This is a genomic window from Flavobacterium sp. FlaQc-48, assembly GCF_044007335.1.
GTDB lineage: Bacteria > Bacteroidota > Bacteroidia > Flavobacteriales > Flavobacteriaceae > Flavobacterium.
The window spans coordinates 1-57,671 of record NZ_JBIPCR010000017.1; the positions used below are offsets into that span (position 1 = coordinate 1).

Here is a 57,671-nt window from a genome sequence, read left to right on the forward strand (position 1 = left end):
GGGCTCACCTCTTCCCATCCCGAACAGAGTAGTTAAGCCCGCCTGCGCAGATGGTACTGCAGTTATGTGGGAGAGTATGTCGTCGCCTTTCTTTTAAAAACCCTGTTTCACTGGAACAGGGTTTTTTATTCTTTTTTTTACTTATTCAGTTATAAGTAAATATAAGGTACCTTAGCTCAGATGGTAGAGCAATGGACTGAAAATCCATGTGTCCCTGGTTCGATCCCTGGAGGTACCACATAATGCTCGGATGGTGAAATTGGTAGACACGCTGGACTTAAAATCCAGTGAACAGCAATGTTCGTGCGGGTTCAAGTCCCGCTCTGAGTACTAAAACTTCAATTGGCTATGCTAATTGAAGTTTTTTTTTGTTCAAAAAAATTGGAAATTGCTAAGATTAGGGGATCAGGTTCAAAAGTTGGGATCAGCACAAAAACATTTGGAATAATAAAAATTAAAAAAGACTGTCTATATGAAATGCAGATATAATATCTGACAAAACGGATATATTACCGGATATTTTTTATCTTTGAAACTCAGACTTTTTAATCCAAACGGCTTAATCTTTGAGCCTTAAGAATTGATAATCATTATGGAACAAAAAATACATCAGGGAAGAAATGTAAAACGCTTCAGAGAAATGCTTGGCATCAAACAGGAGGCATTGGCTTTTGATCTTGGAAAGGAGTGAAATCAAAAGAAACTTTCTATGTTAGAGCAAAAGATGTAATTGAAGATGATATACTTAATCAGATCTCGGGTGCATTAAAAATTCCTGTTGAAGCTTTTCAGAACTTTAATGAGGAGCAAGCGGTAAATATTATTTCAAATACATTTGATAATGGAGCTTTCTTAAACACAGGTCATAGTGCAACATTTAATGTAAATCCAATAGAAAAATTGATTCGGCTTCATGATGAAAAAATAGCTTTATACGAGCGTATGTTGAAAGAGAAAGATGAAATGATGGCAAGGCTTGAAAAATTAATCACTAAATAATCATTGGGATATTAGTTCTATAAAGAGACTTTCGGGTCTCTTTTTTTGTTTTTGGAGCATTATTTCGGGATCAATACAATATTTATTGTGCTCTGCTTGCGTTAGGGATGGGAGTGATATCCTTTTGCGAGGCAGTAGATTTTCTGTATACACTATAGGTCTTCCCGCAAAAGATTTAACGGACAGCCCGGCCCGGAGGGAAACGCCCATATTACTCTATCAGTGGAATCTTTTTATATTGTTTCATATGAAATTTAAGGATTTTCTTTATCAACATCATTTATAAATTTAATGACACCAGTCATAAAGATTTTTTGATCGTCCCACATGGCCAGATGACTTCCGTTTGGACAGTATAAATAGCGTCCTTTTTGGACTAATTTACTTTGTTCTTCCATTGCTTTTGGATCCATGGTGTCGTATTTAGCACCAATCATAAGGGTTGGAATTGCAATTTCATGTAAACGATTTTTAATATCCCATTTTGCCAAACGACCACTAATACCAAATTCGCTTGGTCCCTGCATTATGGTGTAAATTTCATTATTAATATGTTTGCTGGCACGATTTAGTCCGTCTGGCCAGTCTTTTAAGCGACATAAATGCTGTTGGTAATAATTTGGAATGAGTAATTCCATGTAACGCGGATTATTAAAGTCTTTTTTGGCTTCAATTGCTCTGATTTCAGCTAACACTTCCGGTTTCATTTGTTTGGCCAGTACTTCATCAGCATATTTTCCATAATCCGGGGCGCTAGCCATCATATTTGCTACCAATAAGCCTTTCATGTTTTGTTGGTATTTTAAGGCATATTCCATAGCGAGTATTCCACCCCACGAGTTTCCTAATACATAAAAATTATTTTTATCTGCTCCAATGGCTTTACGTACTTGTTCAACTTCTTCGACAAAACGTTCTGTGGTCCACAAACTGCTGTCTTTTGACTGATCACTGTAATAAGATCCTAATTGATCGTATTCATAAAATTCAAATCCTTCGCGTTGAAAGAAAGTTTCAAAACACTCCATATATTCATGTGTCATTGCCGGACCTCCGTGTAATAACAGTACCTTAATTTTAGGATTAGTCCCGAAACGTTTGGTCCACACTTTAAAGTCTCCTACAGGAGTTTTTATTGGAATCATTTTTACTCCTGCTGATTCGACATTGTTTTTTTGATTATATGTAAAATAGTCGGTAAGAATGTTTTTTTTGTAATCATTTTTACAAGAAGTCAAAAGAAAAATGGTAGCTAAAACAAGGATATAACGCATAGATTTAGAATTAGTAGTGATAGATTTCTGTTGGATTAAAAATACAAATTAAAATTTATACTCATCTAATTATCTTGTTTTGAGTATAATGTATTTCGCTATTTTTATATTCTTATAGTTGGTCCGTTATTTTTAGGATTTAAAACGAAAATCACTATTTATAGTGATGTATAAAATTTGTTTGGATTGTAGTTTTGTAACTAATAGAATAAGATAAAAGATTTAGCAATGGATTGGAAAGTAATAAAACTAATGTTTTAGTTCATTATTGTTTTTACGAATACTAGCTTCTAATAGACAAAATAATTTTGTACAGGAATATCACTCTTTTTCTGTCTAAGATAAATTATTAAATGGGGGATATTTTCATTGTACTGTAAAGAAAATGTTGTTGGGCTAATATTATATAGATACGGGCTTATAGCTGACGATAATTATGACGGGGCGGATTTGGGGGCCGCCTTTGTTTTTTTAACTGAACTGTCTTAAATGCTAACGATAAATTATTTAATATCTATTTCATTAATCAACCAAACCATTTTCGACAGCATATTTTACTAATCCGGCTGTATTTTTTGCATTCAGTTTTGAGAGTAAATTTTTGCGATGCGTATTTACTGTATTCAGGCTTATGAATGTTTTCTCAGCAATTTCAGCCGTATTATATTCGTAAGCTATTAAAACTAAAATTTCTTTTTCACGAGAACTAAGTTCCGTTAAATTCGAAACCTGTTTTTCAATTTTTGAGCTGTTTAAAAGGTGTTTTTCTGCTGTTTCTTTAGAAAAATAATTTTCACCGTTTACAATAGTGTGAATCGCTTTTAGCAATTCTGATTTTTCGGCATTCTTCGATAAATAACCATTCACACCAATTCTGATCAATCTCGAAATAATCATAATATTGCTGTGCGTGCTCACTACCAGTATTTTGACATTCAGGAAATCCTTTTTTAAAATTTTGCTTAACGCAATACCATCCATTTCAGGCATACTAATGTCTAAAATAATCAGATCAATATTTTCTTTTTTTATGATTTCGAGTGCCTCAATTCCATTAAACGCTTTGCCTGCAATATTTATTTCGGGTTCCTGTTCCAACAAAGAAGCAATTCCTTGTAGAAACATGGTGTGATCATCGGCAATAAGAAGGTTTATTTTATTCATCTTGTAAAAATATAGTATTGTTTCTTTGAGGAAAATTAAAATTTGCTTTTCAATTCATCCGGCTGATCTTTTAAATCGATTCCTTTTCGATTATTTTTTGGTTGGACTGTTGCATCCGAAATTGGAATTTCAATATTTATAATTGTACCTCTTTTGGGTTTCGAATCAATCAGAAAAGTACCATTTAATTTTTGAATCCGCGTTTCTAAATTAATAAAACCAATTCCTTTGTTGTAATTTCTAGCATTAAAACCAATACCATTATCTTCAAATAAAAGGTTTAAATCATTCAATATCAGGTTTAATTGAATTTCAATTTGACTCGCTTTTGCGTGTTTGATCGTATTGGTTAAAAGCTCCTGGATAATTTTGAAGGTTTCAATTTGAATATTTTCATTCATCTCATTAATTTCCTTTTTTGGATAGGTTAAAAAGGAAATTTTTAAATTACTCGCGGCACTAATATTACTTAGATAAGATTCCAGCACTTCACAAAATTTATTCTGACTGAATTTCTTCGGAATCAACGTATGCGACAAGTTTCTAACCTGTTGATATGTTTCATCCAACTGAAGATTGATGTTGGTAATATTTGACCAATTAGAATTACTCAAGTGGTTCAATTGCAGCTTTATTGCAGCCAAATTTCCACCAATACTGTCATGCAATTCCTGTGCGATTCGTTCACGCTCTTTATCCTGACCGCTAATAGATGCCTTAATTAATTTTAATTCCTGTTCTTTCAGAATTCCATTAATTTTTTGGGAACTTATTTCTGCTTGTTTAATATTGACTAGACGTTGTGCTTTAAGTCGTTTATAATATTGAAATAAAAGACCTGTAATAGGAAGCAATAAAAATAAGAAGGCAAGAATGGTGAAGAGTTTGGTCTTTTTTTCCTGGCTAATTTCGAGGGCTTTGAGTTGTTGGTCTTTTTTAAGAAGCGAGATTTCATTTCTTTTTTTATCTGAAGAATTTTGAAAAAATAAAATCTTGTTTTTGCTTTCCTGATCACTAATTTCTTCCTGAAGGCGCATATTTTTTATTGCCTCATTTTGATTTGCTACAGTTAATTTTTTAGTCGCATTTTCAAATTGCAATACCTTAATTTCTTTTTCTTTTTGAGCTGTTTTATATTTAATTTCCAGTTCATTAATCTCTTTTGTCTTCTGAAGTTTATTAATAGAGTCTTTAATCTGATTCGATTTTTCTAAATAGGAATAAGCATTTTTATATTCATCCTGAGCCAGTGCCACTTTTTTTAGCTCCTCATAAAAATAGATTTGATCTTTAAGAAAACCAAACCTGATTGCTTTTTGTAAACCTTCAGAAAAAATGATTTTAGCTTCATTATACTTCTTTACATCAATGTACAAATCACCAACATTGCCACGCGCTATGAGTTCTAATTGATTTAATTCATTTTTATCTGCAATGATCAAAGCTTGCTGATACATTTTTAAGGCTTCGGCTGTTTTGTGCTGCAACTGATAATTAGCGCCCAAACCAAGTAAAATAACGGTTCGGCCTTGATTATTATTTGTTTTTTTACACAGCATTTCACCTTTTTTATAATAAAAATCTGCATCGTTATATTCTTTCATTTCCGAATAAATATCACCAATGTTAATATAACTGCCCAGGATTATTTCGGGATCGTCTTTATATTCAAGGCATTCTTTAAACAATTTCAACGCATTGTCATATTCACCTAATTCACTGTATACAAGAGCCAGGCCATGTTTGTGTGTATAAAAAAGATTTTTCTCGTTATACTTTTGCGAAGTTTCAATACCTTTTATGTGCCATTTTTTACTTTCGTTAAGTAATCCTTTCTTTTTATAATTGATAGCCAAAATATTATATCCCAACGAATACAATCGGTTTTTTAAAGAATCATTAACGGCGGTATTAAATTTTAAAGCCTTATTAGTATAGTAAATAGAAGAATCAATCACTGCTCTTTTATTAAAATAATACGCCAGTAACAAATTGGCACAAGCAACAGAACGATTGTTTTTTGAAGATTTTAATAGGGAATGGGCCTGCTGATACGCTTTTTTTTCGTCGCCTTTGTTGTATAAGGCAAAAAGTGTAGTAATCTTTTTTTCGTCTTTAACTTCAGTGTGGTTTTTAGAAGTACCAAGCGTCTTTTTATTTTCAATTTGCGCCTGCAAACTAAAAGATAAAAATAAGGACATCAAACAATGAAGTCTTTTCAAGTAGATAATCCTAAATAGTAGTTTTGTACTCAAATGCCAAAATGAATAAAGTTAAAGCCTTGTAAATTTGTGTTTTATAAGATTTAAGCAAATTTGCTTTAGGGATTAAAAGTACTATAAAAGCATTAATAAGTAATCGATAAAAATAATTTTTTTGCGGTAAGTTGTGATAATTACGGTTTAAAATTTAGGGAAATAAATAAGTAAAAATATCAAAGTTGGCATCATTAAAACGAAAGCTGCTCACTTTATGCATACCCATTTTTTCATGCGCTTTTAAAGATGCTTCGTTATCACTTTTGATAAATAAGATTCCTTCACGATTGGGTTCTAAACGTAGCAGCTCTTTAAACATAAGTTGCGCAAGGCCTTTTCCACGTTGATTTTGGCTGACACAAATTGGTCCATAGATATATGAATCCTCAGAACCGGAATATGATGCAGACATGGCATCAACAATAGGAACTTTACGTTTATTATTAACGGACTGAGATGTAGTAAGTAAAAAGCCGGCAATTTCATTATTTACAACTGCTATAATTTGAGGCATATCCGTCATCATTTCCTGAATTTGATCAGCTGTCAATTGTCCGGATAAAGTTCCGCCATGCGAAATTTGATTTGCTGTCTGAAGCTTTATAATTCCATCTAAATCATTTAGAGCGGCAATCTTTATAAGAATAGATTCTGTCATAAGGTTTTTATTTATAATGAGTTATAAGTTAATAAAATTTTGTTTTGAAAAATAATAAAGGTTTCTTAAATTGATTTGAATGCATTTCTGCTTGTTGTAAATTAGTGAAAGAATAGTATTAATTTTAAATATTCAAATCATGAAAAAGATACTCACACTTGCTTTATTATTGTTTGGCTTTGCCATAACGGCAAACGCACAGAAGAAAATTGAAGTTACTGACCTGCCAAAACCGGCACAGGATTTTTTGAAACAACACTTCAGCAACAGTCCTGTAGATGTTGTTAAAAAAGATGCTGAACACGGTGAAAAAGGATTCGAAGTGAAACTAAAGGACGGAACAGAAATAGAATTTTGGAAAGACGGTTCGTATCGTGAAGTAGATGGAGGTAAAAAGCCAATTCCAACTGCATTTATTCCTGAAGCAGTTAAAGCGTATGTAGCGAAAAATCATCCAAACGAAAAGATAACACACATTGACTACGGTCACAAAGATCTTGATGTCGATTTAACGAACAATATCGATCTGGAATTTACCAAAGAAGGGAAAATCTTAAAAGATAAAAAGGACTAATAAGAACTATTTGTATAATTAAAAAGCCTCATTATTATTTGTCTTTTACGATGAATTAATATTGAGGCATTTATTATTTAAAAGCTGTTTTTTCCTGAAAGATTCTCTTGTCATAAAATAGATATATTTACATCTCATATTCTTGATTTCATGGAAGAAAATAAAAATGTAACGATTTACGATATTCCTGAAAGGCTTAATTGGGCTACGTCAACTATCTCAAGAGCGTTAAAGGGTCATCATACTTTTAGTGATAAAACAATAAAGAAAGTAAAAAAACAGCTAAAGAAATGGGCTTTGTTTCTAATACTCTGGCGGCGGGTTTACGTAGGAAATAAAACCAAAACCATTGGTGTTTTTAATCCCAACAGTTACACAGCCTTTCTTATCTTCTTTGATTAGCGGTATTGAAAATTACAGTCCAAACATTGGACAACTCTATAAAATCCAAAAGCCATTCGCTATTAGCAATGGCTTTTTTATTGATTTAGATTAATTAAGAACACCAATCTTATTATTCGTTCATAATATTAAATTCGTCAACAACGCTTTTATCAAAATGGTGTTGAAAATGTATTTTATATTTCTCAATCAAATTTTCTGGAAAATAAAAGAAAACTGAAACAGAATGCTCCATAGCAAGTTGAATATCAGTATCTGAATTAAGAACATAATTTATTTCGGTTACTCTTATGAAAGTTTTTAAAAAATCTTCCTTCCCAAATTCATTTAAATTTTCAGTAAAATGAGGATTGTGAAAAAACAGGTCCACGAACAGTACTATATTTTTAAAACATAAAAAATTATCCGAATCAATCTCTTTATATTTATTTTGGAAAAAAAGAAGGACAAAACGTTTAAAAATCTGGGTAATCCTGTTTGCTATAAATTTCTCAAGTTCTTCATGCGAATCCGGATATAATTGAAAAAGGATAACTAATAAAGATATATTTTCTCTTAATGTATGATCATTTGAGTCTTCAAAATTAGCAGCAAGCTGATCAAATATCTTTTCAAAAAACAGGAAGGGTTCTTCAATGACTAATCTTTTAAAAACGGAAGAATCACATTCTATTTTAAAATCCTCTAATAATATTTCAAATTCCTTCATTTTTTCAAATTCTTTTTGTGCGTTAAGCGAAAAAATCCAAGCTTCCCATTTACCTGATATTTATGCGTAAAACGTTTAAGGTTAAATCAACCCCTTTTAATTGGTCTAAATTCTGTTTACACTCAAATGCCCTTTCCTCCTGATGTGCCTTCTTTTTTTCTATAAAAGACTCATGTGTAAGTGATATGCTTGTGATAAATGAATCATTTAAGAACAGAGCATATTCTAAACCATCCGGAATATACTTGGGATCAAGTCCCTTAAGGACTAAAATATTTTTGTTGGCAAGAAAAAAAATATTGGTTACCAGTACACCTTTTTCGTTCAGCATAATTCTAAAATTTAAGTCGTAATTCCATTAATCAATTAAAATTCAGGGACATTAGGATACAGTAATTTTTTAGACCTTATATCATTAAAATAAAACAGATACTTTTTGTGATCCCTGTCATATATACAAGAATACTCAGGCATTGGTATTTGATAATAGTTACAGATCCAACTGGCTATTCCTAAAAACAAGCCTTCTATTTGAAAATTTAAAAAATCAAATTCAATTTTATCGATTTCGATGATTGTAATCTTTTTATCCGGAATACTATCAGATACCCACAAAAGACCGTTTTCTAAATAAAACTTGTTGGCATAAATAAATTTGTTTTGCTTTGAAATATTTAATTTCAAAAATAAAGAATCATTAATCTGGGTAAGATTAGTTTCTGCCTCTAAATCCTCTTCTGTAACATCGTTTATTTTTCCGGTAAATTCGATTAGAATTCCCCAACTACTTTTAAATAATCTAAAACAAGAGTTGTGATTTTCCATAATTAAATATTCTTAATCAATCAAGATATAAGTTGATCAAAAAATGATTGTGACTTTTTTTGATATAAATAGCCTCAAGTTCATTCAGGAATTGTTCCAGACAATCAATAGCTTCATCACCTTTTATTTCAATTTCAACCGTATTTCGGCTATTGATACTATACATATCAAAAGAATCAAGCGGTAAATTATGATGTTCTAATAATAATTGGAAATCGTCCCAATTAAAATTATTTCTCATTTTAATATTATAAACTATTTCGTTCCAGTCGGGAACAATAGCTTCCTGACGGGGAAAAATCACCTCGTTATCTCCATATTCCAAGAAAAACTCAACTATATGTGTAAATTCATATTGGTTTGTTTTTTTGTTAATTTTCAAAGGTCCCTGGCTAGATACTAAATTTAGCCTTTCATCTTTATATGGATTGGAATATCCTTTGGGCTGAAAAAAAACAAATGTAAGATCATTAAAATCCACTGTCCTGATTATTTCAGTATCATCTCCAAGGATCTGATTAATAAAGTCTTCCATAAAGAACTATTTTGTTTTAAATTTATATAATGAAAATGTCTTTTTTATTTTAACTTACTATGATTTTTTATATTGATGTTTTAGAATTGTATTACCCTTTCAAAACAAATTTAATTTAAAAACCCAAACGGCAATATCATTTTGCAAACAACAATATTTCTTTTTTAATATTTCTTTTATTACAATCAAAAAAAGCCCGTTTTTTAAATTTAAGGAAATTGACTACATCCCCATTTTTTTTGAAAATAAACAGATTTTTTTATCTGGAATTAATGGAAAGAAATGTTTTTAATAAATCCTTTTTTATGACGAGAAAGAATTAACGATTATAAATTTTTTTAGCAGTATAATTAAGGAAAGTTTGTATTTCTACTAATTTGGTAGAGTTTTGATGCTGGGCATGGAAATCCAACAGAAGTTCTTGGCTGCGACCAAATTAAATTTATTGAATTATTTTATTATGTTTGCTCAAAAATATAATTCTTCAAAATAAAAACAATTGTCAAATCCTGATTTAAATTCCGATACTATTCTGGTAAATCGTTTACGTAACGGTGATGAATCGGCATTAACAGAGCTGTACAACCAATTCTGGCAATTGTTATTTATGTCATCTTATAATGTTATTAAAGACAAGGAATTGTGCGAAGATATTATTCAGGATATTTTCATGAATATCTGGCACAACCGCGAAAAACTGGAGATTCATATTTCGTTAAAAGGATATATGTATGCCTGCGCCAGATATCAGGTTTTTAATCATTTAAAGAAAAATAAAGACAAAATTCACATTGAACTTTTTGATGATTTAGAGAAACGTTTTCAGCATACAACACCCGAAACTGAAATGATGCACGACGAATTGGTGCAGCAAATTAATCTCATTATCGCAACCCTTCCGGAAAAATGCCAACTGGTGTATAAACTAAGCCGCGAAGAACAGTTGAGCCATAAAGAAATAGCAGAACGCTTACATATTTCTACGAAAACAGTAGAAAACCATATTACCAAAGCACTTCAAACCATTCGTTTATCGATGGGAAGCTCGGCCAGTGTAACCATGGTTTTATGGCTTTCCAAAAACCTCTTTAAATAAAACCTTTTTTTGATTTATAATGAACGATCAAAAAAGCAGCGTTACAAAAAACAGTCTGTCATTTCATCACGGGAAAATCAAAAATTTCTTATTTTTTTAGATGTTTTCCTTAAAAAACAAACAAATATTAAAAAAAATCCCATTTCGACTAGGGGATACATATCCTTTTGTGTACTTACTGGTTATACTCCTGTATTAATATAAAAAAAAATGAAAAAAGAAGAATTTTTGGTGTTACTAAACAGATATCTTTCTGGTGAGACCAATTTAGAGGAGAATAAAAAAATGCTGAATTATTACGAAAGTTTTCAAACTGCTCCAGATTGGGATACGTCCTTAGGGTCTAAAGAAGAACTTGAACACAAAATGCTGCATCGCATTCAGCAAACCATAAAAGCAGAAGAAGTACAAGTAATCCCGATGAAGCCATTTTATGCAAGACCAGTCTTTAAGATTACGGCGGCGGCTTCGGTTGTACTTTTAGTATCGCTTTCGGTATTGTTTACTACCAACCCTAACAAAACAAATATTCCAGTAGCCCATAAAAATATTGAGATTGGCAGTGATAAAGCAACTTTAACGCTCGAAGACGGATCTGTAATTGCACTGGAAAAAGGAAAAGCCTATACAGCAGGAAACGTTTCCAGTAATGGAGAAAAATTAGTATACAATCCAAAAAATGCAACAACTGCTATTGCAAATAACGTATTGACCATACCACGAGGCGGACAGTTTTTTATACAATTGGCAGATAGTACAAAAGTGTGGCTGAACTCAGAATCGCAATTAAAATATCCTGTCGCTTTTACTGACGGAACCACGCGCCAGATAGAATTGGTTTACGGAGAAGCCTATTTCGAAGTTTCGCCAAGTACCAAACACAAAGGTTCCAGATTTAAAGTAAAAACCCAGACCCAAAATGTGGAGGTTATAGGAACCGAGTTTAACATCAAAGCCTATCGTGATGAAACGTCAATTTATACCACATTGGTAAAAGGTAAAGTAGCGATTAGCAATGCAACCGCAAAAGAGTTCCTGGAACCAAGCGAACAGTCGAAAATAAATTTCAACAGCAATACCATTTCCATATCGAAAGTAGATGTTTATAATGAAATTTCATGGCGAAAAGGACTTTTTGTATTCAAAGGAATGCCGCTTGCAGCAATTGCCAAAGTATTGTCGCGCTGGTATGATGCTGATATTGTGTTTGCAGATCCGGCTTTAGGAAATGTGAAATTCAATGGGGTTTTAAATAAAAATCAAAAACTGGAAGACATATTAACCACCATCAAGAATATTAATTTTATTAATGCCTATGAGATAAAAGACCATAAAGTAATATTGAAATAAAAAGAAAAGGGATTAAAGCTTAGACTTCCGACGGTACTGCACTTTATCCCTTTTTTGAGTATTAATCAATTCATCCATTTTAACAACCGACCAACCAATTAACATGTAAATTTATGAAATTTAAATTAACCAGTGTCCTTTTCTATCTTAGAAAAGGGCTAATTATTAACATTATGAGAACCTTTATCTTCTTGTTTTGCACAACAATTTTTGGTTTTTCTCCAGTAAAACTTTTTTCACAAAATGCAAAAATTGTAATACCAGCGGATAAAACAGTAAGCGTTGACGAGGTTTTTGATATTATCAAACAGCAAACCAATTACACCTTTATTTATCAGGAAGATTTATTTAAAAAATTGCCCAAAGTACATTTAAAAAAAGGTACGATCAGAGTAAACGATTTATTAAAAGCCAGTTTTTCCAGTAAAGATTTTGATCTGAGTTTTACCAGTGGAAACACTATTGTTGTAAAGGAATTGCGAGAAGAAAGAGTAGTAGTACAGCAATCAAAAAATATAGAAATTTCGGGTACCGTCACTAATGAAAAAAAAGAACCAATTCCGGGAGTTAATGTAAAAGTCAAAGGAACAAATGCTACGGCCCAAACTGATTTTGACGGAAAATATACGATTACGGCACCAAATGACGGAATCCTGTTATTTACGTATATAGGTCACAGAGCTGAACTTATTGCCGTAAACAACAAAAAAGTAATTAATGTTACACTTAAAGAAGAAACCAAGCAACTGGAAGGAGTTGTTGTAAACACAGGGGTAACCGTTCGTAAAAAAGAACTAATTACCGGAGCAGTGACGATATACAGAGGAGAAGAATTAAGACAAATCTCTACTCAAAATGCCGTTCAGGCTTTAAAATCCTTAGATCCGTCTTTTATTGTTTTGAATAATAATTTAGTAGGATCAAATCCTAATATTCTCCCTACAATCGAGGTAAGGGGGCAAACGAGTTTAACAGCAAATCAGGTAGACAGTCAGTTTAGGGACGACCCGAATCAGCCGTTGTTTATTCTGGACGGATTTCCGACTACTTTACAGCAGGTTGTCGATTTAGATATTAACAGAATTGCGAGTATAACGTTATTGAAAGATGCTGCTTCGACCGCTTTATACGGATCCCGTTCTGCCAACGGTGTTGTGGTTATCGAAACGAATAAACCTTTGCCGGGACAATTACAGTTTTCTTATGTATATAATTCCTCCTATGAGTTAGCAGATTTAAGTGTGTATCATTTAATGAATGCCGAACAAAAATTAGAATTCGAAAGACTTTCCGGTGCTTATGTTACTTCTGCCGGTTCAACTGCCGCAACGCAATACCTTTGGGACCAGGAGTATAATAAACGTTTAGCCGCTGTACGTCGTGGCGTAAACACCTATTGGTTAAATGAGCCAATCCAGATGGGAATTACGTCAGGACATAGTTTGTCTTTTGGAGGAGGATCAGAAGAATTTAGATTTAATATTGCCGCAAATTATAAATCTTTAACCGGAACCATGAAAGGTTCTGAACACAATACCTGGGGATATAATACAACCTTAACGTACCGAAAAAATAAATTAAGCATCAATAATAACTTTTTTGTTTCGGGCGGAAACAATCAGGAATCCCAATACGGTTCTTTTGAAACCTGGGCAAAAGCAAGTCCGTATTATCCAAAGGTGAATGAAAACGGAGTGGTAACACGTTACTTAGATGGTTCTTCATTGCCAATACCATCAAATCAGCCTGTAATAGTAAACCATCCCGCTAATCCACTTTACAACGTTTCTTTGCCAAGTTATGATAAAGGGAATGATTTCAATTTCACGAACAACTTTGCAATCAATTATGATGTAAACCCACATCTTAAAACTACCGGTGCATTATCTGTTTCCAGAAATAGTTCTATAGGAACCGTATTTGTATCGCCTGATGACACAAGTTTTATCAATAAGATTGCGACAGAAAAAGGAACTTATACCAGAAATGAAGCGATAACCAATAAATGGAATGCCAACCTTGGCGCTACTTATTCTAATATTTTCAGTAGTGTACATTCCTTCAATTATACGATTAGGGCATCGGCTCAGGAAACCAGAAACAATTCTTATTTATCTGCTTTGCGAGGATTTCCAATAGGCGTTCCGGGAAATCCGTCATTTGCTTTTGGGTATGAACCCAACGCAAAGCCAAATGTTTATACAGAATTAATTCGAAGCGTTGATCTGACCAACCAAATCAATTACGCTTACGACCGAAGATTTTTATTCGATTTTACGCAAACCATTTCTGGAGCAACCAACTTTGGAACAAACAAAAAATACTCCCCTTATTGGGGCGTGGGAATTGGGTGGAATTTAAACCACGAATTTAAAATGAACGAAGATATTGTCAATATCTTAAAAGTACGTGCCAATTTAGGGCAGACCGGAAACCAGAATTTAGTAGGTTTTGCCTCTTATGATGTATATACTTATGATGCCAATACAAACGTTTTTGGCGCAGGTTTAGGAATTTCTCAAATTGCAAATCCAAATCTGGAAGCCCAAAAAACCAGAGATTTATCTGTTGGACTGGATTTAGGAATGTTTAGGAATAGATTAACAGCAACATTGGGCGCCTATCGCCGTCGTACCTCACCTCAAATAGTAGCCATAGATCTTGCTGCTTCAACAGGTGTAAATGCTTATCCTTTAAACGTGGGATATTTAACAACTCAAGGACTTGAGCTTAAAATAAACTACAATTTTATCTATGATTTAAGTAACAACTTTGTTTGGGGCGTTGGTATCATGTCGGCTTCAGGAAGTAATGAATTAGGAGGTTTCAATAATGCACTGGCGTCTTTAAATGATGCAGCACAAAAAACAACCAGCTTAACACGATATTACGATGGGGCAAGCAGCAACGATCTTTGGGCAGTTCCTTCTTTAGGGATTGATCCTGCCACCGGAAGAGAAGTGTTCTTAAAGAAAAACGGACAAACAACTTTTATTTTAGATAAAAAAGATGAAGTCGTGATGGGAAATTCCAGAGAAACCGCAACAGGGGTAGTTTCAACAAACTTAACCTACAAAGGTTTTAGTTTCGGATTATTCGTGCGATACAGCTTTGGTGCAGATCGATTTAACTCTGCCTTATACGATAAAGTAGAGAACATTTCTAAAGATAATATTTTTGATAATCAGGATGCCAGGGCCTTTACAGATCGCTGGACAACACCTGGACAAATGGCACAATTTAAAGCCATTAGCTTAACAAATGCTACGCCAATCTCTTCCCGTTTTATCCAGAAAGATGATTACATCTCCGGAGAATCGATTCGTTTAGGATACAGAATAACTGACAGAGCATGGCTGAAAAGAAACGGATTAACAGCATTAGGATTTAATGCCTTAGCCAACGAATTTTTTAGAGTATCTACTATAAAGGCAGAACGTGGTATCGATTACCCTTTTTCAAGAATCTATTCACTTAGTTTAAACTTATCATTTTAATCATTATGAAAAAGTATTTATATAAAGTAACATTCCTTTTTATTCTATCGCTTATTATTAGTAGTTGTAGTGATTTTTTGGATGTGGTACCGCAAGACAAAATTTTAGAAGAACAAACCTATAGTTCAGAAGCCGGAGTTCAAAATGCACACAACGGGCTTTACCTTCAATTGGCATCAAATAATTTATACGGCCAACAGCTGACTATGGATGCTGTAGAGATTTTTGGACAACAATACAACATGTCAGGATCTCACAAGCAAAGTAAAATGGCAACTTATGCTTATACCGAATCAACACCAAAAGCAACCATTTCAGCTATTTGGGAAAAAGCCTTTACCACTATTTTGTCAGCCAATAAATTCTTAGAAAGTATAGACGAGCATGAAGGAGTTGTTTCTAAAGAAAAAGCAGATCTTTTAAAAGGAGAAGCAGTTGCCATTCGAGCCATGCTTCATTTTGATATGCTTAGAATGTTTGGGCCAATTTACAAAGTATCACCTAATGATCCCGGAATACCTTATTACGATAAATTCGTAACCGCAAATAACCCTATTTTACCTGCTAATGAAGTAATTAAAAGAATACTTGCAGATCTTGATCTATCACTGATACTTTTAACCAATGATCCTATACTTACTGTTGGAAGAAACGGAACAACAACAGCTTTTGAAGCTAATCCGTACTATGCGACAAAGAGAGGACAGAGGATGAATTATATAGCTGTAAAAGCTTTAAAAGCCCGTGTTCTTTTATATTCAGGAGATAAAACAGGAGCGTCAGTTGTAGCAAACGAAATTATAAATTTTACAAAATCGACCGCTTTTTTCCCTTGGACACCATTTTTAGAAGCAACCAATGCTTCAAATCCCGATCGTACTTTTTCTTCAGAGAATTTCTTCGCCCTTAGCGATTATACCTTATATACCAAACAAAAAGCGCTTTTTGACGCGAGTTTATCAGAGTTTGATATTTATTCACCAATGCTAAGCCGATTAAATGCTGTTTTTGAATCGAATGACAATGATTACAGAAGTTTGCCAAGCTGGAAAATTCCGGTTGTAGGAGGAAAAACCCAAAAAACATTTTATAAATATGAAGATGTTACTGATAAAACGATGCTTTTCCGTTTACAGATTCCGATGTTTAAAATGTCAGAAATGTATTTGATCGCTGCTGAAACTGCTCCGGTTCCGGCTGATGGTATTGCATTTTTAAACACGCTGCGTTTCAATAGAGGTTTGGGCAATTTAGCCGCTACAGCCGTTTTGGCAACAGAAATTACAAAAGAATACCGAAAAGAATTTATAGGCGAAGGACAGTTATTCTTCTATTACAAAAGAATCAATTCTACAGCCATTCCTAATGGTTCAGCCGCATCCGGAAACGTCACCATGGGAACCCTCCAATATGTGGTGCCAATGCCGGATTCTGAAATTAATTTTCAATAATTTAATAAAGAAAACATGAAAAAAATAGTGATTTTAAGCCTGTTCTTTATCTTCTTTTTAGGATTTACATCTTGTACTCAGGACGGTATAGAGGCATATCAAGACACCGATAACATTTATTTTTCGCCATCTGTTTTTGCTATTTCAATAAATGGAGCAAAGGTATTGACAGATAGTACAGGATTTAGTTTTGGTTTAGACAATCCTGCCATTACAGAAAAAGTTTTTCTTCTGCCAATACGGGTTCAGGGTACTGTAAGCAATGTCGATCGTAAAGTAAAAGTTACCGTAGACCCTTCCAGTACAGCAGTTTTAGGCACGCACTTTTCATTGCCTGAAAATATTGTCATGCATGCCGGTAAAGAAGTAGATACAATTGCCGTAACAGTTCACAGAACGGAAGACATGAAAACAAAAGGATTAACAATGGTTTTAAATCTGGAAGAAAATGAATTTTTCACCACAAAGATGCAGACAAAAATAACGAATGTCCTGACTCAGAAAACCATGAGTTTTGTTCGTTTTAAAATATCTTTTGATGACAAATTAACACAGCCTAAAGGTTGGTATGCACCATATTTAGGAGTTTTTACCGCAAAAAAATTCTACCTCATGTGTGAGTTGATGAATCTCCAACCTGAAATTTTCAATCAGGCCCTGGGATCTCCGGGGTTGTCAATTGCGGAATTTCAGTATTATCAAAATTTCATGAAACGTTATCTGGCCGATCAAAAAGCCTCAGGAAATACAATTTATGAAATAGATGGTACGGAGATGATCGTTCCTTAAAAATCATTCTTTTTAATTTAAAATATACAAAACGATGTTCAAAAATATAAAAATACAAGCAATTTTGCTGTTGCTTCTTTTTCTGGCATATGGTTGTGTCAGCGACGAAGGAAATTATGATTACGAGGCTATAAATGAATTAAAAGCAACGGGAATTGAAAAAGAATATACGACTTATACAGGTGAATATTTTAAGATTGCACCCAATACAAACCCTACTTTAGACGATGGAACTAATCCTGATCGTTACGGGTATGAATGGGTTGCAGTAAATCCTGCAAAACTGGCTATTGAGTCCAGAACTACAATTGCAACAACCAAAAATTTCGATGGTATTTTAAAATTACCGCCCGCAAAATATACTGTTTATTATTTTATCAGAGATAAAGTAACAGGAATAGAATGGCAGCAAACACCATTTACATTAAATGTAGTTTCTTCTATTTATGAAGGCTGGATGGTTATTGGTAATGTTGACGGAAAAGCGCGATTAGATATGGTTTCAATAATTCCCGGAGTTGCTCAGCCCCGTATTATAACCGATGTTTTGGATGCTTCAGGGTCAGCATTAAAATTAAGCGGTAAAGCAGTCGATGTTGAATGCTTTAGCGGACCGTTGCCAGGAACGATTATATATGGCGTGTATGTAACGGCATCTGAATCCGGAACGGCACGGCTTGAACCTGATTCATTTGCCTGGACCCAATCCCAAAATATAGCATATGAAACGGTTGGAGGGGCATTTTCAACAAACTTTGGGGTAGATTTTATGAAATCACCGGGATCAGCTGAAAACTACATTTACAAAGACGGCGATATTTATTACTTTAATAGAACACAGGGTATTAAATATGGTTTACCACAAAATAAGGTAGATTTAGAAACCAAAACCTTTAAGGCTGCACCTTTTATTGCAGAAAGCACTTCAACAGGAATCCCCGTGTTTTTTGATCAGGATTTACATCGTTTTGTGCGTTACAGTTACTCAAAAGGCAATTGTTCCGCAATGCCTCCGGTTGTGGGTTCAGCAACAGCTTTAGATTGGAATAATACCAACTGCGATTTGGTTTACATGACCACTTCGGCGTTTAATTTGTCGGAAAGCTTTGCTGTTCTTAAAAACATTACAACAGGCAAATATTATTTATTGCGATTTACGACCGCTGTTGCACAAACCTATTACAAAGAAATCCTGAATGCCCCGGATTTTGATAAAGCGACCAAATTTGCCGTAAGCCCGGATTCAGGATATCTATTTTATGCCGTTGGCAGTAAAATATATGAATACGACAACGGAACTCAATCGGCAAAATTAATGCTCGATAAAGGAAATGAAGAAGTTACCTATTTAGGTTTTAACAAAAGAGCAGCAAAAGGTTTAACAAATAAACTAATTGTTGGCAGTTATAGCACAACAGGTAAATTGGAATTGTTTACAGTTCCGCCGGTAAACGGAGATTTGATTTTGGATAATACCTATACAGGTTTATGCAAAATTGTTGATGTTGCTTACCGTTTGCGATAATTAAAAATCTTTAAATAATTAAAAAAGCCGAATGGGTGGTAAACATGCATTCGGCTTATAAAAAAATCACATTTTATGAAACTTATTTTTAAAACTGCAAGTGCATTTTTGCTGCTTGCCTGGACTTCTATTGCCGTAAACGCTCAAACGTCATCTACAGATGAAAGTTGGGAACTGGCTAAAAAACAAGCAAAAACAGAACATAAATTAATTTTTGCAGATCTTTATTTCACAGGTTGTGCACCTTGTGCCGAAATGGAAAAAGACGTATTTCCTGACCCAAAAGTTGCTGCAATTTTAAAGGCGGATTTCGTCACTTTCAAATCAGATATTCTAAAAGAAGAAATTGGGAAAAAATTGTGCATGAAATACGGAGTCACCGGTTTCCCAACCTTTTTATTTTTAAATGCTGATGGAAAAGTGATTGATATTGCCTCAGGTTTTCAGGAGGTTGATCAATTTACCGCTTTACTTCAAGAGGCAAAAGAAGTCGCTAAAAAAGGGGTTTTTAAAAAATACAGCCCTCAAATTCAGGAAAAAGAATATCCGGATTTTTATCAGCAAGCCTATATGGCAAACAAAAGAAATGTTTCTTTTGAGGCAGCAGATGCTTACTTAAAAGCACAGCCTTCATTATTATCTGAAATACCTTTTGTTATCATTACCGGATTAAGAATTGGAAGACAATATGATGATTTCTTTTTGAAAAATGTAAATACACTTTACGCAGATTATGGAAAAGCAAGTGTTACCAAACATGTATTTGGTATTTTACAGCATAAGAGAAAAGAATTCGAAAAAAACAATGATTTGGCTTCATTAAAAAAAATAATGGCAGAGGTAAAACCCATTTTTTCTGCTCAGGAATGGACAAAATTTGAAGGCATTTTATTAAAAGATTTTGGAGCAGTAAATGCAGCAAACAATCCGTATACACTACAAAAATAATCCGGTATGAAAAAAGTATTGGTACTGTCAATCCTGTTTGTCGGTTTTATAGGAAATGCCCAAAAAAGTACTATTCCCGAAGTTTTGAAAGCTTTTGAACGATCCTTTCAAAATAAAGATTACAACGCAGTAAAAGAGTTGCTGGCACCACAATTTAATGTGGGTGTTGGTGATTCGTCTTCAAATGAATTTTATTTAACGAACATTTTTAAAGCTTTTCCGGCTTTAGATTCTTTGCAAATTGGGAAATCTACCGTAACGAAAACAGAAACCCGCGTTGCAGTACATTTTTTCTTTAAAGGAAAAGAAAAGAAGCCTTCAGAAATAGTTTTCAATGCAGCAAATAAAATGTTATACGTGACTTTTTTTGACGGATTATACAGAGTAGACCGAAATGCTGCAGTAAAAAAAGTTGCCAGTATTCCGTTTGAAATTTTAGAAGGCGGAATCGCTATCAAAATAAAACTCAACGATAAGGACCGTGAATTTGTAATGCAATTCGATACCGGAGCCGACGGAATGGCTTTAAACCCGGACAGCGCTTACAAAGCCGGCGTTGTGGTCACCAGCAATAAATCGGCATCTGTTGTAGGCGGAAGTCAGCAGGTTCAATATTCAGCAAATAATACCATTCGTATTGGCAATCAGACAATTCCAAATCAGGGATTGGTAATATTTCCCAAAAGCGGTGTTTTCGACGGATTATTCGGAGCCAATTTACTTCGCAATTATATCACCAAAGTCAACTTCGATACGAAGACAATCGACCTCTATAATTTTGGAAATTTTATTTATGATGGCAAAGCAAAACCGCTTGTTTTCGATTATAAGACAGGTTTGCCGGTCGTAAAAATGAGCCTGACTTTTGAAGATAAAAAATCGGTCGAAGGCAATTTTACTTTTGATACCGGAGCTGGTTATGATTTAATTGCTTACGGACCTTTTAATCATAAACACAATTTACAGCAAAGTCTTAAAACGGAGTATACATCGGTTAATCATAGTTTAGGACATCAAACGCAAATTATGGGCGGAGCAATTCCTAATGTATCGATAAACGGAAATAATTTTCCAAACGTGACCATCGCATTACAGGAATATCAGGAAGACAATAAAAACTGGGCTTCCGCCGATGGTTCACTTGGAGTTGATTTAATCAGACGTTTCAATTTTACGATTGATTTATTGCATAAAACCGTCTATTTAGAACCAAATAATAGTTTTAAAAAGCCTTCATCATTCTATTTGGCCGGACTTGATTTAGATTTTGATGATCAGAATAATTTAATCATAAAAAGAATTATGAATACCGAAAATGAAGAGTTGAAAAAGATAAAACCAGGCGCCAGAATAAGCCAGATTAATGATTTTGAAATGGCCGATTTACGCAATCCGGAAACCATTAAAAAGCTAAAAGCCACTAAAGAAACCAAAGATTTCATCATTGAGCAGGCCGGTCAATCTATTATAATATCGTTATAACTAACAACTAAAAAACAACTAAATCTCATGAAAAAAAACACATTTTATCTCATTTTAGCAGCCTTTTTTATGGCTCAATTTGGTTTTGCAGCCTCTATTTCTGAATATGCAGTTATTAAAGGAACCATTCCCAATACCAATAATAAAATCAAAGAAATTACCATTCACAGTGTCGACGACGGAAAACCTGTTGTAGTAGCCACTTCTAAATTAAACGCTTTGGGCGAATTTGGGTTTATGCTGCCAATAACAACTTCAGGATTTTATTATGTTGATTATGGACAATTTAAAAGCCGAAATCAGTTAATTCGTTTGTATCTGGAACCCAAATTGGATATTAACCTGGCTATAAGTAAAGACAGTTATGTACTGACAGGAAAAAATGTTGGACAGAATGCCTTAGTTCAGAAAGCAAATGAAATTTATAATGAATTTTCAGTTTTTTCAAGACTGGGCGGCAATGTCACTTATGTTGATTTTTACCCGTTTTTAGATGGAGGTTTGGCGAAAGCCGAAGCATTCAAAAAAACAATCAATACAAAAGATGCGGAATTTAATAAATTACTAAAACTGGCAGTTGAAACAGATGTTGAAGATTTATCTTATTACTTTTTCAAAATGCCAAGAACTGCATTTCCTGATAAAGATGATCGTCCGGCAATATTTAAACAATGGCAGGTGGACAAGAAATTCACAAATCCTGATCTTTTAAAATTAGCCAATGGGGTTTCTTTAATGTCCAGTTATTTCTTTTATAAAATGCTTAACAGTGAAAACCGCCCGGAACGTTTAGATTATATGCCGGAAGCCATTACGCACATTACAGATCCTGCCTTAAAAGATGCATTTCTTCGTGATGCTATTGAAACTTCACGCATGAAAATTGAAGAATATGAAAAAGTGGCACCCCTTATAAAACCGTATTTAACCTCTGAGAAAAGCAAAGAATTTTTATTAGAATATGAAAAAGTACTGCATAAAAATGTAGGGCAAAAAGGCTTGGAATTTACGTATAAAGACATCGATGACAAACCGGTTTCATTCTCAGATTTTAAAGGCAAATTGGTATATATCGATTTATGGGCAACCTGGTGCGGTCCTTGTAAAGCTGAAATTCCGTACATGAAAAAAATCGAAGAAGACTATCACGGAAAAAATATTGTATTCATCAGCCTTTCATTAGATAAATCAAAAGACAATCAAAAGTGGAAAGACTTCGTTAAAAAAGAGCAATTAAAAGGGATTCAGATCATGGCCGATAAAGATTTTGGTTCTGATGTGGCCAAAAATTACGATGTCAATGCCATCCCGAGATTTTTATTGTTTGACACCAAAGGAAACATCATCAACGCCGATGCGCTTCGTCCGTCAAATCCTGAACTGAGAGTACAGCTGGATAAATTATTAAAGTCGTAAATAAGCTGTCTTTACGCAAAAATATTTAAAACACATAGAAACATAGATCTTTAAAATTTGAATTAAGATATTTTTAAAAATCATGATTTTTACAGCGCTAACTATGTGCATTTAAAAAAGTAAAGCGCCTTATTATGTGTACCAATAAACTATGTTTCTATGTGTTTAAAAATTAAGCACAACATTTAAAAAAAAAAAGAAAATAATATGTTTTATAAACAAAAACCAGCACTTCTTTTCTTTGTTATAATGGCCAACTTGTTGGCTGTTCAGGCTCAAAATTTCAAGGCAAACGACCCAATTGCAGTCAATCAGAAAATTAAAAAAGGCGTTTTACCCAACAGAATGACGTATTACATTTATCCCACAAAGGTTAATAAAAATACGGCAAGTTATTATATCATTCAAAACGTAGGCTCTATTTTAGAAAACGAACAACAAAAAGGGCTGGCGCATTTTCTGGAACACATGGCGTTTAACGGAACCAAACATTTTGAAGGAAAAGGGATTTTAAATACACTGCAAAAACAAGGCGCAGTTTTTGGCAAAAATATCAACGCTTACACCAGCACAGATGAAACCGTTTATAATCTGGATAATATTCCGTCGCAGGATGGCGGAGTAGTCGATACCTGTTTGTTGGTACTACACGACTGGTCTAATTTCTTGTCGTTGACCAATGAAGAAATTGATGCAGAACGTGGAGTAATTACTGAGGAATGGCGTACGAGGCAAAATGCATCACAACGTATTTACGATCAGCTTTCGCCATTTTATTACAACAATTGTTTGTATGCAGACCGCAAGCCCATTGGTGATATGGAAATTATTAAAAGCTTTGATTATCAGGTTTTAAAAGATTTCTATAAAGACTGGTATCGTCCGGATTTACAGGCAATAGCTATTGTAGGAGATATCAATGCAGATGATATTGAGGCGAAAATTAAAAAGCTTTTTGCGGATATTCCAGCGCCTCAAAACCCGAAAAAACGTTTTGAAATCGCCATTCCTGATCATGATAAACCCACTTTTAAACTAGCCTTAGACAAAGAAAATTCGTCTTCGAACATCATTTATATGATTCGTCATTCGGCTGAAAAACCAACCGGGACGTTTGCAGATTTAGAAAAATCGACACAACGAAGCATCGCCTTTTCACTAATTAATAACCGATTGTCTGAAATGGCGCAAAAAGAAGATTGTCCTTTTAAAGGAGCTCAGATTGGGTATCAGAATTACAGCCGTTTAAACGATATTTTATTTGCCAGTGTTTCTCCAAAACCAAATCAACAGCAAGCTGCTTTTACCGCAGTCATGAACGAATGGATTCGTGCGTCTAAATTCGGATTTTCGAAAGGAGAAATCGAAAGGGCTGTTGCCGAAAATATATCCTCTTATGAAAATTACCTGGAGAAAATTAATGAGATCTCACATAAAAGTGTAATTGGCATGGTGAAAGACGATTACTTAAAACATGACATAATCAGCGATCCCGTAGCTGAATTTGAAATGCAGAAAACGATTTTTAAAAATCTTAATACAGTCATTCTTCAAAAACAATTGACTGAATTGTACACCCCAAATAATAGAGTAGTGGCAGTTACAGGACTGGAAAATGAAAATAACCTAAATCAGGAACAGGCTTTTGATATCATAAGCAAAGCTGAAAATGATCCTGCTTTAAAACCGTACGTAGACACTTTTGCAGGTAAAACTCTTTTGGGAGATGTAACAATAAAACCGGGAAAAATTGTAGCTGAACAAAAAACGGAAGCAATAGATGCGATTACTTATATACTGGGCAATGGTGTAAAAGTGCATTATAAATTTGCCGATAAAAACAAAAAAGAAGTAAAATTAAAAGCCGAAAGTTCCGGCGGAATGTCTTTATATGAACCCAAAGATATCCCGTCTGTAAGCCGTACCGCAACGCTGGCGATGATGTCGGGTATTGGTTCCTTATCAAGCACTGATTTAGAAAAAGTACTAACCGGAAAAACAGCAGGATCTTCTGTAGATATTGATAATTTGACCGAGACAGTTTCAGGTTCGGCTAATGTAAAAGATATCGAAACCATGATGCAATTGGTGCATTTGCGTTTTGTAAAACCAAGATTTGATACTGAAATGTTTGCCTTGTTGAAACAACGATTAGAAAACGGACTGAAAAACAAAGAAAAAGATATTCGTTCTAAAATGTCTGACAGTTTAACAGTGGCTGTTTATGGCAAAAATAATCCAAAAATAAGAATGATGAACCAGCAGTTTATTAATGATTTGTCTTTCGATAAAATGAAATCGGTTTACCAGGATCGTTTTGCTGATGTTTCGAATTTCGAGTTTTACATTGTTGGCGATGTAACCCCGGAAGTTTTAAAACCATTATTAGAAAAATATCTTGCCAGTATCAATGGCGTTAAGCGTCAGGAAAAATTCAAAGACAATACCGTAGAATGGGTTTCAGATAAAATCGATAAAGATGTTTTTATGAAAATGGAAACGCCCAAAAGTTCCGTTAGAATACAATATCAGGAAAGCTTTAATTACTCTCAAAAGAATAGAATTGTGGCTTCTTTCCTGGGCGATATCCTCACATTAAGATATACAGAAAGTTTGCGTGAAAAAGAAGGCGGAACCTATGGAGCCCAGGTAAATTCCGGTTTAGGAAAATGGCCAAAACCAACCGCTTCACTTACCATTAATTTTGACTGTGATGCCAATAAAGTAGAGCATTTATTACCCATTGTATATCAGGAAATCGACAACATTCGTAAGGGCAAAATTGCCGCAGAAGATGTAGAGAAAACCAGGACAAATTATATAAAATCCAGAACAGACAGTAAAGATTTTAATAATTACAGCATGGAACTAATCTATAATTATTTTAAAAACAACTACAATATGGATGATCCTAAAAATTACATTTCGATTGTAAACGCCATAACTGAAAAAGATATACAGGATTTTGCCAATTCTTTTCTCGCAAAAGCCAAATCTTATGAAGTCGTTTACAAACCCTTATTGTAATTTTTGTGACAAACTTTTATAAAAAGTCTAATTATTTTTTCCCTATAGATCATTATTTTGAATTAGTAAGCAAATAAGTTTTTATAGCGGATTACAGAGAGGGTTGTTTTGCTATGCAACCCTCTTCTTTAAAATTTTATCCCATGAACAAGAACCTATTTTTGGTGAGCATTATGCTATTGTTTTCGATAATAGCAAAAGCTCAGCTCTACAATCCTATCAGGTGGCAAACAACGGTACAAAAAATCTCTGATACCGAATATGAGTTGCAGGCCAACGCCATCATCGAAAGTGGCTGGCATTTATACAGTCAGAATGTTGCCGATGGCGGACCCATTCCAACCCATTTTAATTTCATAAAAAGCCCCGATTTTCAATTACTTGGAACCGTAAAAGAAGAAAAAGGCAAGATCATTAATGATCCTGTTTTTAAAATGGCGATTACTTTTTTTGAAAAAGAAACTACCTTTAAACAGCGCATTAAAATCAGTTCTTCAAAAGCATTTAAAATCAAAACCGAAATAGAATTTATGGTTTGTAATGATGAAAATTGTTTACCGCCGGGTACTGAGGAAATTGAATTTAATGTGAGCCCGAAGGCCATAATTGCAAAAACAGAAACTAGCGATCAGGGAGAAGGAAAAATTTCAAAAGAGCTCCTTCCGTCAGATTCAGCGGCAGTTATGGCATCAAAAGCAACAGCTGAGGTTAAAACACCGATTAAAGAAATTACAACAAAAAAAGAGTTTAAAAAGCCGGTTCAAAAGAAGAATTCAAAAAGTTTTTCAGGCATTTTTATTATCGCTTTTTTATCCGGATTTGCAGCTTTATTAACGCCTTGTGTTTTCCCGATGATCCCAATGACGGTAAGTTATTTTACAAAACAAAGCAAAACCAAAGCTGCCGGAATAAGGAATGCTTTGATTTATGGATTTTCGATTGTAATTATTTACGTTTTATTAGGTTCAATAGTAACCGCCGTTTTTGGTGCCGATTCCTTAAATGCACTTTCAACCAACGTTTGGTTTAATTTGATATTCTTTATTATACTGGTTGTTTTTGCGTGCTCTTTTTTAGGCGCTTTCGAAATTATGTTACCCAATTCCTTAGCCAATAAAGTAGATGCACAAGCCGATAGAGGGGGTCTAATCGGTATTTTCTTTATGGCTTTGGCTTTGGCCATTGTATCTTTCTCCTGCACCGGGCCCATCGTAGGAACATTATTGGTCGAAGCCGCTTCAAAAGGCGGAATCGCGCCAATTGTTGGGATGTTAGGGTTTTCGATCGCTATTGCATTGCCGTTTTCGTTATTTGCAGCTTTTCCGGGCTGGCTGAATGCCTTGCCCAAATCGGGCGGATGGCTGAATACCGTAAAAGTAGTTTTAGGCTTTTTAGAATTGGCTTTGGCCTTCAAATTTTTATCCAATGCCGATCTGGTTTTACAATTACACTGGTTAGAAAGAGAAGTTTTCTTAACGATCTGGATTGCTGTTTTTGGCGTCTTGGCTTTTTATTTATTCGGAAAAATTACCTTGCCTCACGATTCCCCTTTACCTCATATTTCAGTAGGAAGACTGACTTTCGGATTGCTTGTGCTGAGTTTTACGATTTACTTAATTCCGGGACTTTTAGGAGCGCCATTAAAGTTAATCAGCGGCTTCCCGCCACCCATGCATTACAGCGAATCACCGGACGGATTTGGTTCTGAAAATACATCGGAAACAAAGGAAATTTTACCCGAAGGAGCCGAATTTGGTCCCCAAAACATCATTACTTTTCATGACTATAACAAAGGAATGGAATTCGCTAAAAAGGCAGGAAAACCCGTTTTACTTGATTTTACAGGATATGCCTGCGTGAATTGCAGAAAAATGGAAGAACTGGTTTGGTCGGATTCGAAAGTTTCAGACGTTTTAAAAAATGATTTAGTGCTGATTTCCTTGTACGTTGACGATAAAAAAGAATTGCCTGAAAACGAACAATACGTTTCTGAAACCACAGGCAAAAAAATCAAAACCATTGGCAATAAATGGAGCGATTTACAAATTAAAACCTATAAAGCCAACGCACAGCCTTTTTATGTAATGGTAGATCATAAGAGCACTAACCTGACAGCACCTTCTGCTTACAATCCGGATATTGAAAATTATTACCACTGGCTTCAGGATGGTATTTCTAAGTTTAAGTAGTCTAAACATACAGCGTAAAAAGGGAATAGTTTTAAAAAACTGTTCCCTTTTTTTGTGAAACTCACCATATAATCCCCAATAAAAATAGTGACTGATTTGTCTATAATGTTGAAAGATATGTCCATCTTTTTACGATTCATTCCCTATAATTTTATCATTCAATCATCTTCTTCAGATCTAAAATCAGTAGAAATGTAATTAGTGGTCTTGTTAGAAATTCAAAACTATTCTCCAAATAAATGATTTCATAACAACTTTAAATTTTGGTGATCATACAATTGATCTCCGGATCCGGAAAAACGACTAGTTAAAAAAGAGGATGCCTGTAAGACAAATTGTTGGTTATTAATTTGAATTTTAGGTTGTATTGAACTCACTTTAACAGGGAGATGAATGATAAGTCTCCCTATTTTTTTACGTCAATTTTCAGACGGAGTAACGGGAGTGTTAATTTGATAAATATTGGGTATATATGAGAAAAAAGAGTATAAAAAACAGAAACAGTAAACGCTTCAAAATTATTCCTCTTTTAGGAATATTATTTTTGTTAGCTTCAAATGCTTATGCTAAAACTACAGACGATAGTAAAATTGCCTCAGAAGTACTCGAAAGGATTATAGGCAATCGTGCAAATGAGTTTGATTTGCGTATTGTTGAAAACAAAGATCAAAGCAATTCAGATTGGTTTGAAGTAGAAACCTCAGCAAACCGGGTCAAAATTCAGGGAACATCAAATACGGCAATTTGTTATGCTGCATATCATTTTCTTAGAGATATTGGGGCCGTTTTAGTAAGCTGGGAAGGAAACAGAATTGATTTGCCCAAAACCTGGCCTAAGTATTCAAAAAAAGAAACTACGCCATTTAAATACAGAGAATACCTAAACGCCTGCACCTTTGGTTATACAACGCCGTGGTGGGAATGGAAACGCTGGGAACAGGAAATCGACTGGATGGCATTGCACGGAATTAATCTGCCTACAGCAATGGAAGGACAAGAAGCGGTCTGGCAACAATTATGGAAATCGTACGGATTAACAGATAGCGAATTGCAAGCCCATTTTGCAGGACCTGCATTCCTGCCCTGGCAAAGAATGGGGAATATAAATAGTCTTGAAGGACCTTTACCGCAAGAATGGATCAATAAAAAAGAAGCCGTTCAAAAAAAGATTCTGCAAAGAATGAGAGCTTTGGGCATGCATCCTGTTGTACCCGCTTTTAGTGGGTATGTACCCAAAGCATTTGCAGAGAAACATCCGGAGTCGAAAATTAGTGAATTAAAAGACTGGTCAGGCGGAGGTTTTGAGAGTACCTATTTATTAGACTCGAAAGATCCGTTGTTTAAAGAAATCGGAAAAAAGTTTATAGAACTCTACACAAAAACATACGGGCAGTCTGATTTTTATTTAGCAGATTCTTTTAATGAAATAACCCCGCCTGTTTCTCAGGAAAATAAATATGAAGAACTATCAGATTACGGAAAAGCAATTTTTGAAACCATTAATGAAGCTTCGCCCGGAGCTACGTGGGTGATGCAAGGCTGGCTTTTTGGCGATAACAAAGAGTTCTGGACCAAAGAAGCCACCCGTGCTTTCCTGAGTAAAGTACCCAACGACAGACTCATTATTCAGGATTATGCAAACGATCGCTATAAAGTCTGGGAAAATCAGGAAGCTTTTTACGGTAAACAATGGACGTATGGTTATGTGCATAATTACGGAGGATCAAATCCTGTGTATGGAGATTTAAACTTTTACAAAAATGAACTGACCGGTTTATTGAAAAACGCGAACAAAGGCAATGTTGTAGGTTATGGCGTCATGCCCGAAGGTTTAAACAACAATTCAATAGTTTACGAATATGTCTATGATCTTCCGTGGACACAAGGAAAAGAGTCCGTAAACGATTGGTTACAGCATTATTTAAAGGCACGATACGGAAAAAATGCTTCAGATACCGTTTTTAAAGCCTGGCAATTGTTACTGGAATCAGTGTATAGTACAAAGTATTGGGAAACACGCTGGTGGGATGATAGGGCCGGAGCGTATTTGTTTTTTAAAAGACCAACTTTAAAAATAACCGAATTTAAAGGAAATCCCGGCGATAAAGAAAAACTCAAACAAGCGTTGGATATTTTGCAAAAAGAAAGCAAAAATTTCGATAAAAAAAGCCTTTACTTTTATGATGTACTGGATGTTTCCAGACACTATTATTCGCTGGTTACAGATGATTTACTGATAGCATGCGTAAAAGCGTACGAAGCCAGAGACCTACAAAAAGGCGATGAGCTTTTCAAACAAATAGAGAAACAGGCTTTAGATATTGACAGCAAGCTTGCAGGACAACCATTAAACGATTTGAATTACTGGCTGAAATCGGCATCAGCATATGGAACCCATTCGGCAGATTCAAAATTGTATGTAAAAAATGCCAAAACCTTAATAACGCTTTGGGGCGGAGAAGGCCATTTAAATGATTATGCTTCCAGGGCATGGCGCGGTATGTATAAAGGTTTTTACTGGCCCAGATGGAAAATGTTTCTGACCGCGTTTAGAGCGTCAAAAGTCCATAATACACCATTTGTAGAATCAAAAGAAAGGGCAGTGATCAAACAATGGGAAACCAACTGGTGTACTAGTGCCGAAATGCAGTAATAACATTATCATTACGTTAATTTCAGTTCAAAAAATGATAACAGATTTCTAAAATTAAGTTCGTTCCGTAAACATTTTGTCAGTCAATATTTATTTTTATGGGATACTAAAAAAATGAAACAAATCTATAAAGCCTTATCAGCACTAGGTTTACTGAAAAAATCCATGTTTCTGAATAACTTGTCCATTACTTAACACGTCTGAACTATTATTTTCGCTTTACTATTTAACCAATTAACCAAACAAGAATATGGAAAAACTTAAGCTTTTATTATTAACCTTTTTTCTGGGCTTATCGATTACTTCATGGGCACAGAAAACGGAAATCTCAGGCGTAGTCCTCGATGAAAAAAGTATGCCGTTACCTGCGGCCAACGTACTTGAAAGCGGTACTTCGAATAACATTGTAACAGATTTTGACGGAAAATTTAAAATGACTGTTTCCAATAAAAATGCGATCCTAATCATTTCCTTTATAGGATTTGAAGAACAACGTCTTAAACTGGACGCGTCAAAAACCAATTACACCATTAAATTACAATCGGGTTCCACCAACTTAGATCAGGTAGTGGTGGTAGGTTACGGAAAAGGATCCCGTAAAAATCTGACGACTGCTGTAGCTTCTATTAAAGGAGATCAACTGAACAGAGGAGTAATCAGCGATGTGGGACAAATGCTGCAAGGAAAAGTTTCGGGGCTTAATGTTTCAACCAGTGGTGATCCAACCAAACAATCTTCGGTAGTTTTACGTGGAGTATCGACATTAAACAGTTCTCAGGGACCTTTTTATGTGGTAGACGGTATTCCGGGTGTTGATATTTCAGTTATTGCCTCAGAGGATATTGTTACGATTGATGTTTTAAAAGATGCTGCGGCAACCGCTATTTATGGTAACCGTGCTGCAAATGGAGTAATCATGGTCACAACAAAAAGAGGAAGCAAAGACAGAACTCAAATTACGTACAGCAATTATTTTGGTGTTGAGAATGTTTCAAACCAGCTGAACATGATGGATGCAAATCAATTGAGAGCATTCACCGTGAAGAACAATTTAAATTTTACACCCGAAAATGATAAAGGTGCCAATACAGACTGGCAAAAAGCAATTCTTAGAAGTTCAGGGGCACAGTCCAGCAGTCATAACCTTTCTTTAAGCGGAGGTGGTGAACATGGCAATTATTTTGCCAGTGTAACCGCTGTAAATAAAGAAGGAGTTCTTTTGGGCAGTGATTTTTCCAGAATAATTGCACGTTTAGCTGTAGAGCAATTCGCATTTGATGATCATTTAAAAATTGGGTTGAATGTAACCAATTCTAATACGAAGTACACCAATGTTCCTCAGCGTAATACGGTTCTTCAACAATCGATAAGCCATCTTCCGGTATCGCCAATTCGAAATGCAGACGGCTCATTTTTTGAAAATTTCATTCAAACCAGTTACTTCAATCCGGTAGCTTTAATAGAGCATGGAGATGATGATACAAAAACCAATAATTTTGTAGGTAGTCTTACGGCAGAATTAAAGCTTCCTTACGGATTCTCGTATAATCTGAATTTATCGTACCAACAATTAAATTCATTGCACGGTGAGTTCTATGATAGTTATTATCAGCAATATAATAGTGCCACTTTTTACAACAACCCAGATCCGCCTTTGGTAAAACAATTAGTGAATTTTGGTGTAAACGGATCAGCATTGAGAAATTCTTACCAAAACAGCAATACCATAGTGGAGAGTTTTTTAAACTGGGATAAAACCTTTGGTTCTCACAAGATAAAAGCCGTGATTGGTTATTCGTGGCAGGAAGATGTTCTGGGAGACGGATTTCAGGCAACAGCAACTAATTTTCCTGTAGATAATGTGAGTTACAATAACCTTGCTTTGAGCAATTATACATCTGTTAACGGTTATGTGGTGAATTTTGGAGACAGCAGAGCTTACCAAAAAAGACGTTTGATTTCTCAGTTTGCCCGTTTAAATTATAATTACAAAGACAAATACCTTTTGCAGGGAACGATTAGAAGAGACGGAGGTTCTGTTTTTGGAACCAACAATCAGTGGGGGTACTTTCCTTCGGTAGGGGGAGCCTGGAGAATTGATAAAGAAGGATTTATGGAAGGTCAAAATGTTTTTAGCGATTTAAAACTTCGCGGAAGCTGGGGACAAACCGGTAACTCTTCAGGATTTAATGCTTATACGGCACAGTTTATCTCAGGAAGTTTGGGAACATTTTATTATAACGGACAACAAATTGGAGCCTATGGACCCAATCAGGCCGCTAACCCGGATTTGAAATGGGAAAAAACAGCAACCGCAAATCTTGGTCTTGATTTTACCATATTAAAAGGGAGAGTATCAGGTTCTGTTGATGTGTATGAAAAGAAAACTACAGATATGATTTTTAACTATGCCGTAAATCCGGTATTAGTACCCGTAGGAACAATTGTGGCCAATGGGGGTAATATGTCAAACCGTGGTATTGAAGGATCTTTGAGTATTAATGCCATTAAAACTAAAAATTTCAGCTGGTCCACCACTATAAATGGTTCAACGAACAAAAATGAAATTACAAAATTGAAAAATCCATTATTTGTTGGAGGAGATTCAATACGAAGAGTACAGCCTGATGGAGGTGGTCAGACAGGAAGTACCCTGCAAATTTTTAAAGAAGGAAAACCTCTGGGACAATTCTTTACACTTCAGTATGCAGGTAAAAATGCCAATGGCGTTTCTCAATATGTTGCCAGAGACGGAAGCTTAACAACTACTCCGGCAATTGGTACAGATTACCATTATGCAGGAAGTGCACAGCCTAAGTTTTTATTGGGATGGGATAATAATTTCACCTACAAAAAATTCGATTTGAATATCTTTTTTAGAGGGGTATTTGGCAATAAAATTTTCAATGCAACACGTGCCGATCTATTCAGACCAAGTACTGCAATGACAACTAATATTCTTGTTGATGCTCAAAATGAATCACCCAATGATTTGAATGCCTATAAGTATTCGACGCGATTTATAGAAGACGGAAGTTACCTTCGATTAGACAATTTAACTTTAGGATATGATTTTGGTAAAGTGGGTAAATACATCAAAAAGATCCGTATTTACGAAACAGTAAATAATTTATTTATCATTACTAAATATACAGGAATTGATCCGGAAGTAGAACAAGGAGGAACCGCTCCAGGTGTAGATTCAAATAACTTCTATCCAAAAACCAGAACATTTTTGTTTGGTTTAAACGTGATATTCTAAAAATTAAATTCTAAAAATTATGAAAAATATAGTAAAATATATAGGACTTCCAATCCTTATGCTGGGTTTATTATGGTCTTGCGAAGATCTTGATGTGCCCATTACAACGCAGCTTACGCCGGAAGTATTCCCTCAGAATTCAACACAATATATTCAGACTGCAGGTCCGGTATATGCAGCTTTTCGCGGTGAATTTTCATTTTCTTACTGGTTTACACAATCCTTAAGTACAGATGAATCTATTTTGCCGGCCAGAGGAGGTAATTGGTACGATAACCAAAGTTACAGAATGCTGCATTATCATGATTGGACAGCAGATAATGGTAATATAGGAAGCCTTTGGGATTGGTCTTCAAAAGTAATCGGGACCAGTAATCAGGCCATTTCGATTTTAGATAAAACAATGCCCGCAGGTGCTGATAAGTCTGTAATGATCTCAGAATTAAAAACCATGCGCGCTATCTCTTATTTTATTATGATGGACAGCTATGGAAATGTGCCTTTGGATACCGTTTACGGAGATTTTACGGCTCATGCTAAATCAGACAGAAAAGATGTGTTCAATTTCATCGAAAAAGAATTAAAGAAAGCGCTTCCTAATTTAAATCCGGTTGCCGGAGTAACAACATACGGAAGACCAAACAGACAAACAGCAAATGCTTTATTGGCTAAATTGTATCTGAATGCTGAAATTTATACCGGAACACAACGTTACAATGATTGTATCGCAGCTTGTGATGGCGTTATCAATTCAGGATTGTATGCTATAGAGCCAAGAAGTACTTACCTTCAGATGTTTTATCCAACAAACGGACCACAAATGAAAGAGTTCATATTTGCTGTTCCTTATGATCCTTCGGCTGTTACTGTAGGCTACAACGGACAAATGTATCATTCCCGTTATGATGTTCCGCGTTCTGAAAGAGCAAAATTCGGACTGTCTTTTACTCCTAGTGCACCAAGAAGTACAATACCTTCGTTTTATGCTTATTTTAATGATGTTAATGATATTCGTAACAAACAATGGTTAACAGGTTTGCAATTTATGAATGACGGTGTTACTCCGGTAATGGTGAGTACTACGAAAAAAGGGTATGACCAGTTCTATACCGGATCAGATGGTGCTGCCGCTTATACGTATCAGGTAAATTTAACACCCAATATAGTGCTGCGTCAAAACCCTGCCTTGTTCGATTGCGGAAACGATGAGATTGCCTGGAATATGGGATATAGAAATATTAAGTTTTATCCGGATGCTACGTCAACAAGCCGTAATCAAAATAACGATGTACCTTATTTACGTTATTCAGATGTTATCCTGATGAAAGCAGAAGCGATTCTTCGCGGAGGCAGCGCGACTTTAGGTCAGACGGCCGTTTCACTAGTCAATATGGTTCGTTCTAACAGAACTACTTCTGCAGCATGGAGCGGCGTTACTTTAGAAGAACTGTATCAGGAAAGATGCCGAGAATTTGCTCACGAAGCATGGCATAGAAATGATATGATCCGATTTGGAAAATATGAAGGATCATGGGGATTCAAAACAAACTCAGATACCTATCGTCGTATTTTTCCGATTCCAACCAATGCTTTGGTTTTGAATCCTGCTTTAACCCAGAATACAGGATATTAGAATACGCTTGAAAGCAAATGGAATATCCGTTGGGTAGTTAAACACATAGAAATAGAGAGTGTATAGTAAAAAGAGAACAAAAAAAATACATTTCTTTCACAGAGTTGGTGCTGTGCATTTCAAATAAGTGAAATACCTTTTTGGAGAACCCCAAACGATTTTTCTATGTCTTAAAATTAATTACGCCCAACGAGTTAAAATAGATTTCGACTTTATAAAAAGGAGAAGAAGATTAAATTTCTTCTCCTTTTTTTATTAAAAAAGAGATTGCCAATGCTGTTGGGAATCAGATCAACACGCTTTATATTTTGTTTTTTTAAATGCTGACAAAGCTTAATTGAATGCAGTTTGAAAATGCCGCAGAAAGATTAAGTTTTGCATCATTTAGTTAGTCCCTGTCCATACAATTAGAATAAATGAAACTGAATAAAATGTATAAAATAGGTCGTATAGGAATAAGTTTTTTTCTTATTTTTTTAGTGTCATGTAAAACCGAAAAAAAGGCTTCTGTACAACAGAAATCATTTGCAGATCAGGTATATCCCCAGCTGGATACCAATAATTCAAGATGGTTTTTCTTTTCATCGGCAAGCCGTCCGTTTGGGATGGTCAATTTGAGTCCCGATACCGAGATCAATGGTGATTGGGGAGGCGGATACAAGTACACCACAGATACTGTAAAAGCTTTCAGTCATATTCATGAATGGCAAATGTCCGGAGTTTCTGTCATGCCGGTAACGCTTTCACTTGAAAATAAAGCCACTATTTTTACTGATTTTTATTCAAAGTTCAGTCATAAAACCGAAAAAATAACACCCGGTTATCATGCGCTGATCCTAGACAGATATCAAATAACAACAGAACTAACCAGTACAAAAAGAGTAGGTTTTCACAGGTATACATTTCCGCTTCAGGCGCAAAAAGCCATTCTTTTCAATCTGAATACCGTATTAGGGCCCTGCGATAATACCAACGGAGTATTAGAAAAAAATAATGATTATGAATTTTCCGGATCACTGGTTTTAAGTACCAATTTCCGACGTCCAAAACCGTTAACCGTATTTTTTAAGGTAATATTAAATACGCCTGTTACTGCCATAGAACGAGATCCTGCAACAAATAACTATTTGATTCATTTAGGGAAATCGGATAAAACAACACTAATGAAAGTAGGCATTTCATATACTTCGATAGCAAATGCCGCTCTAAATATTCAGGAAGAGCTGCCGCATTGGGATTTTGATAAAACCGTTTCAGAGTCAAAAACCGAATGGAATAATTTGTTGGGCAGAATTGAAGTAGAAGGCGGAACAGCAACAGATCAAAGACGATTTTATACCGATCTCTGGCATGCCTTACAAGGAAGAAAAATGATTAGTGATGCCAATGGCGCCTATCCGGACAACACCGGAGAAAAATTCAGAATAGGACAGTTGCCACTCGATGCAAACGGAAAACCAAAATTCAGTCAATACAACTCAGACTCGTTTTGGGGTGCACAATGGACTATAAATACACTTTGGGGACTTGCCTATCCTGAAATTATGGGCGAATTTGCCCAGTCCTTAATGCAATATTATAAAGATGGCGGAATGATCCCGCGTGGTCCTTCCGGAGGAAATGATACTTACGTCATGACGGGAGCTGCAACGACACCTTTTATAGTGAGTGCAATTCAAAAAGGAATTATAAAAGACGACTTGGAAAACATTTATACCGCGCTCAAAAAAAATCACATGTTAAACGGTATAATGGGAAAAGCCGGATACGAACATAATACGGATAGCGGAGGAGGCTTAAAATATTATATAGAAAAAGGATATGTTCCCTATCCAATTCCCGAAGGCGAATTTGGAAGCCACCAGGATGGAGCTAGCCAGACATTAGAATATGCTTATCAGGACTGGACTTTAGCACAATTGGCCAAAAAATTAAACCATCAGGACGATTACCAGTATTTTATGGCCAGATCTAAAAATTACCAAAATATTTTTGATCAGGCAGCAGGATGGATGCGACCTAAAAATGTAAATGGAAAATGGCTGGACAATTTTGATCCCTATAAATACGAAAATGGATTTATAGAATCCAATGGCGCACAATCAACCTGGTTTGTACCTCATGATATAGAGGGTCTAGTGAATTTGATGGGCGGAAAAGCAAAAGCAGCAGAAAAATTAAACAGTCAGTTTGAAGGATCTCAAAAATTAAAATTTACTTCGGGTACTTCACACGATGCCGAGTTGCATCCTGAGTTTAGCCGTATTCCAATCAATTTTGGAAATCAGCCCTCCATACAAACCTCTTTTATCTTTAATTTCTTAGGAAGGCCGGATTTAACACAATACTGGACCAGAAAGGTGGTACAGGAAACCTTTAGCGGATTATCTCCAGGCACGGGTTATAACGGAGATGAAGACCAGGGATTAATGGGAAGTCTGAGCGTATTGCTTAAAATAGGTTTGTTTCAAATGAATGGAGGGACAGATGAAAATCCGCAATACCAGATAGGAAGCCCGGTATTTAATACAATATCTGTTCAGTTAAACCCAAAATATTACAGCGGGAAAAAGTTTGTGATTAAAGCCCGTAACAATAGTGCATCAAATATTTATATTCAGGATATAAAATACAACAATCTGCCGGTACAAGACTTTACTCTTTCTCATGAAGCTATTACAGGGGGAGGAGAATTAATCTTAGAAATGTCTGATAAACCCGCAAAAAATTAATTTAATTGCAAACCAAACAAGAATATGAAACGAGTTAAACTTATGATATTCATCATATCTCTTTTTTTTAATAGAATACAAGCTCAGTCCGGTTATACTTTTCAAAACCCAAATTTACCAACAGAAGTCCGGGTAAATGACCTATTGACCAGATTAACCATAGAAGAAAAAATAACACTATTACAGTCCACATCAGGAGAAATCTCCCGTTTAAAAATGGATAAATATTATCACGGAAACGAAGGTTTACACGGTGTAGTAAAAGGAGGTCGTTTTACTGTTTTTCCGCAGGCAATTGCGCTTGCTGCAACATGGAACCCGGATTTAATATTCACAGTCGCATCGACTATCTCTGATGAAGCAAGGGCAAAATGGAATTTTTACAATCAGGGAAAAGATCAAAAAGAAGTATTTACGGATTATTTGACTTTATGGTCGCCCACCATCAATATGGCGAGAGATCCCAGATGGGGAAGAACTCCCGAAACGTATGGAGAAGATCCTTTTTTGACTGGCAAAATTGCGGTTTCTTTTATAAAAGGGCTACAAGGCAATGATGATAAATACCTCAAGGTTGTTGCCACTCCAAAACATTTTGCAGCGAATAATAAAGAAGAAAACAGGTTTTCCTGTAATGCCGTAATTTCAGAGAAAACACTTCGGGAATATTATTTTCCGGCATTCCAAGCATGTATTACAGAAGGACAAGCAGCCTCAATTATGAGTTCTTACAACGCTATTAACGGAATTCCGAGTTCGGCAAACCCCTGGCTTTTAAATACCGTTTTAAGAGATGAATGGGGTTTTAAAGGATATGTCGTAAGTGATTGCGGCGCTGTAGCCAATCTGGAAAAATCACACCATTTTGTAAAAACTAAAACAGAAGCCGCAAAAGCCGCAATAGAAGCAGGGCTTGATTTAGAATGTGGAGATGATGTATACAAGGATTATTTATATGCAGCTTATAAAGCAGGTCTGGTTACGCAGGAAACCATAGATAAAGCAGCGGGCAGGGTTTTAACTTCCCGTTTTAAATTAGGCATATTCGATTCGGTAGAAAATAATCCTTACGCTAAAATTTCTCCAGACGTAATTGGTTCAAAAAAGCATCAGGAATTAGCCATTGAAACATCCAGACAATCTATTGTACTGCTTAAAAATCAAAACAATATATTGCCACTTCATCAGTCTGAAATAAAAAAAATTGCTGTGGTGGGTTTTAATGCGAATGATGTAGTTTTTGGAGATTACAGCGGATTACCGGTTATTACACCAGTCTCGCCCTTGCAGGGAATTTTAAATAAAGTGGGTAAAGATGTAGCCGTTACGTATATTCCGTGGAAAACGACTTCAAAAAATCTTAATCTTATAGACGCAGATTATTTGTCGAATAGCAAAAACAAGGAGAAAGGACTTTTTGCCGAATATTTTACCAATAAACTTTTTGAAGGAACGGCAAAAACCAGAACAGATAAAACCGTAAATTTTGACCCTGTAAATTTACCGCCGGATCCGTATACTTCAACGCCTCATAAATCGATCAGATGGACAGGTTTTATAAAACCTACTTTCTCCGGAACGTATAAAATTGGCGTAAACTCAGATGATGGAGTACGTTTATGGCTTAACAATGAATTAGTTGTAGATGAATGGCACAATCGCGGAGCCACAACGGATCAGGTTGAAATTGACATGAAAGAAGGTCAGGAATATGCCATAAAATTAGAATATTTTGACAACGGAAGCGATGCGATTTGCCAATTATTATGGGAAGTTCCCGGCAAAATAAACGAAGATTTTTATGCCGAAGATAAAAAGAAAGCAGCCGAAAGTGATTATGTAATTGCAGTAATGGGAATTAATAAATCGATAGAAAGAGAAGGAACAGATCGAACAACGCTGGATTTACCAGAAGATCAAACCAACTATTTAAAGGAACTGTATGCCGTAAACAAAAATGTTATAGTAGTACTTGTTGCAGGGAGTTCCTTGTCTATTAACTGGATCGATGAAAATATTCCCGCAATAGTCGAGGCCTGGTATCCTGGCGAGAGCGGAGGAACAGCAATTGCAGATGTTTTATTTGGAGATTATAATCCCGCCGGACGTCTGCCTTTTACTTTTTATAAATCGATAGCAGATTTACCACCCATGGATGATTACGAAATAGCCAATGGAAGAACCTATATGTATTTTAAAGGGAAAGCCTTATACCCATTTGGTTACGGATTAAGCTACACTAAATTTGAATATAGTGCCATGAAAATAAAAATGGAAGGTGAAAAATTAATCATTTCCACCACAATAAAAAATACAGGAAACTATAAAGGAGACGAAGTAGTGCAACTGTATTACAAAGATGAATTTACGCAACGACCTTTAAAACAATTAATTGGATTTGACAGAATATCCTTAGATATTGGCGAATCAAAAGCAGTACAGTTTGAAGTAACAAAAGATAATTTACATTTTTGGGATGAAAAAACCAGGGGCTGGAAATTTAGAAACGGGAACTACGACTTTATGTTAGGGGCTTCGTCAGCTGATTTGAGATTACACAAAACATTTACGTTTAAAAATTAACGACACAAAAGTACAATGACGTGCCAGAAAGTAAAATTTCCGGCAGCATAAGCGAATAAGAGTAAAAGATGCAAAATGAAAACACATACTAAGATCCTGTTTTTTTTAGGAATAGCATTGTGCTGTACCAATCAAACAAATGCCCAAAAGCAGCTTCACCACTACGTAGATCCCATGATTGGATCAGAAGGAGTGGGAAGGGTTTTTATAGGACCATCATGCCCTTACGGAATGGTAAAACCAAGTCCGGATTGTACGGTAAGTCCTAATAGCGGCTGGCTGCCCTTACCAAAAGAAGTTACAGGATTCAGTCAGGTACATGTAAGCGGAACCGGCGGCGGCCCTAAATACGGAAACATTCAGATCATGCCTTTTACAGGAGCTTTAGACCAATTAGATCAAACGTCATACAGAGCCGAAGAAAATGTGAAATTGGGCTATTACGCAACCGTTTTCAAAGAAAATCAGATCAAAACAGAAATAACAACAGCCGAAAAAGTTTCGTTTTACCGCATCACCTATCCTCAAAATACAGCTAAAAACCTAAAGATTGATCCGGGTTTTTTCTTAGGAGAAGAACCTGAACCGGACGCAAGAGAAGCACAGCAATTTGTAGGCTCTCAAATCGAAATAGTCTCAGATACCGAAGTTCGGGGCTATAGCCGAATTCGTGGCGGCTGGAATAACGGTCGCGCTTATACCGTTTATTTTTGGGCAGTTTTTGATCAGCCAATCGCAAAATATGTGACTTATAAAGACGGAAAATTTTACAACAATCAGCCTGCTCAATTCGATTCAGGCAAAAAAACAGCGGCACTGCTTTCTTTTGGACAACAAGGAAAACAGGAAGTAAATATTAAAATTGGAATCTCTTTTTTAAGTGAATTAAAAGCAAAAAACAATATAGAGGTTGAAATTCCGCATTGGGATTTTAATACCGTTTTGGCTGAATTAGAAAACAAATGGGAGCAGTTATTAAGCAGGATTACCCTTTCAGACGACACTTCTGATGCGTATAAAAAAATGTTTTACACCGGTTTGTACCATACCATGATTATGCCGGTAGACCGAACAGGAGAAAACCCATTATGGACAGATAATGAGCCGTATTATGATGATTTTTATTGTATTTGGGATACTTTTAGAAGCTCAGGCCCTTTGATTACATTAATCGACTCCAGGCGTCAGGTTGAAATTGTAAATGCCATGATCAACATATACAGACGTGAAGGCTATTTGCCGGAAGGAAGAAGCGGAAATGATAACGGCCGTACACAAGGCGGTTCTAATGCTGAGGTTGTTCTGGCCGATGCTTTTGTGAAAAAACTAAAAGGAATAGATTACGAACTGGCTCTGCAGGCCATGCTGAAAGACGCCACCGTTCCTCCCGGAGGAAATGAAGAAAAAGAGGGCAGAGGGGGACTAACAGAATATCTGAAATTAGGATATGTACCCTACGGCATAGACCGCGCCGGAAACAGAACCATTGATTATTCGTATAATGATTATAATATTGCAACGGTTGCCAAAGGACTAAACCGAATGGATGTATACGATCAATACATCAAACAAGCGGACAACTGGCAAAATTTATGGCGTTCCGATTATGTAAATAATGGTGCCACAGGATTTATAATGCCAAAAGATGCCGCAGGAAACTGGCTGGATGATGTTGTTTTTGGAGCATCAAAAATTCAGAAACCAACATTTAAGTATACGCCTGTAATCATCGAATCACCTTGGTATGTTTGCCATTGGTGCGTGTTTTTTTACGAAGGAAATTCCTGGGAATATTCATTAAGCATTCCGCATGATGTACCGGAGCTTGTGCGTAAATCCGGTGGCGATGTAGCTTTCAAAAACAGACTGGATACTTTTTTTAATACCAAACTGTATAACGTAGCCAACGAACCGTCATTTTTAACACCTTGCCTGTACCATTGGATTGGAAAACCATATCTGAGCAGTGACCGGATTAGAGAAATTATCACAAACAATTTCAATACCTCAAGGGAAGGTTTACCCGGAAATGACGATTCAGGCGCAATGTCTTCGTGGCTGGCTTTTCACATGATGGGATTATATCCTAATGCAGGTCAGCCGTATTATTTATTGAATACGCCATTGATTAAAGAAACCACTTTGCAATTAGAAAATGGAAAGAGGTTTAAAATCACAACCAAAAAAATGACAGGTAAAAATACATACATAAAAGCCGCTTTCTTAAACGGAAAACCATATAACAAAGCCTGGATTTTGCACGATGATCTTATCAACGGAGGAGAATTGATTTTCGAAATGGACTCGAAACCTTCGGCTTGGGGAACCACTATTTTACCACCAACAAAATAAAAAACCAGCAGATGAAAAATACCATTTTAATCGTTTTTTTCTGTGCGTTATACCAGACAGGAACCGCACAAAACGTCGTTCCGTCGATAAAAAACAATACAGAACTCAATTATATATGTAAACTACACGGACAAACAAGGCCCTTAAAACTTACAGCCAAAATAACGAGCGATAAACTGATTTTAGATTTAGAGACCAGAGGTGTCAAAAGCAGTATTGTAATCCTTGACGAAGCTTTGAAAAACGGAAACGCCTTAAGTTTTAATCAGGGAGAATATGAACCCGTTTTACATTTAAAACCTGGCGAAACCTTTTTTATGATTTCGCAGTCGGCTTATCAGGATTTGCTTAAAAACAACAAATTTATTTACAACAATACAACCTATATACAAGATGAAGATCCTTCTAAAAATAAAGTAATGCTGGAAGGAAAACAATTGGATACTGTACATGTTATCGGGCAAATTGATGAAACTGAAATGTGGATTATAAAAAGCCCGGATTATCCCTTTATTTGTAAAATGACTAAAAATCCGTTAGGAATCAATTTTACCTTAGTCAAAATAACAGCTAACGCAAATCAGGATAAAAAATAAAAAAAGGTAAATTTTGATCAGACCGGAGGGATTCAAAACCTCTTTAGTGTCAGATTTACACTTTTTTTATCACAAAATGACTATTTCTTGATAAATCCTGAGATTCTTCGTGTATTTTTAAAAGGTTATTTTAATTTTACTAAAATTAAAGTTAATCTGTATAAATATTAAAAATTATGAAATTATCATTTATTGGCACTTTGCTGTTTGGTTGTACGTGTTTAGCACAAAATAATACAGACACCAGTTTGTATATGAAGTCAGACAAAATTACGTACCTGACAGATATAGGTTCAGAAACAGGAGATTTATATAAAACAATTGGGCATCACGGGCCTGCAATCGAAAACGAATGGATGGCATTACGAATCTATTTTAGTGATAAAGTAGCGATCGATGTGTATTCTAAAGCAAAACCAGGTTTAGAATTAAAAAAAGCAAGCTGGTACCCAACCCCGGAACAACAAAAAGAAGGATGGGGAGCAGATTATTATAAAGTAGCCAATACGGTAGGTTTGGGAGGCGTAAAACTGTGGGACGGAGAAAAACTGGTTCCGCTAAATCCTGTAACGAACCGTTTGGCACGCGTTGGTAAAACAGATACCACTTCGTGGATGGAAATGATTTCAAGAGGAATTCCGTACAAAGGAAAAAAAGTAGATATTCTGGTTCGTGTTACAGTATTTTCAGGAAAAAGAGAGGCAAAAGTTGAAGCCGTTTCTTTGACCGGAGAAAAAGTACAATTTGCTACAGGAGTAAACTATTTCAAAGATTTCGAAACCAAAAAAGGAACAAACTATATCGCAGTGTGGGGAAAACACCCGGAAGATGTAGCGGCAGAAATTATACCAATTGGTGCTGCCATTATATACAATCCTAAAGATTATGAAAAAAATACCGATGATGGAACACAGTATTTACTCATCTCAAAACCCACTAAAAATTTAGAAACAAAAATTATCTCTTCCAGCACCAGAGAAACAGAACTAAATACCTTAGATAAATTAGAAGCTTATATAAAGAAATAGTATTGAAAACAATTTTCTGATGAAGTCGTTTTATATGGGCAGTTTACATAAAAAATAATTAAAAATTATAGTTATATGTTAAGAATATCGGCTTTGCTACTGCTTATACTTTCTGTAACGGCCTGTAAAACAAAACAGGCCGTTACAAAAAAGATACAAATTGCTTTTATAGCCGATGTTCATTTACAGGATATTTTTCCAAAATTTGAAGACAATACGTATCAGGGAATCCCGAATCCGGTAACGGGCGAATATGCCAATATCAGGACCATGAGTGCGCAATTGCATTCTACCAGGATTTTCAATGAAAATTATTTTGCTTTTTTGGAAGCATTACATGACATTTCGAAAAGAGGCATAAAACAAGTCGTACTTCCGGGAGATTTTAGTGATGACGGACAACCCGTTCATGTTCGGGGACTGAGAAAAATACTGGCTAAATATTCAAAAGAAAAAGGCATGTCATTTTTTGTGACCACCGGAAATCATGATGCCGTAAAACCTTTTGCACAAGAAGCCACTAAAACTGATTTCTTGGGAAAAGGCGGAAAAGAACAAACCATAAGCAGTACTAAAACTAATTTAAAAACAACCGAAAACCAATTAGAACCTGTTATTACCACCGATATAAAAAACTGGGGGTATAAAGAAACGATACAGGAAATGGCGGCTTTTGGATTTTTCCCCAAAAAAAGGGATTGGTATTGGGAAACTCCCTTTTCAAATTATACATATGAAGACTATAATTTTGATAAGGCTTTAGCAGGGTCAGCTTTACAAAACAGGATTTACCTTTTAAAAAACACCAATTTATCACTGCCGGATGCGAGTTATCTCGTAGAACCCATAAAAGGAATCTGGCTTTTGGCAATCGATGCCAATGCCTATGTCCCCAACCCAAAATTATCGGGTTTGGCAGACAATCCCAATGATTTTTCGGGGGTCAGTACAGGGTACAATAATGTACTGATTTACAAAAGCCATTTGATAGACTGGGTAAAAAAAGTTTCGGCAGAAGCCAGGCAAAAAGGCAAAATACTGATCGCCTTCAGCCATTATCCTATGGTTGATTTTAATAACGATGCTTCGCCCGAATTAAAATTGCTGTTTGGTGCAGACAAAATGCAGCTGTCCAGAGTGCCCAAAGAAGAAGTAGCCCAACTATTTGCCGATGCCGGGATTCAGATTCATTTTGGCGGGCACATGCACATCAATGATACCGGAGTGCGAACCACCGCAAAAGGCAATACACTTTTCAATATTCAAACCCCGTCTTTGGCCGCTTATATGCCGGCTTATAAAATACTCACCATTCATTCAGATTCAGAAGTTGAGGTAGAAACAGTGGTGATCGGTTCCGTGCCTAAATTCAATAGTTTATTCCCTTTTTATGAAGAAGAATATGCGCAGCTGCAAAGTATAAAAGACCCGAATATCTGGAATAAAGAGATCCTGGAAACCAAAGATTATAAAGAGTTTACACAATGGCATTTAAGAGAATTGGTACGGCTCAGGTTTTTGCCCGAAGATTTCCCCGTTGATTTTTTAACAGCAATGGTAAAACTTTCCGGTAGAGATTTAGCGTATATCAATAAGAATGCTTTAGAAGTTGATGCAGCATTAAAAGCAAATGCACTTACAAAAGAAGATCTGGACTCATGGACCGGTTTTGATATGATTTTTGATTTTTACCGATTAAAAAATGCAGATGAACTCGCTATCCCCGAAATAGGAAACAAAAGATTAAAACAATATGAAATAGTCTGTCAACAATTAGAAAAATCAGGCAATGAGAAGTTGGTTTTATGGTCCGGAATACTATTAAAAACCATGAAAGGACAACCTGCAGATCATTTTAAAATTAACTTGAAAACCAGTCAAATTGAACGGGTTAATCCGTAAAAGGAGATTCATTATTGAATCAAAAACAATACATTTCAGTCACAATTTATTTTATGAAACCGAATTCTTTTATCCTGTTCCTTTGTGTAATTACGTTTTATCATTCGCATTCGCAGAATATAAAATTTGCACATTACAATGACAACAACGGTTTGTCTCACAACTCTGTGCGACATATTGTGCAGGATAAAAAAGGTTTTTTGTGGTTTGGCACTTTTTCCGGACTAAACCGTTTTGACGGCTATCAGTTTAAAAATTACATGAGTACGGCAGCCGGTGAAAATAAATTGCACAACGATGACATAACCGCATTAGAACTTGACGAAGCCTCAAACCATTTATGGATAGGGACCAGAAAAGGACTGACGCTTTTTAAAATGGATACGAATGTTTTTGTGACCTTTCTCAAACAAAAAAACAATCCCAATAGTCTGCCCGAAGAAGAAATTCGTTCCGTTCATGTCGATAAATTTAAAAGGGTTTGGGTAGGAACAAAAACGCAGGGTGTTTATCTGTTTTTCTGGAAAGAAAACAGGTTCGAAAAGATTCCCATAAAAGGTTTTGACTACGTAAAAGAAATTTTTGAAGATAAAAAGGGCAATATCTGGATTGGTACTTATGATAAAGGATCGGTTGCTAAAATAACCTTAGACAGTAAAGGAACTGTTGTAAAAATCAACAATTATACCTTATCTGTTCCGAATTCTAATATAAAAAATCCATACATCAATTTCATTTATGAAGATGCCAAATCCGATATTTTTGCAGGGACCCGCGAAGGCCTTTATAAATTAGATAAAAAAAAGGATGAGTTTGTCAATTTATATATTGAAAACAAAGAGATCCGGGGAAGTTTAGGCCCTTATTTTTTATCGGTTGCACAAGCTCCGGATGGCAAATATTGGGTTGGTACACTCGGCGGATTGCTGGTTTGTAAACAATTAGAAGACATCAAAACCGGCAATTACAAATGGTATTATTCAGTCTTGTCAGATGATACCTCCATAGTTGATAATTTAATCTCGGCATTGTATTTTGATGCTTCAGGCGTTTTATGGATCGGAACCGAAGACGGACTGGACAAATACGATCCTTACGAAAATCAATTTACCCTCAACAAAGATATATCCCGTTTTATTGGCAATCAGGCACCCCGTATTCGTGGTTTTTCTAAAACGTACGACGGAAAAGTAATTGTGGTAACCAGTCATAACGGACTTTTTATTTCGAGTGCAAAAGGTTTTATACCCTTACATGATAAAGCAAAAGATATCGCCAGCATTTATTCAGATGATGGAAGGATATTTTATTGCGGACTTTGGGATGGTAAAGTATTGGTGTACAATTACAGCACCAATTCATCAAAAGAAATCAATGTAGGTTTTGATACATCTCCGGTTTTTGCCTTTAATAAAATTAGCGAACAGTCGATCATGGTAGGTTCTTTTGGAGAAGGAGCTGTAATATTGAATACCGGGACTCTGGAAGTACAGGCTTCTAAAGGAAAATTATTGCCCGGTTTTCAAATTAATGCCATGGAAAAAGACGCTAAAGATAATATTTGGTTTGCTACAGAAACCGGCGTAGTGCGATACAACAGCAATTCGGGCAAAATAGAAACCTATAAGTCACTTTCGAAAATAGAAACCGCTACGCTTCACGAAGACAATGTAAGCGATATTATGATCGATAAAAAAGGGCAAATATGGGCTTCTACACGTTTTGGATTATGTTTGTATGATGCTAAAAAGAACACTTTTAGTACCCTGAAAAACTTTAAGGAGCTCTCCGGCAAATGGATTACCGATATGGTAACAGATGTAAACGGAAATTTATGGCTCAATATCAACAACAATAGTATTGCCTGGGTAAAATCTGATTTAAAAGACATCAATATCTACCATGTAAACAGTGGTAACAGGCTGGATGTTTTTAGTTCCAGCGGTTTTTTTAATTTCAATAACTCTACAATTTATCTGGGGGGCAAAAACGGGATTATTTCTTTTTCACCACAAACTATGAAAAGGAATAAATGGTCGCCCGAGCCTGTTATAACCGAATTTAAAATCCAGAATGAAGAAGTATTTCCGGAAATGGAAATTAATGGACAAGTGCCGCTTTTGAAAGATTTGAATTATGGAAAAAAAGCAGAACTCAATTACAAAAACCGAAATTTTTCGCTTCAGTTCTCGGCCCCGTCATTTGCAAACGAAAAACTCAATAAGTTTCAATACATGCTCGAAGGTTTTGACAAACATTGGATTACCGCAAACAGCAACTCGAGAATTGTACAATACACCAATCTTTATCCGGGCAAATATGTATTCAAAATAAAATCCAGTAATAGTGATGGGCACTGGAGTAAAGTAGTGTCGTATCAAATTAAGATTTTACCTCCTTTCTGGTTAACACCAATCTCCTTTTTATTGATTATTGCACTGCTGTCCGGTATTTTTTATTTTATTCGAAGAGAAATTAAAAACCGCATCCGACTCAAACAGGAATTGCTGACCGAAAAAGTAAACAGAGAACATGATATCAAGCTGAACAATGAAAAACTGCGATTTTTTACCAATATTTCGCATGAATTAAGAACTCCGCTCACCCTTATTTTAGGCCCGGCAAAACAGTTACTGGATGAAAATAACAGCCATGCAACCGAATATGAAAAAAGCAGGTACAATTTAATTTATCAAAATGCCAGCCGACTTTTAAATCTCGTAAATCAGGTACTCGATTTTAGAAAAGCACAGTCGGGCGAATTAAAATTAAAAGTTTCAAAAACAGATATTTTGGCCTATTCAAAGAATATTTTCGATTCTTATAAGGAGATGGCCTACAACAAGAAAATTAAATTGAATTTTATCTCAGAGACTGAAGCCATCAACGGCTGGATCGATAATGATAAATACGATAAAATTCTATACAACCTTTTGTCGAATGCCTTAAAATTTACCAATAAATACGGGAATGTAGACCTGATCCTCAGGTTTAAACAAGGAACAGACAATATATTAATGATCGAAGTAAGCGATGACGGGATTGGAATTCCGTTAAAAAGCCAGAAAAAGATCTTTAAAAGATTTTATCAGGCCAGCAACAGTAAAGCAAATAACACCGGATCCGGTATTGGTTTGTCATTGGTAGAATCGCTGGTAGGCATTCACAAAGGAACCATAACAGTAGAAAGCGAGGCCGGAAAAGGAAGTAGTTTTACCGTTGAAATGCCTATTGACCGTGCCTCGTATGAAAGTAAAGAAGTATTTGAATATGCTTTAAAAAATGACAATCTAAGCATGCTAATTCCCGAAAAAGCAGCTAAAAAAATCATTCAGAGTACAGATTTAAAAGAAAAAATACTGGTTATCGAAGACAATATTGAACTTCGAAAATATCTCGTCGATTATCTCTCTGATTATTACAAAGTCTATGATGCCGAAAACGGAGAAGAAGGCCTTAAAATTTGCCGACAAATTAAACCTATTTTATGTGTGGCAGATGTCATGATGCCGGTTATGAACGGACTCGATTTTTGTAAAGAACTCAAAAATGATGAGTTTATCAGTCATATTCCGGTTGTATTGTTAACAGCCCTTGCAGAAAACGTCGATAAAGTAAAAGGATATGATATGGGCGCAGATGGTTATTTGGTAAAACCTTTTGAGCCGTTATTGCTAAAAACCGTAATCGAAAATATTATAAAATCAAGATTAGAACTCAAAGTAAAATTCTCCGGAGAAGTAGAAAGTAAAATAAGTTTACTGACCCATTCTCCAATTGACGAAGAATTTATGGAGAAAATTACAACTCTGATCAACGATAACCTGAGCGAAGTCGATTTGTCGACAGATTTTTTATGCGATAAACTCGGCGTAAGTTCTTCAAAACTATACCGAAAAATTAAAGAATTAACAGATTTAGCGCCCAATGAATTTATCAGGACCATTCGCTTAAAGAAATCAGCAGAACTCTTAAAAACCAAAAAATACAATGTTTCAGAAGTAACCAATCTGGTGGGATTTAATGATCCCTTATACTTCAGCAGATGTTTTAAAAAGCAATTTGGTTTTCCTCCAAGTAAATTAATTACGTAAGGTAATCTGTGATGGTTTTTTTGTCAGTAATGGTGGATAGCAGTGCGTCCCGGCATAGCACATCATCGCTGTGCAGACGTTCTGAAATTATTCGTTCAGATTGCACTCACCGAATTATTAGATCAATAAAAAAAATAGAAATAAACCGGCTCAATCTGCAAAATACCCGTCAAAAGGCCAGACATTTTAAACTAAATGGAAAAAACAGATCTTAAAATAAGAAATTATTTTTTTAAAATTGATTTAAAAGTATAATTCTTACATTAGCCGATTCTAAACTTAAACTATGGAGAGTTTTATTCTTTTTGCATTAATTGTATGTGTTGTCGTCTTATTTAATAATTTTTCCAGATTAAAATCGGAAAACGAACATTTAGATTCTCTTTATAGAAAAAACAGGGACGACTACAACAATTTGAAAAAAGAAATCGAGGAAATCAAAAAACAAGTGACACAACCTGATTTTGTTCCTGAAAAGCCGGCACCAATTATAGAGGAAATAGAAATAATTCCGCAACAAACGCAAGAAGTTCCTCCTCCGGTCATTCCTGTTCCATTTGATACTATTGGGGATGCTGTTGAGAATCAAACCAATTCCGTAACCGATGAAGAGCTGGAAAAACTGGCTTTAAGCTTTGAAAAACCAACGATTTATATTCATGACAAAAGAGAAAGTGCTGAAGGAATAGAAACACCGGAACCGGCAGAAAATACTGAAATACAATCCACTTATGAAGCAGCGCCTCAACCGGAACCTCAAAAGCAGGAAGAAGAAATTTATGTAGAAAGTGCTTTTTCTATCCTGATCAGGAAACTGGAACAGCAATTTGCCGAAAACTGGACCGGAATTTTAGGAACAGCTATTATGGTTTTAGGAATTGGGTATCTAAGCATTTACACCGCCCTGAAAGTATCGCCCATGTTCAGAATCTTAATTCTCTGGCTGTATGCCGGAATTTTAGTGGGTTCGTATTTTTTCCTGGAAAAAAAAGAAAAATGGTTTAAAACAGGACTGTGGCTTCGCAGTGCGGGAGCCAGTTTGTTTTTGTTTGGCTGTTTTGGGGCTTCCCAAATTCCGGCACTTACTTTTATACATAACATTCCGCTCGCTTATTCGCTCATCGGACTGGGAATCGCAATTAATTTATACGTAGGTTATATCATAAAACAGCAAACTTTTCTATCACTTCACGTGATCCTGAGTATCCTGATTTTATGCGTAATTCCGGAAAAACTCTTAATTACATTTTTATTGGCAGCGTTAACTGCAACAGCAGGAATAGTGCTGTCTTATAAAGAAAAATGGGAATACCATTTACTAATTGTTATTTCAGGTTTTATCATATTTGACATTTGGTTCACACAAGGCACAAATACTTTAAGTGCGTCTCAAAATATCTTTGCTATAATTGGTATTATTCTGGTTTCAGTGAGTTGTATGTATATGCAATACCGAAGCATTTATACGAATACACGTTTTGACCGAATTGCTTTTATAACCCATTTAACCAACTGGATTTTATTTGCTTTAGGGTTAATTTTGCACTCCACAGGAAGTAAAATCAAAATTTTCGTTTTATTTACAGCAGCAATCCTTTGCCTTACTGCAACTCTTTTTGCGAGAAAGAAAAAGATTTTCTGGCTGTATCATTTAGACGGGATGGTTTCGTTTATACTCTTCGCCTTAAGCATTATCATGCTCAATGACTGGAAAGTAGGTTTTGATATTATCGCCTGCGGACTGTACCTTCTGGTAATCACTTGTTTGTTTACCGTTTATAAAAGCAAAGAAATGTTATTGCATAAAATATTTTTAGTACTCAATCATATTTTCTGTTTGGTGGCCTTTGTCTTTTTTTTAATGTGCGTTAATCCGTCAACAGAACAAACCCATATAACAAACTCTTTTGCAACCCTGTTGGTCATGTTGTTCACAACGTTACTGGTTCCTGTTTTTTGCGCTGTAAAAAAAGAATACTTCCAAATAGATCCTTTCATCGTCAAAAAAGATTTGAGCCTAAACGGAATTTTCTCTGTGTTGTTCTCCATCCTGTTTTTTATAAGCTGGTACCATACAATCGAGATTTCGTTTTATTACCCGCTTTTGGTTATCGCTTTATTGTGGTGTTCCTTGCGATTCAAATTCAAAACAAACACTTTTGATTTTGGCAGGTTCACCTTTTTGATTATTACCATTGCTACAGGACTAATGTTAATTCTCAGAGAACCAAAATCGAATCTGGATCTTGCTTTTGCTTTAGGAATTATTACAGTAATAACAGCCAACTGGTTTGTAAAATTATTGTACAATGATGATGCTGTCATTAAAACCATCGGAATCATTGGTATAAATGCCTTATTAGTTTCGCTTTCGTATAAATATTTAGCATCTTATGATATCATCCAGATTTTTGGATGGTTTGGTATTGCTTTGCTCAATCACGAATTTTTATGGATTCAGTTTAAACGAAAAACACTTACTACCGAAAATCAAATCCTGCTGTATGGCTTTTGTTTGGCTTTTTCATTATTTGGAAGTGCTTTATTTGCATACAATACCCAATTTTTGACTCCTGCCGAAATTGGATTAACTGCCATTGGTCTTTCTGTAATCGAAATCTATCTTTTATTTGCAGATAACATCAGAAACAAATCAAATACTGTTATTTCAGGTTGGGGAAATTTCAGCACTCTGAATTCTGAATTCATTCTTTTTAACGTCCTGGTTTTTGGATTTGCCTGTATCCAAATCGATTACATTCCGGTTTATTTAGGAGGTATAGCATTAGTTACTTTTTGGCTTTTCCAAAAAACAGATAAACTTAAACGTTACAATATTTACTCTTTTATACTCTTAATAGGGGGGGTATTTTTAAGTCTTTATTTAGCTGCTTTCGATGCAAATACAGTGAGCAAAAACATACTTTATGGCACACAGGCAATAAGCATTTTATTAGCTGTTGGTTACAGTTACCTGCAAATCAAAAGCCCGAAAGAAGAAGGCAAAATGTTTATTTCATTTCTACCCATTGTGCAAAACGTATGGATAATTGCCTTACTCTTTATCCAGGTAGATGTGGCTTACTTAGCGCCTTTATTTATGCTTCTGGCAATCCTGAATTTTGGATTGATACTATACAAAAAAATAGAATTAGCTCCGGAATCGGTATTAGTTATCGGACTTTTGTCTATTTTAACTTCTATTTTCTATAGTATTAAAGAATGCAATGATTTTACCTGGCTGGCATGGGTTTTACAACTTTCCAGCATCGTTTTATTGATTGTTTTAGTGCTGCTGATCAGCAAAAAAGAGTTTATAAAATCATTAAAAATAGATTATCAGATCGTGATAAATGTTTGGCTTTCTGTTATTATGTTTTCACAATTAGAACACAAATGGCTTCCTGTATTCTGGGCAACAACAGCTATAATAAACATTTGTCTTTATTATAAAAAAATAGGCAATAAAAAAGAAATAAGTATTGTGTATTATCTGTTGGCTAATTTTCATTTAGCCTTTATTAGTTTCACGTATTATGAATCAAAATTCGAGTTTGTTTATCTGATTATATTTGCCTTACTGGCCTTGTATATTTTTATTATTTATAAATATATCGAAGATTTCAAGTTCAGAAACAGTATCATTATTTATCCTGCCACTTTTAGCATTGGATTATTTTTGTATCTCTCGTTCGACAAAGGAATTTTAACGTTCTTCTGGATTTTAGAATCGTTAGGATTACTAATACTTGGTATTATCCTGAAAGAAAAATATTTCCGTTACGTTTCGCTTTCCTTAGTAGGGGTTTGCGTAATCCGACTCATGTTTTTTGATTTATCAAATGCAGATTTTCTTATCAGGGCTCTAGTTTTATTAGGCGTTGGTGTGGTACTTTTAGTGATGAATACTTTATTTAAAAAATACAAAGAGCGCTTTGATTAAACAAAGCATCAGAGTTTAGAAGACCAGAATTTTTTTGCCGCAATGCGATCGATAGCAAATAAACATAGCAATTATGCTAATGAGCACAAATTGAATTGGTCTAAACGGTTGTAATTCATGGCCAGATCTACACATTTTTTTGCCGTAGAGGTGCAGAGCAGTGCGTCCTGTTTTACGGATACTTATTTCTGTGTAAAACCTCTTTGAATTACCTCCGGCCTTAGCCGGAGGTAAATTAACTGGAAGGCTAAATTGGCTTTAGCCCCAAAACAGCATCTCTATTTGGCCCAAGCCCCAACTTTATTTACATTACATTTCCCAGCCTAAAGCCGGAGGCAATTCAATATTTCACATTTTAGATGTAGAAGCGCACAACTGTGTTCCTCTACAGAATATTAGGATTTAAAGTATTTAAGTTGCTTGAGGTTTGATATATCAATCGGTGAAAATCTTTTTCATCTGTCGCAAAAAGAATTAAACCTTTAACCTTGATTTACAATTGCTTTGATAACTATTTTTTGTTGAAAAAATCACACAAATTTAAAATCTATCCATGTTTTTGATGTATTAGTCCATTTTGTTTCCTAGTGGTAATTCTATTTTTGTCTTGTAACAATTAATTGTAAACCTTATGAAAAAGCCAATAGACACTAACAATCCGTTGAACAATTTGGATGAGTGGGAAGATGATTTGTTAATACGATATCCGGATCCGTCTGAACCTGTAAAAGAAAAAGAAGAATTTAGAAATTATGTTGATTCAGAACGGGTAGAAACCGTTAAAGAGTTTTATAGAATAAACCATACCTATCAAACCTATGATTTTGTATGCAGCAAAGAACAGGAGTTTTTACAGTTTAACAAAAAAGAAATGTCTATCTGGGAAGCAGTAGATTTCTTAAACACCCTTGTTGACGATAGTGACCCGGATATCGATTTAGATCAGACACAGCACCTATTGCAAACTTCAGAAGCCATTCGTGCAGATGGCCATCCGGATTGGTTTGTACTTACCGGTTTTATACACGATCTCGGAAAAATTTTATGTTTGTTTGGCGAGCCGCAATGGGCAGTTGTTGGAGACACGTTTCCGGTGGGCTGTTCCTACTCGGATAAAATTGTGTATCCGGAATTTTTCAGGGAAAACCCGGATTATACAGATGCGAGATTCAATACCAAACTAGGCGTTTACACTCAAAATTGCGGACTTGATCAAGTAAAGATGAGTTGGGGACATGACGAATACCTGTATCAGATTATGAAAGACTATTTGCCGGATCCGGCCCTGTACATGATCCGATACCATTCGTTTTACTCCCAGCACAAAGAGAATGCCTACGAACATTTAATGAATGAAAAAGACATAGAAATGTTCGACTGGGTTAGAAAATTCAATCCGTATGATTTGTATACCAAAGCGCCTGTTAAACCGGATGTAAAAGCGTTGCTTCCGTATTATAAAGAATTAGTGGCAAAATATTTACCGGAGAAAATGAAGTTTTAAACCAGACCTTTTTCACTTTTTTATTTTTCTAAACTAAAGTGATCTAAAACAATACCAAATGCTAACGACCAAAACCAACATATTTTTATTAAGCCTGTTTATACTTTGTGGAATGACGGTTTCCGGACAGGAAAAAAAAGACCGAAACGATTGGGAAAATCCCGAAGTTTTTCAAATAAATCGGGAGCCTGCGCGCGCTGAATTTCTGCCTTATGCAGATGAAGTTTCAGCAATAAGCGATAAATATGAAAATTCGCCCTGGTATTTTTCACTCGACGGAAAGTGGAAATTTTCCTGGTCCCCAACACCTGATCAGCGTCCGAAAGATTTTTATAAGCAGGATTACAATACCTCAAACTGGAAAGAACTTCAAGTACCATCTAATTGGGAGCTGAATGGGTACGGCGTGCCTATTTATACCAATATAACCTATCCTTTTGACCGAAATCCTCCTTTTATCAATCATTCTGATAATCCTGTTGGCTCCTATAAAAGAGATTTTGTTGTGCCGGAAAACTGGGATAAACGTCATGTATTTCTTCACTTTGAAGCCGGAACAGCCGCTATGTACATTTGGGTAAACGGCGAAAAAGTGGGCTATACAGAAAACACTAAAAGTCCGGCTGAATTCGATATCACAAAATATTTAAAAGCAGGAAATAATACCTTGGCTGTTGAAGTGTATCGATGGAGCGACGGTTCGTATCTTGAAGATCAGGACATGTGGAGACTTTCAGGAATTGACCGAAGCGTTTATCTGTATAGTACAAATGACATTCGAATTGCCGATTTTTTCGCAAGACCGGACTTAGATGCCAATTATAAAAACGGAAGCCTGAATGTAGATATTACGCTGAAAAACCTAACGGCAAACGCAGTAAACAATCAAAGTATAGAAGCAAAACTGGTCGATGCATCAGGAAAAAACATCTTTACAAAGACAGTAAAAATAAACGTTGACGGCCATAAAACAGGATTTTTAAATTTCTCTCAAAAGATATCCGGTCCAAAATTATGGAGCAGTGAAACACCTAATTTGTATACGCTGCTACTGACCTTAAAAAATGAAAAAGGCAATTTAACAGAAACCGTTTCTACCCAAATCGGATTTAGAAAAGTAGAGCTGAAAGGGGGAGAATTACGCGTAAACGGAGTCCGTTTAATGGTTCACGGTGTCAATATTCATGAACACAATCCGGTAACAGGTCATTTTCAGGACGA

At 35.4% G+C, this 57,671-nt stretch carries 34 protein-coding genes, 2 tRNA genes, 1 rRNA gene and 1 pseudogene (1 of these 38 running past the window's edge); 30 read left to right on the forward strand and 8 right to left on the reverse strand.

Features of this window, described 5'->3' with window-relative positions; translation table 11 throughout:
- The 4 genes and pseudogenes from rrf to ACHRWY_RS21615 all read left to right on the forward strand — a co-directional run.
- Positions 1–91 (forward strand): 5S ribosomal RNA (gene rrf, locus ACHRWY_RS21600); the annotation flags it as partial.
- A gap of 74 nt (positions 92–165) precedes the next feature.
- A tRNA-Phe gene (locus ACHRWY_RS21605) sits at positions 166–238 on the forward strand.
- 6 nt (positions 239–244) lie between these two features.
- Positions 245–330 (forward strand) — tRNA-Leu (locus ACHRWY_RS21610).
- A gap of 262 nt (positions 331–592) precedes the next feature.
- Positions 593–999: pseudogene (locus ACHRWY_RS21615) on the forward strand (XRE family transcriptional regulator).
- A gap of 254 nt (positions 1,000–1,253) precedes the next feature.
- Here ACHRWY_RS21615 and ACHRWY_RS21620 read toward each other — a convergent pair.
- The 4 genes from ACHRWY_RS21620 to ACHRWY_RS21635 all read right to left on the reverse strand — a co-directional run bounded on the left by ACHRWY_RS21620 (position 1,254) and on the right by ACHRWY_RS21635 (position 6,353).
- The gene (locus ACHRWY_RS21620; protein WP_395357463.1) at positions 1,254–2,273 is read right to left on the reverse strand and encodes a proline-specific peptidase family protein; all 1,020 of its coding nucleotides are present in this window, start codon (positions 2,271–2,273) and stop codon (positions 1,254–1,256) included.
- A 522-nt stretch (positions 2,274–2,795) separates the two neighbouring features.
- On the reverse strand, positions 2,796–3,437 hold the full coding sequence (locus tag ACHRWY_RS21625; RefSeq protein ID WP_395357465.1) for a response regulator: 642 nt from the start codon (positions 3,435–3,437) through the stop codon (positions 2,796–2,798).
- 35 nt (positions 3,438–3,472) lie between these two features.
- A complete protein-coding gene (locus ACHRWY_RS21630) occupies positions 3,473–5,638 on the reverse strand; it encodes a tetratricopeptide repeat protein (RefSeq protein ID WP_395357466.1) in 2,166 nt (721 codons plus the stop codon).
- A gap of 208 nt (positions 5,639–5,846) precedes the next feature.
- The gene (locus tag ACHRWY_RS21635; RefSeq protein ID WP_395357467.1) at positions 5,847–6,353 is read right to left on the reverse strand and encodes a GNAT family N-acetyltransferase; all 507 of its coding nucleotides are present in this window, start codon (positions 6,351–6,353) and stop codon (positions 5,847–5,849) included.
- A gap of 139 nt (positions 6,354–6,492) precedes the next feature.
- On the opposite strand from ACHRWY_RS21635, the gene ACHRWY_RS21640 reads away from it, so the two are divergent.
- The gene (locus ACHRWY_RS21640; RefSeq protein WP_395357469.1) at positions 6,493–6,927 is read left to right on the forward strand and encodes a PepSY-like domain-containing protein; all 435 of its coding nucleotides are present in this window, start codon (positions 6,493–6,495) and stop codon (positions 6,925–6,927) included.
- A 150-nt stretch (positions 6,928–7,077) separates the two neighbouring features.
- The gene (locus tag ACHRWY_RS21645; RefSeq protein WP_395357471.1) at positions 7,078–7,329 is read left to right on the forward strand and encodes a hypothetical protein; all 252 of its coding nucleotides are present in this window, start codon (positions 7,078–7,080) and stop codon (positions 7,327–7,329) included.
- 112 nt (positions 7,330–7,441) lie between these two features.
- Here ACHRWY_RS21645 and ACHRWY_RS21650 read toward each other — a convergent pair whose 3' ends face one another.
- The 4 genes from ACHRWY_RS21650 to ACHRWY_RS21665 are packed head-to-tail and all read right to left on the reverse strand — an operon-like array spanning position 7,442 to position 9,398.
- Positions 7,442–8,038, reverse strand: a complete 597-nt coding sequence (locus ACHRWY_RS21650; protein ID WP_395357473.1) for a hypothetical protein — start codon at positions 8,036–8,038, stop codon at positions 7,442–7,444.
- A 49-nt stretch (positions 8,039–8,087) separates the two neighbouring features.
- On the reverse strand, positions 8,088–8,369 hold the full coding sequence (locus ACHRWY_RS21655; RefSeq protein ID WP_395357474.1) for a hypothetical protein: 282 nt from the start codon (positions 8,367–8,369) through the stop codon (positions 8,088–8,090).
- A 35-nt stretch (positions 8,370–8,404) separates the two neighbouring features.
- Positions 8,405–8,863 (reverse strand): hypothetical protein, encoded by a 459-nt coding sequence (locus tag ACHRWY_RS21660; protein WP_395357476.1) that lies wholly within the window; start codon positions 8,861–8,863, stop codon positions 8,405–8,407.
- A 16-nt stretch (positions 8,864–8,879) separates the two neighbouring features.
- Positions 8,880–9,398: a hypothetical protein gene (locus ACHRWY_RS21665; RefSeq protein WP_395357477.1), complete on the reverse strand. Its 519-nt coding sequence runs from the start codon at positions 9,396–9,398 to the stop codon at positions 8,880–8,882.
- Between the two features lie 499 nt (positions 9,399–9,897).
- Between ACHRWY_RS21665 and ACHRWY_RS21670 the strand changes: the two genes are divergently transcribed.
- From ACHRWY_RS21670 to ACHRWY_RS21785, 24 genes are all read left to right on the forward strand, one after another.
- Positions 9,898–10,494, forward strand: coding sequence for an RNA polymerase sigma-70 factor (locus ACHRWY_RS21670; RefSeq protein ID WP_395357478.1), 597 nt, complete (start codon positions 9,898–9,900; stop codon positions 10,492–10,494).
- Positions 10,495–10,704: 210 nt separating this feature from the next.
- The gene (locus ACHRWY_RS21675; RefSeq protein WP_395357479.1) at positions 10,705–11,844 is read left to right on the forward strand and encodes a FecR family protein; all 1,140 of its coding nucleotides are present in this window, start codon (positions 10,705–10,707) and stop codon (positions 11,842–11,844) included.
- Between the two features lie 173 nt (positions 11,845–12,017).
- Positions 12,018–15,341 carry a SusC/RagA family TonB-linked outer membrane protein gene (locus ACHRWY_RS21680; protein ID WP_395357480.1) on the forward strand — a complete coding sequence of 1,108 codons (3,324 nt, stop codon included), beginning with the start codon at positions 12,018–12,020 and terminating at the stop codon, positions 15,339–15,341.
- 5 nt (positions 15,342–15,346) lie between these two features.
- Positions 15,347–16,792, forward strand: a complete 1,446-nt coding sequence (locus ACHRWY_RS21685) for a RagB/SusD family nutrient uptake outer membrane protein (protein WP_395357482.1) — start codon at positions 15,347–15,349, stop codon at positions 16,790–16,792.
- A gap of 15 nt (positions 16,793–16,807) precedes the next feature.
- Entirely contained in the window at positions 16,808–17,581 is a 774-nt protein-coding gene (locus tag ACHRWY_RS21690) for a DUF4843 domain-containing protein (protein WP_395357484.1), read from the forward strand.
- 34 nt (positions 17,582–17,615) lie between these two features.
- Entirely contained in the window at positions 17,616–19,106 is a 1,491-nt protein-coding gene (locus tag ACHRWY_RS21695; RefSeq protein WP_395357485.1) for a PKD-like family lipoprotein, read from the forward strand.
- A 75-nt stretch (positions 19,107–19,181) separates the two neighbouring features.
- Positions 19,182–20,054, forward strand: a complete 873-nt coding sequence (locus ACHRWY_RS21700; RefSeq protein WP_395357487.1) for a thioredoxin family protein — start codon at positions 19,182–19,184, stop codon at positions 20,052–20,054.
- 6 nt (positions 20,055–20,060) lie between these two features.
- Positions 20,061–21,536 (forward strand): retropepsin-like aspartic protease, encoded by a 1,476-nt coding sequence (locus ACHRWY_RS21705; RefSeq protein ID WP_395357489.1) that lies wholly within the window; start codon positions 20,061–20,063, stop codon positions 21,534–21,536.
- A 27-nt stretch (positions 21,537–21,563) separates the two neighbouring features.
- Positions 21,564–22,952, forward strand: a complete 1,389-nt coding sequence (locus ACHRWY_RS21710) for a TlpA family protein disulfide reductase (protein ID WP_395357490.1) — start codon at positions 21,564–21,566, stop codon at positions 22,950–22,952.
- A 207-nt stretch (positions 22,953–23,159) separates the two neighbouring features.
- Entirely contained in the window at positions 23,160–25,979 is a 2,820-nt protein-coding gene (locus ACHRWY_RS21715) for a M16 family metallopeptidase (RefSeq protein ID WP_395357492.1), read from the forward strand.
- A gap of 143 nt (positions 25,980–26,122) precedes the next feature.
- Positions 26,123–28,168, forward strand: coding sequence for a cytochrome c biogenesis protein CcdA (locus ACHRWY_RS21720; RefSeq protein WP_395357493.1), 2,046 nt, complete (start codon positions 26,123–26,125; stop codon positions 28,166–28,168).
- Between the two features lie 472 nt (positions 28,169–28,640).
- Complete coding sequence (locus tag ACHRWY_RS21725; RefSeq protein WP_395357494.1) at positions 28,641–30,821, forward strand: alpha-N-acetylglucosaminidase; 2,181 nt, start codon at positions 28,641–28,643, stop codon at positions 30,819–30,821.
- Between the two features lie 250 nt (positions 30,822–31,071).
- Entirely contained in the window at positions 31,072–34,083 is a 3,012-nt protein-coding gene (locus tag ACHRWY_RS21730; protein ID WP_395357495.1) for a SusC/RagA family TonB-linked outer membrane protein, read from the forward strand.
- Between the two features lie 19 nt (positions 34,084–34,102).
- Complete coding sequence (locus tag ACHRWY_RS21735) at positions 34,103–35,716, forward strand: RagB/SusD family nutrient uptake outer membrane protein (protein WP_395357496.1); 1,614 nt, start codon at positions 34,103–34,105, stop codon at positions 35,714–35,716.
- Between the two features lie 416 nt (positions 35,717–36,132).
- Positions 36,133–38,448, forward strand: a complete 2,316-nt coding sequence (locus ACHRWY_RS21740) for a GH92 family glycosyl hydrolase (RefSeq protein WP_395357497.1) — start codon at positions 36,133–36,135, stop codon at positions 38,446–38,448.
- 42 nt (positions 38,449–38,490) lie between these two features.
- Positions 38,491–41,031 carry a glycoside hydrolase family 3 C-terminal domain-containing protein gene (locus tag ACHRWY_RS21745; RefSeq protein WP_395357498.1) on the forward strand — a complete coding sequence of 847 codons (2,541 nt, stop codon included), beginning with the start codon at positions 38,491–38,493 and terminating at the stop codon, positions 41,029–41,031.
- Positions 41,032–41,106: 75 nt separating this feature from the next.
- Entirely contained in the window at positions 41,107–43,383 is a 2,277-nt protein-coding gene (locus tag ACHRWY_RS21750; protein ID WP_395357499.1) for a GH92 family glycosyl hydrolase, read from the forward strand.
- Positions 43,384–43,394: 11 nt separating this feature from the next.
- Positions 43,395–43,979: a hypothetical protein gene (locus ACHRWY_RS21755; RefSeq protein WP_395357500.1), complete on the forward strand. Its 585-nt coding sequence runs from the start codon at positions 43,395–43,397 to the stop codon at positions 43,977–43,979.
- 176 nt (positions 43,980–44,155) lie between these two features.
- A complete protein-coding gene (locus tag ACHRWY_RS21760) occupies positions 44,156–45,007 on the forward strand; it encodes a DUF4861 family protein (protein WP_395357501.1) in 852 nt (283 codons plus the stop codon).
- 75 nt (positions 45,008–45,082) lie between these two features.
- Complete coding sequence (locus ACHRWY_RS21765; protein ID WP_395357502.1) at positions 45,083–46,909, forward strand: metallophosphoesterase family protein; 1,827 nt, start codon at positions 45,083–45,085, stop codon at positions 46,907–46,909.
- A 53-nt stretch (positions 46,910–46,962) separates the two neighbouring features.
- Entirely contained in the window at positions 46,963–51,003 is a 4,041-nt protein-coding gene (locus tag ACHRWY_RS21770; protein ID WP_395357503.1) for a two-component regulator propeller domain-containing protein, read from the forward strand.
- 286 nt (positions 51,004–51,289) lie between these two features.
- Positions 51,290–54,946, forward strand: a complete 3,657-nt coding sequence (locus ACHRWY_RS21775; protein WP_395357504.1) for a hypothetical protein — start codon at positions 51,290–51,292, stop codon at positions 54,944–54,946.
- A 631-nt stretch (positions 54,947–55,577) separates the two neighbouring features.
- Entirely contained in the window at positions 55,578–56,450 is an 873-nt protein-coding gene (locus ACHRWY_RS21780) for an inositol oxygenase family protein (protein ID WP_395357505.1), read from the forward strand.
- 58 nt (positions 56,451–56,508) lie between these two features.
- On the forward strand, positions 56,509–57,671 hold the start of the coding sequence (locus tag ACHRWY_RS21785) for a glycoside hydrolase family 2 TIM barrel-domain containing protein (protein ID WP_395357506.1). The gene runs 1,972 nt beyond the window's last position; only the first 1,163 of its 3,135 coding nucleotides appear in the window; it begins with the start codon at positions 56,509–56,511; its stop codon lies off the right edge, out of view.

Coding starts and splice junctions, on each gene's coding strand:
- ACHRWY_RS21635 (WP_395357467.1), bottom strand. CDS start 6,353: ATGACAGAATCTATTCTTATAAAGATTGCCGCTCTAAATGATTTAGAT.
- ACHRWY_RS21760 (WP_395357501.1), top strand. CDS start 44,156: ATGAAATTATCATTTATTGGCACTTTGCTGTTTGGTTGTACGTGTTTA.
- ACHRWY_RS21690 (WP_395357484.1), top strand. CDS start 16,808: ATGAAAAAAATAGTGATTTTAAGCCTGTTCTTTATCTTCTTTTTAGGA.
- ACHRWY_RS21725 (WP_395357494.1), top strand. CDS start 28,641: ATGAGAAAAAAGAGTATAAAAAACAGAAACAGTAAACGCTTCAAAATT.
- ACHRWY_RS21645 (WP_395357471.1), top strand. CDS start 7,078: ATGGAAGAAAATAAAAATGTAACGATTTACGATATTCCTGAAAGGCTT.
- ACHRWY_RS21680 (WP_395357480.1), top strand. CDS start 12,018: ATGAGAACCTTTATCTTCTTGTTTTGCACAACAATTTTTGGTTTTTCT.
- ACHRWY_RS21655 (WP_395357474.1), bottom strand. CDS start 8,369: ATGCTGAACGAAAAAGGTGTACTGGTAACCAATATTTTTTTTCTTGCC.
- ACHRWY_RS21675 (WP_395357479.1), top strand. CDS start 10,705: ATGAAAAAAGAAGAATTTTTGGTGTTACTAAACAGATATCTTTCTGGT.
- ACHRWY_RS21685 (WP_395357482.1), top strand. CDS start 15,347: ATGAAAAAGTATTTATATAAAGTAACATTCCTTTTTATTCTATCGCTT.
- ACHRWY_RS21620 (WP_395357463.1), bottom strand. CDS start 2,273: ATGCGTTATATCCTTGTTTTAGCTACCATTTTTCTTTTGACTTCTTGT.
- ACHRWY_RS21630 (WP_395357466.1), bottom strand. CDS start 5,638: ATGTCCTTATTTTTATCTTTTAGTTTGCAGGCGCAAATTGAAAATAAA.
- ACHRWY_RS21695 (WP_395357485.1), top strand. CDS start 17,616: ATGTTCAAAAATATAAAAATACAAGCAATTTTGCTGTTGCTTCTTTTT.
- ACHRWY_RS21755 (WP_395357500.1), top strand. CDS start 43,395: ATGAAAAATACCATTTTAATCGTTTTTTTCTGTGCGTTATACCAGACA.
- ACHRWY_RS21775 (WP_395357504.1), top strand. CDS start 51,290: ATGGAGAGTTTTATTCTTTTTGCATTAATTGTATGTGTTGTCGTCTTA.
- ACHRWY_RS21765 (WP_395357502.1), top strand. CDS start 45,083: ATGTTAAGAATATCGGCTTTGCTACTGCTTATACTTTCTGTAACGGCC.
- ACHRWY_RS21735 (WP_395357496.1), top strand. CDS start 34,103: ATGAAAAATATAGTAAAATATATAGGACTTCCAATCCTTATGCTGGGT.
- ACHRWY_RS21715 (WP_395357492.1), top strand. CDS start 23,160: ATGTTTTATAAACAAAAACCAGCACTTCTTTTCTTTGTTATAATGGCC.
- ACHRWY_RS21780 (WP_395357505.1), top strand. CDS start 55,578: ATGAAAAAGCCAATAGACACTAACAATCCGTTGAACAATTTGGATGAG.
- ACHRWY_RS21700 (WP_395357487.1), top strand. CDS start 19,182: ATGAAACTTATTTTTAAAACTGCAAGTGCATTTTTGCTGCTTGCCTGG.
- ACHRWY_RS21640 (WP_395357469.1), top strand. CDS start 6,493: ATGAAAAAGATACTCACACTTGCTTTATTATTGTTTGGCTTTGCCATA.
- ACHRWY_RS21665 (WP_395357477.1), bottom strand. CDS start 9,398: ATGGAAGACTTTATTAATCAGATCCTTGGAGATGATACTGAAATAATC.
- ACHRWY_RS21720 (WP_395357493.1), top strand. CDS start 26,123: ATGAACAAGAACCTATTTTTGGTGAGCATTATGCTATTGTTTTCGATA.
- ACHRWY_RS21710 (WP_395357490.1), top strand. CDS start 21,564: ATGAAAAAAAACACATTTTATCTCATTTTAGCAGCCTTTTTTATGGCT.
- ACHRWY_RS21770 (WP_395357503.1), top strand. CDS start 46,963: ATGAAACCGAATTCTTTTATCCTGTTCCTTTGTGTAATTACGTTTTAT.
- ACHRWY_RS21660 (WP_395357476.1), bottom strand. CDS start 8,863: ATGGAAAATCACAACTCTTGTTTTAGATTATTTAAAAGTAGTTGGGGA.
- ACHRWY_RS21750 (WP_395357499.1), top strand. CDS start 41,107: ATGAAAACACATACTAAGATCCTGTTTTTTTTAGGAATAGCATTGTGC.
- ACHRWY_RS21745 (WP_395357498.1), top strand. CDS start 38,491: ATGATATTCATCATATCTCTTTTTTTTAATAGAATACAAGCTCAGTCC.
- ACHRWY_RS21625 (WP_395357465.1), bottom strand. CDS start 3,437: ATGAATAAAATAAACCTTCTTATTGCCGATGATCACACCATGTTTCTA.
- ACHRWY_RS21730 (WP_395357495.1), top strand. CDS start 31,072: ATGGAAAAACTTAAGCTTTTATTATTAACCTTTTTTCTGGGCTTATCG.
- ACHRWY_RS21705 (WP_395357489.1), top strand. CDS start 20,061: ATGAAAAAAGTATTGGTACTGTCAATCCTGTTTGTCGGTTTTATAGGA.
- ACHRWY_RS21650 (WP_395357473.1), bottom strand. CDS start 8,038: ATGAAGGAATTTGAAATATTATTAGAGGATTTTAAAATAGAATGTGAT.
- ACHRWY_RS21740 (WP_395357497.1), top strand. CDS start 36,133: ATGAAACTGAATAAAATGTATAAAATAGGTCGTATAGGAATAAGTTTT.